This is a genomic window from Jeotgalicoccus psychrophilus DSM 19085, assembly GCF_000425845.1.
GTDB classification, from domain to species: domain Bacteria; phylum Bacillota; class Bacilli; order Staphylococcales; family Salinicoccaceae; genus Jeotgalicoccus; species Jeotgalicoccus psychrophilus.
Genome location: NZ_KE384465.1, coordinates 40,817 through 85,937, shown reverse-complemented (window position 1 = coordinate 85,937; position 45,121 = coordinate 40,817). Strand labels below are relative to the sequence as shown.

Below are 45,121 nucleotides of genomic sequence, written 5' to 3'. Positions count from 1 at the left end.
TTTCTATGACAGACATTCATCGAATTCCTAAACGCTGCGGGTTTCTATGACAGACATTCATCGAATTCCTAGGCTAATTCCCACTCAAATCTTCTTGTACACTCTACCTGTTCTTCACTAATCTATCTTTATAACGCTGTGTTTTACGATTAATCTTCAACGCTTCTTCCAAATTATGATACTTCAAAGTATAGGTCGTATAATTACCCTTTTTATTTATATGACAGTGTTTTTGAAAAAAACGATAAATTGTACTTTTATTAACTTCATCGTTGATTAGATAAGTGAAAATACGCTGAGTCATTGGTTGATTATAAAACAAATATTTATAGTCATGCATGGCGCGAAGTAAATGTGAATCATGACTTTCTATAGTTTCACACTCCGCACAAATAAACTGGAATCGTTTCTTTATCAGATTAAAGTTGCCGCATTCACCGCAATATAGACCTCGTCGCAGCTGGTTAATATCTGCAGTCTTCTCAAAATAAGTATTATCCACTACAGAATTTCTAATCGTGTTAGCTATACTTTTAGCTTTATTTTCAAGTCTCTCATTGTAAAATTGTCGAAGATACTTCCTTAAATTATTACGCACAATTGTTTCTTGCCAAATACGCTGATCTTCAGAAGTTAATCTGAAATCATCACTTGTAAATATTAATGCCGCTTCCACTTTTACGTGCAAGTCCGCATCATCCATCAAATTCATTAATTTCCCTTTAGCTCTGTCCAGCTGTGCGAAGGCATTATCATTAATTGGTTTATTATTTCTGAACCACCTGTTACTCTCATACCGGTAATCTCCCGTATAATTTTTAATTTCATTAATAACCACCCTGTTTTCAGAAATGATTATCGTATCATATTGAGTATCTGTATTTCCTATCTTAAGATAAACATCTCTAATCACATAAATATTCTCGTGACCAACTTCATCTAAAATCTGATCATACTGACACTCTCCTTCATAACCTTTCTTTATCATTTCTTTTTCGTGTTTCTCCTGTTTGCTGAGATCTTTTCTAAAAGACAGTGAATTGTAATATAAAAGCTCAAGCGGCATACTTCGTTTATTTAAAAACATTTAAGTTCCTCCTTTAATATAAAAAGTACCTCTTATCCTATATATACGAGAAAATGGCATTTTTCTTTTAAAAAAGTTACTTTAAATCAATTTTTGTAAAACTGGTGGTAATATTACACAAACGTGCTTACTTTTGGATTTTAATGGATGTTGAATTTCTCCGATTTGTATATAAATATTTATAGATACTTGATATATTAAAAGATTAGGGTGCTATAAGATGAAGCGGATGCTGTGCGTAATCCCGCTCATACGACCACACCAAAAATCTGCCCAAACGCCAAAAAAACTCCCCTCCGAGTCCGCTTATCACGGTCCCGAAAGGGAGTTCTTTTTCTGTTTAGCTCGTAATCTCAAGTTCTTGAAAAAAGTCTTAAGCATCGCACGGCATTCTTCCTCGAGCACCCCGCTCACCACATCCGCGCGGTGGTTAAAGCGCGGTTCGTCCAACAGGTTCATCAGACTGTCGACGGTGCCGCCTTTAGGGTCCGGCGCGCCGTAGACTACCAGCGGCACCCGCGACATTATTATCGCGCCGGAGCACATGACACATGGTTCCAGCGTGACGTATAGTGTGCAGTCTTCCAGCCGGAATGAACCGACCGCTTCTGCTGCTGCCTGGATAGCGAGCAGTTCTGCATGGGTTACGGGATTCTGTGTAGTTTCCCTGAGGTTATGCGCCCGGCTGATAATTTCTCCGTCTTTCACGACAACTGCGCCGATGGGCACTTCGCCCAATGCTTCTGCTTTTTTTGCTTCTTCAATCGCAGCTTTCATAAATATTTCATGCATCGAGAAGAAACTTCCCATCCGCATCGTATAAGTCTGTTATGCTGTCGACAATCTGATCGGCACCGTTTAAATGTTCGAGCTGTCCGGTACCGCTCAGCACACCGATAGTGTACAAACCTTCATCGTAGCCGAGCATTGTATCAGCAGCATTGTCACCGATCATTACGAGATTTTCAACTGCATATTGGTGTTTATCGATAAAGTCTTTAATAAAACCGAATTGCGGTTTGTAATAGTCGTTGTCATCGCCGCAAATCACGTCAAATATGTACGGCTCGAGCTCGAACTTTTCAACAAATCTCAGTGTCGAGTCCCTGCTGTCGCTCGTGACAATTACGTTTTTATAGCCGTTATTTAAACCATGCTGAAGCACAGTTTTAACACCATCGATGAGCTCCATATCGTCAGCTAGCATCTGGAGATTGGATTCGTAAAAATCCTTCGCCCATTCTCCGCCGCCCTCTTTGAACGATTCAAATACTTTATGGATATCGCTGCCGGTTCCTGAAGCAACTGTCGAGTTCGCTTTAATTTCTCCGTCGATATAGCCCAGCGCCTCGGCAACTTCCGATTTTATGTCATCTGCCTTAAAATCTTCGACAAACGCATCTATGCTTTTTTTAGCATATGGTGTCCACAGCTTATGAAAATCTAACAGTGTCCCATCCTTATCGTATAAAAGTATACGGTCCATTAGTCACCCTCCACGAACCGGACGGGACATTTACTTAAATTCCCGCCTGGTTCTTCTCCTGTATCGCTTCTATCATTGTATCAGTCATCTTGTCCAAATCAAAAGTTGCTGTAAAGTCCCACTGGCGTTTTGCTTCGGATGCATCAATGCTGTCCGGCCAGCTCTCGGCAATGCCTTGTCTGACAGGATCAACGTCGTAGTCAAGTTTGAAGTCAGGATAATGACGGCGGATTGATGCTGCCACCATTTCCGGCTCCAGACTCATATTCGTGACATTAAACGCATTACGGTTTTCGAGTTTCTCTCCATCCACTTCCATCAGGTCAATAATCGCTTGAATCGCGTCGTCCATGTACATCATGTCCATAAACGTATCTTTGCCGATAAATGAAGTGTACTTGCCGTTTTTAACCGCTTCGAAGTAAATTTCTACAGCATAGTCCGTCGTGCCGCCGCCTGGTTCTCTTACGTGTGAGATTAAACCTGGAAAACGTACGCCGCGCGTGTCCACGCCGAATTTCTCAAAGTAGTAATCGCACAGTAGTTCTCCCGATACTTTATTGACACCGTAGATCGTTGTCGGACGCTGAATTGTCGTCTGCGGTGTATTTACTTTCGGCGTCTCCGGACCAAATGCACCGATGGAACTTGGTGTAAAGAACTGCATATTAAGAGTGCGTGCTGTTTCAAGTGCGTTAACCAGCCCGCCCATATTAATATTCCATGCAAGCATCGGATCTTTTTCACATGTTGCACTAAGCAGTGCTGCCAGGTGCATAATTGTGTCCGCCTTAAATTCTTTTGCCGTCTGTTCCATTGCTTTGTAGTCTGTAACATCTAAAATTTCGAAGGCCTTGCCTTCAAGCGGTGAATTCACAGGTTCTTTAATATCAGTCGGCAGAACGTTGTCCTCACCATAAATTTCTCTTAATTTAACGGTTAACTCTGTCCCAATTTGCCCGAGCGCCCCTGTAACTATAATTCGTTCCATGATTGTTTCCCCTTATTCGAAAAGTTTATGTTTTAGTTAATAATTCCCATTTCACGGCCGACTTTAGCGTAAATTTCAAGCGCTTTGTCGAGCATTTCTTTCGTGTGCGCCGCTGTTGGCATGTTTCTTACGCGTCCCGTACCTTTAGGCACTGTCGGGAAGACGATTGATTTTGCATAGACGCCTTCTTCTTTCAGACGTTTTGAAAATTCCTGAGCTTTTTTCTCGTCACCAATAATACAAGGTGTAATCGGTGTTTCTGACTTGCCGATTTCAAAGCCTAAATCTTTCAGACCGGCTTTAAGATAATCACCGTTTTCCCAAAGTTTATCGTGCAGTTCAGTTGAAGCCATTAAAGTTTTAACCGCTTCAGTAATTGCTTTCGTATCCCCCGGTGTTAACGACGTCGAGAATAAGAATGGACGCGCCGCAACTTTCAGGTAATCGATTAAATCCTGTGACCCGGCAACATAACCGCCGACAACACCGATTGCTTTCGATAAAGTACCCATTTGAAGATCGATTTCTTTTTCAAGACCGAAATGTTTAACTGTGCCGGCCCCTTTGCCCATTACACCTGAACCGTGCGCGTCATCGACATATGTGATTAAGTCGAATTCTTTTGCGATCTCGACGATTTCAGGAAGTTTCGCAACATCGCCGTCCATTGAGAATACACCGTCTGTGATGTACATTACTTTTTTATAGAGACCTGATTCCACTGCTTCTTTTGCTTTGGCACGGAGATCATCCATATCAGAATGGTTTACACGGATAATTTTAGCTCTAGATAAACGGCACCCGTCGATAATTGACGCATGGTTTAATTCATCAGATAAAATCGCATCTTCTTTATTCATGACACCTTGAATTGCTGCCATATTACAGTTGAAACCTGATTGGAAAGCAACTGCTGCTTCAGTCCCTTTGAATTCTGCAAGCTTGTTTTCCAGTTCCACGTGAAGATCCAGTGTACCGTTGATTGTACGTACGGCACCCGCACCGACACCATGTGATTTAATTGCTTCTATTGCTGCTGCTTTTAATTTTTCATCCGTAGCAAGACCTAAATAGTTATTCGAAGATAAGTTAATTAAGCTCTTGCCGGCTACTGTAATTTCAGGACCGTTTGCGCCTTCTACTACATCTATTTCATTGTATAAGCCGTTGTCTTTCAAATACTCTAAGTTCGATTGTAAATACTGTTCTAATTTTTGTGACATATACGTCCCCTCCTTACTTTGTATTTTATCATATCTAAGCGCTTTCTTTGAACGATATCCAATAGTTTATATTGTTGTAATTTTCTCACTTTTGAGCGATTTATATTTTAAACTGGGGCGCGCTCTGATAATATGAATAGAAAATAGTTATGGAGGTTCAATCATGAGCATTAAAGATATCGCATCATCAAAACTTCCCGAGATGGTTACGAACAGAAGACATATGCATATGCATCCGGAAGTGTCATTTACAGAGAAAGAAACGTACCAGTTTATTTTAGGTAAGCTGAAGCAGCATCCTGAATTAAACATTCGTGAAAACGTCGGCAGAAACGATGAAAACGAAGGTGCCGGTATCGTTGCTTCTATTGGCTCAGGCAGCCCGCATATTGCTGTGCGCGCTGATTTTGACGCACTCCCGATTGAAGACCAAAAAGATGTCCCTTATAAATCTCAAAATCCCGGGGCTATGCACGCTTGCGGTCACGATGGTCATACGAGTACCCTTTTAGGTCTCGTGGATGCTGTGGTGGCTAATAAGGACAATTTAAGCGGTACTGTATCCTTTATCTTCCAGTACGGTGAAGAAGAACAGCCGGGAGGGGCCAAGGCTATGGTTGAGGACAATGCCCTCGAAGGTGTCGATAAAGTATACGGTCAGCATTACTGGAGCCAGTTTGATACGCATGAAGTTCAGACAACTCCAGGCGCAATGATAGCAAGCCCCGACGGTTTCTACATTACGCTCCAAGGTTCCGGCGGACATGCCGCTTATCCCGATTTAACGGTCGATCCAATTGTCATCGCTGCAGAACTGATTACCAACCTGCAGACTGCAGTATCCCGTCAGATTTCACCGATTGAAAATGCTGTCGTTACTGTCGGCAGTGTGCGCGGCGGAGATGCGTTCAATGTTATTCCCGATACTGTTAAAATCATCGGCACCGTACGCACTTTCAAACAGGAAGTAAAAGAAAAAATATATGAAATATTTAAAAACGAAGTGGAATACACTACTAAAAAACGCGGTGCGACTGCCGATATGAAATATACATTCGGCTACCCCGCTGTAATAAATCACGAAGAAGAAGCTCAGGTAATTGAAGAAGCCGCAAAAGATCTCGGCCTGCCTTTTAAAGAAGCAGATCCTTTAATGATCGGTGAGGATTTCTCTTATTATATTTTAGATAAGCCCGGTGCGTTTTTCTATACGGGTACAGGGAACGAGGACAAGAAAACAACACCTGCACACCATACTGATATGTTTGATATCGATGAAGATGCAATGGAAACCGCACTGATGATGTTTATGAAAATCTTAGAAAAAGAAGCGGTGATTAAATGGATGTAAAGTCAATTGAATCAGCCGTGAATAAACAGTTCGGCGAAATGGTGCAGCTGCGCAGACATCTGCACATGTATCCTGAGCTGTCGTTTAAGGAAATTCATACCCCTGCTTATATCGCAGATTACCTGCGCAGTCTAGGCATCGAAGTACAAGAAGGCGTCGGCGGGCGCGGCGTGGTCGGCAGACTGATTATTGATGAGTCGCTGCCGACAGTCGCACTAAGAGCAGATTTCGACGCACTGCCGATTCAGGATTTAAAAGATACACCTTATAAATCAACAGTTCCCGGTGTGATGCATGCTTGCGGTCACGATGCTCATACAGCAATTGTACTTACTGCCGCTAAGATTTTAAGCGGTATGAAGGAGGAACTGAAAGGCAATATCGTCTTTATTCATCAGCACGCAGAAGAAGTTGATCCGGGCGGCGCAATTCAAATGATTGCAGACGGCTGTCTCGACGGCGTAGACGCTATTTTCGGCCAGCACGTCTCAACGTCTTTAGACGTCGGCAAGATCGGCTATAAGTACGGTACAGCAACGGGGATACCCGATGACTTTACAATTACTTTAAAAGGCCGGGGCGGCCACGCCTCACGTCCGCATGACACAATCGATCCCGTCGCCGCAGGCATTGCGCTCTGCAATCAGCTTCAGTACGCTGTGACAAGACGCACGAATGCAATGGATTCTGTCGTGTTATCAATAACGATGTTCAATGCCGGCAATCAGCATAATGTTATTCCGGATGAAGTGACGATCGGCGGAACAATCCGCACATTTAATCACGACATGCAGGACCTGATGATTAAAGAACTCAACCGGACGCTTGAAGGGCTCGTTACAACGACCCGCGTCTCGTATACCCTCGATTATATGAAAGGCTACCCGCCTGTAGTCAACGATGATGAAATGACCGATATCGTTGTCGAAAGTGCCGGCAGAATTTCGACTGTTAACGAAACAATCAGACTTGAACCGGACCTCGGCGGCGAAGATTTTTCTTATTATCTGCAGCGTGTTCCGGGCACATTCTTTTATACAGGTGTTAAAAACTCAAGTTTTAAAGCAGATTTCCCTCACCACCACGCCCACTTTGATATCGATGAAAAAGGGATGGTCAACGCAGTAAACGTTATGCTGGAATCTGTATTTACATATTTAGAAAAGGAGTCCCGATAATGGATATAAAACAACTAATAAATGAACACTATGATTCTATGGTGGAACTTCGCAGATATATGCATCAGCATCCTGAAATATCCTTCCAGGAAATGAATACAAAAAAATGGATTTACGACCAGATAAAAGATCTCGGTCTGGATATCAGGCAGGATGTCGGAGGTAATGGTATCGTTGCACGCCTGCAGGTCAATGACGATTTTGACACGGTGGCACTGCGTGCGGATTTTGATGCACTGCCGATTCACGATGAAAAAGACGTTCCGTACAAATCAAAAACTCCCGGCGTAATGCATGCATGCGGACACGATGCACATACAGCTATGCTGATTACGATGGCTAAAATTTTATCGGCTCATAAAGAAGAATTGCCGGTCAACGTTGTATTCTTACATCAGCATGCTGAAGAGCTGCTGCCGGGCGGTGCGAAAGCAATGATTGAAGACGGTGCGCTCGCAAACGTTGATTATGTATTCGGTACTCACGTTTCAACTAAATTCCCGGTCGGAACGATTAAATATAACTACGATACGATGTATGCGAACGCAGACTCGTTTAAAATCACTGTAAACGGACTCGGCGGCCATGGTGCGACACCGCAGGTCACTCATGACCCGATTATCGCCTCTGCGTCACTGATTCAGCAAATACAGACAATTGTGTCCCGTTCTGTGAGTCCTCTGGATTCAGCAGTAGTGACACTCGGCGCATATAATGCCGGGACAGTATTTAATGTTATTCCGGGCAAGGCCGAGCTTAAAGGCACATTCAGAACTTATACACAGGAAGTAAGAGATATAGTAGCCAAGCGTCTTGAACAGATCTGCTTAGGCATCAGTGCAAGTTTCAATGTTAATGCTGACCTTGAAATTATGTACGGCTATCCGTCAATGAAAAACGATCACGCCCTTCTCGACTACGTTGTTGATAACGTCAGGGAAGATGCGGCATTCGTTTCAGGTGTTGAAGAAGTCGGTCCTGCAATGGGCGGAGAAGATTTCTCCTACTTTATCCAGGAAAAACCGGGCTGCTATTTCTACACCGGTGTCAGCAACAGCGAGAAAAAAGCTGATATCCCGCATCATCATCCGATGTTCGATATCGATGAGGACGGCATGAAGACCGGCGTTGAAACTCTCTTGAAAGCAGTTGTAAATTTCGATAAAAGATAACATTAAAAATAAACAAAAAAAGAGCTGAGATAAAATCTCAGCTCTTTTATTTATAGTTATAACAATTCAAAAATTATTATTTTTGGATTGAAGTTACAACGCCTGATCCTACAGTACGTCCACCTTCGCGGATTGAGAAACGAGTACCGTCTTCAATAGCGATTGGTGAAATAAGTTCTACTGTCATTTCAATGTTGTCACCAGGCATAACCATTTCAGTTCCTTCTGGTAAGTTACATACGCCAGTTACATCCGTTGTACGGAAGTAGAACTGCGGGCGGTAGTTAGTGAAGAATGGAGTGTGACGTCCACCCTCTTCTTTTGAAAGCACATAAACATCAGCAGTGAAGTCTGTGTGCGGTGTGATTGATCCTGGAGCAGCTAAAACCTGTCCACGCTGGATGTCTTCACGCGCAACACCACGTAAAAGAGCACCGATGTTGTCACCAGCTTCAGCGTAATCAAGAAGCTTACGGAACATTTCTACACCTGTAACAGTTGTTTTCTTAGATTCAGTGATACCGATGATTTCGATTTCTTCGCCGACTTTAACTTGTCCACGCTCAACACGTCCTGTAGCAACAGTACCACGGCCAGTGATTGAGAATACATCCTCAACAGGCATCATGAATGGCTTGTCAGAATCGCGTTCCGGAGTAGGGATGTACTCGTCAACAGCGTCCATAAGATCAAGAATTTTTTGTTCGTACTCTTCGTCGCCTTCAAGAGCTTTAAGAGCTGAACCAGAGATTACTGGAAGGTCGTCGCCAGGGAAGTCATACTCAGAAAGTAATTCACGAACTTCCATTTCAACTAATTCAAGTAATTCTTCGTCGTCTACCATGTCAACTTTGTTTAAGAATACAACAAGTGCAGGTACACCTACGTTACGTGAAAGCAGGATGTGCTCACGAGTTTGTGGCATTGGGCCATCAGCAGCAGATACTACTAAGATTCCGCCGTCCATTTGTGCAGCACCAGTGATCATGTTTTTAACATAGTCAGCGTGTCCTGGGCAGTCTACGTGTGCGTAGTGACGTTTTTCAGTTTCGTACTCGATGTGAGACGTGTTAATTGTAATACCACGCTCTTTTTCTTCAGGTGCGTTGTCTACCATGTCGTAGCTTTGTGCTTCTCCGCCACCGTGTTTAGATAATACAGTCGCAATAGCAGCTGTTAAAGTTGTTTTACCGTGGTCAACGTGACCAATAGTACCAATGTTGGCATGCGTTTTAGAACGGTCAAATTTTTCTTTACCCATTGTAAAATACCTCTCCTTATATAGAACATTATTTTTTATTTAAAATTCGAAAACGGGATATACCCGTCTCGAAGTCTTTCTTACAACACTTATATAGCATTTATTCTAAAAAATCAAGTATATGAATTAAGCACCTGTATTTTTCTTGATGATTTCTTCAGATACTGATTTAGGAACCTGCTCGTAGTGGTCGAATACCATTGAATAAGTACCGCGACCTTGAGTGTTTGAACGTAATGATGTTGCGTATCCGAACATTTCAGAAAGTGGAACGAATGCATTAACGACTTGAGCGTTACCGCGAGCGTTCATACCTTCTACACGTCCGCGACGGCTTGTAACGTCACCCATGATATCACCTAAATATTCTTCAGGCATAACGATTTCAACTTTCATCATCGGCTCTAGAAGAACTGCTTTACAAACTTTAGCAGCTTCTTTCAGTGCAAGTGATGCAGCGACTTTAAACGCCATCTCAGATGAATCGACATCGTGGTATGAACCATCGTAAAGTCTAGCCTTAACGTCAACTAATGGATAGCCGGCAAGTACACCGTTTTCCATTGAATCTCTAAGTCCAGCTTCTACGGATGGAATATATTCACGTGGAACTACCCCGCCGACGATACCGTTTTCGAATTCGAAACCAGCACCTTGTTCGTTTGGAGTAAATTCAATGTGAACGTCACCGAACTGACCGCGTCCACCAGATTGGCGGGCGAATTTACCTTGTACCTTAGCAGGCACTGTAAACGTTTCACGGTAAGATACCATTGGCGCACCAACGTTACATTCAACTTTGAATTCACGTTTCATGCGGTCAACAAGTACGTCCAGGTGAAGCTCACCCATACCGCCGATAATAACCTGGCCAGTTTCCTGGTCAGTACGGGCAGTGAACGTCGGATCTTCTTCTTGTAATTTAACAAGTGCAGTCGTTAACTTATCCTGGTCGCCTTTAGACTTCGGCTCAACCGATAAGTGAATAACCGGTTCAGGGAATTCCATAGACTCAAGGATTACGTTAAGTTTCTCTTGTGTAAGAGTGTCACCTGTACCAGTGTCTTTAAGACCTACTGCAGCAGCGATATCACCCGAATAAACGGTTGAGATTTCTTCACGTGAGTTAGCGTGCATCTGTAAGATACGACCAACACGTTCACGTTTGCCTTTAGTAGTATTCTGGACGTAAGAACCAGCATCAAGTGTACCTGAGTACACGCGGAAGAAAGTAAGTTTACCAACGAATGGATCTGTCATTACTTTAAACGCTAATGCTGCAAACGGCTCAGAATCATCTGGTTTTGCAATATATTCTTCTTCTTCATTATCGACTTTATGACCAACAATAGGTTTAACGTCTAATGGAGATGGAAGATAGTCCACTACTGCGTCAAGCAGTAATTGAACACCTTTGTTTTTAAATGCAGTACCGCATAATGCTGGGTAGAACTCAACATCACAAGTCGCTTTACGAATTGCTGCTTTAAGTTCTTCAACAGAGAATTCTTCTCCACCGAGGTATTTTTCCATAACGTTTTCATTAACGTCAGCTAAACCTTCGATTAGAGCTTCTCTTGCTTCTACAGCTCTTTCCATGTGCTCTTCAGGAATTTCAACTGTTTCAATATCAGTTCCTAAATCGTTTCCGTAAAGATGAGCTTTCATTTCTACAAGATCAATGATTCCTGAGAAATCATCTTCAGCACCAATTGGAATTTGCAGCGGGTGTGTATTTGCTTGTAAACGATCTCTGATAGTACCTACTGAATACTGGAAGTCAGCACCAATTTTGTCCATCTTGTTTACGAATACAAGTCTTGGAACGCCGTATGTTGTCGCTTGACGCCATACTGTTTCTGTTTGTGGCTCAACACCTGATTGTGCATCAAGTACAGTAACCGCACTATCAAGTACACGTAATGAACGCTCAACTTCAACAGTGAAGTCTACGTGTCCAGGTGTATCGATAATGTTTACACGGTGTCCGTCCCACTCGGCTGTTGTTGCAGCAGATGTGATTGTGATTCCACGTTCCTGCTCCTGCTCCATCCAGTCCATTTGTGAAGCACCTTCGTGCGTTTCACCAAGTTTGTGGATACGTCCTGTGTAATAAAGAATACGTTCAGTAGTCGTAGTTTTACCTGCATCGATGTGAGCCATGATACCGATATTACGAGTATTTTCTAAAGTGAATGGTCTTGCCATGAGTATTCTTTTCTCCTTCCAGGTATGGATTAGATTTAAATACTAAAGGGCAAAGCATCCTACCAGCGGTAGTGTGCAAATGCTCTGTTAGCTTCAGCCATTTTATGACTTTCTTCGCGTTTCTTAACTGCTCCACCTGTGTTGTTTGCAGCATCAAGAATTTCGTTAGCTAATCTTTCTTCCATTGTCTTTTCCCCACGCAGACGTGCGTAGTTCACAAGCCAACGTAAGCTGAGAGTAGTACGTCGTTCTGGACGAACTTCAACCGGAACTTGGTAGTTTGACCCACCAACACGGCGTGCTTTAACTTCAAGAAGTGGCATAATGTTTTCAATTGCTTCGTCAAAAACCTCCATAGCATCTTTACCAGAGCGTTCTTGTACTAGATCAAATGCGTTATAAAGAATTTTTTGCGAAGTTCCTCGTTTACCGTCGATCATCATCTTGTTGATGAGTTTAGTCACAAGCTTAGAGTTGTGAATAGGATCCGGCAATACATCTCTTTTTGGTACTGGACCTTTACGTGGCATAATTATCCTCCTTCCAATTTTTATTTTATCATTTTTTAAAATTTTCTTGTTAGTCTAAAGTGACCGAATTTTACTTGTCGCCTTTAGGTTTTTTAGCACCGTAATGTGAACGGCTTTGTCTGCGTCCTTCAACACCTGAAGTATCAAGCGCACCACGAACTACGTGATAACGTACCCCCGGTAAGTCTTTAACTCGTCCTCCGCGGATAAGTACAACACTATGTTCTTGCAGGTTGTGACCAATCCCAGGAATATACGCGTTCACTTCAATGTTATTTGATAATCTTACACGTGCATATTTACGTAGAGCAGAGTTTGGTTTTTTAGGAGTCATAGTACCTACACGTGTACAAACACCGCGTTTTTGTGGCGCAGCGTCAGTAGTAACGCGTTTCTTAAGACTGTTAAAACCTCTGTTCAATGCAGGCGATGCAGATTTTTTTGATTTAGTACTGCGTGACTTTCTGATCAACTGATTAATAGTTGGCATAATCGAATATCCTCCTCTCGTTTTCTTAATCCACACATCCAGGTGGTTCATTTTTAGAGTATAAAAAATCTGTAAGATCTAAATCTTACATAAAATACACTTTGTCTCCTTTATGACTGGGCGCAAAGTCCCTCATAAAGTAACCTTAACTATAATACCATCGCGGCAACTTTCGTGTCAAGCATTCCCGATATAAAAATTAATATCGCCAAGACATAAAAAGATTAACATAAATATCTCTTCATGGCTATTATAAACATGAAGTTTTTATAAAGAAACCGCCCCTGTTACGGAGCGGCTCTGGCACATACATTTGACCCATAAATGCATGTTTTCCTCTTATCAATATCGCCCGTTAAAATTAGTCTTCTAAAAGAACTACTTCATCTTCTGATACTGCTTTTTCAGCTACATCTATTTCTACGTCTTTATACTTAGGCATTCCTGTACCTGCAGGGATAAGTTTACCGATAATAACGTTCTCTTTAAGACCGAGAAGATCATCGCGTTTCCCTTTAATCGCTGCATCTGTCAGTACACGAGTTGTCTCCTGGAAGCTGGCAGCTGACAAGAAGCTTTCAGTTTCAAGAGATGCTTTCGTAATACCAAGCAGTACCGGTTTTGCTGTTGCCGGACGTTTTCTCTTCTTGAATATTTCTTTGTTAGCGTCAGTAAACGTATGAATCTCTACTAAAGCACCTGGTAATAATGAAGTGTCTCCGGCATCGATAATGCGTACTTTACGCAGCATTTGACGAACCATAACCTCAACGTGTTTATCGCCGATTTCTACCCCTTGCATGCGGTATACTTTCTGCACTTCTTTAAGCAGATATTCCTGTGTCGTATTTAATCCAGCTACTTGAAGCAGCTGTTTAGGTTCGATTGAACCTTCGTTTAATACTTCACCCGGACCGACTTTGTCGCCAATTTCAACCAGCAGGCGTGCAGCTCCCGGTACCATATAAGTACGCGTTTCGTGCTCACCTTTAACTTTAACTTCCTGCTGACGGTCTTTAACGACTTCAATATCCGTTACCGTACCGTGAATTTCTGAAATCTGCGCCTGTCCTTTCGGATTACGCGCTTCAAATAATTCCTGGATACGCGGTAAACCTTGTGTAATATCGCTACCTGCTACACCACCTGTGTGGAATGTACGCATTGTAAGCTGTGTACCCGGCTCACCAATTGATTGAGCGGCAATTGTACCAACTGCTTCGCCGACCTCAACTTTTTCACCAGTCGCAAGATTTTTACCATAACAGCGTTCACATACACCATGACGTGTATTACATGTAAATGCTGAACGGATATAAACTTCTTCAAGTCCGCTGTTTACGATTTCTTTAGCAATATCCGGCGTAATAAGCTCATTACTGCCAAGTATTACTTCATTTGTTTCCGGATGTCTAACTGTTTCTTTAACATAACGGCCTTCTAAACGGTCGATAAGCGGTTCGATAAGTTCTGAACCTTCTGTCAGTGCAGAAACATGCAGTCCTTTATCCGTACCACAATCTTCGTCTCTTACGATAACATCCTGAGCGACATCAACAAGACGGCGTGTCAAGTAACCCGAGTCAGCAGTTTTCAGTGCTGTATCGGCAAGACCTTTACGCGCACCGTGAGTTGAAATAAAGTACTCAAGTACTGTCAGTCCTTCACGGAAACTTGATTTGATTGGAAGCTCGATGATCTCACCTGACGGGTTGGCCATAAGTCCGCGCATACCAGCAAGCTGCGTAAAGTTTGACGCGTTACCACGGGCACCTGAGTCACTCATCATAAAGATCGGATTCAGACGGTGCAGTGATGCCATCAGTTTTTCCTGGATGATATCTTTAGCTTTTGTCCAAAGTTCAATAACAGCATTGTAACGTTCTTCTTCAGTAATTAAACCGCGTGAGAACTGCTTTTGAACTCTTTCAACTTTCTCTTCAGTATCGTCGATGATGACCTGTTTTTCAGGAAGTACAACGATATCTGCAACTCCTACCGTAATACCGGCTTTCGCGGAGTATTTAAAACCTAAATCTTTCATCAGGTCAAGCATTACAGATGTTTCTGTAATGTGGAACTTGTTGAAGACTTCAGCGATAATCTGTCCAAGGTATTTCTTGTCGAATGGAGCAACAAGAGGCATTTCCTGGATTTTTCCAGCTAAACCTTCTTCACCTAAGTCTTTACCATCGATGAAATATTTATTTGGCGTTTTACGCTCTAAGTTTTCGCGTGTAGGTTCGTTAATATATGGGAATGACGGCGGCATGATCTGGTTAAATATCACTTTACCGACAGTCGTCATTAATAATTTACCTTTGTTTTCTGCTGAAACTTTTTCTTCAGACAATGGCTGTGTATGAAGTCCGATACGTGTATGAAGTGATGTATAACCATTTTGGTAAGCCATCACAACTTCATCGATACTCTTGAAGATATGTCCTTCGTTCTTCATGTCTTCGCGCTCAAGTGTTAAGTAGTAGTTACCAAGTACCATATCCTGTGACGGAGTAACTACCGGCTTGCCATCTTTAGGGTTAAGAATGTTTTGAGCAGCGAGCATCAGCATACGCGCTTCAGCCTGTGCTTCTTTAGATAAAGGAACGTGTACCGCCATCTGGTCACCGTCAAAGTCAGCGTTATACGCTGTTGTAACTAACGGGTGAAGACGGATTGCACGGCCTTCCACTAATTTAGCTTCGAAAGCCTGGATACCAAGACGGTGAAGTGTTGGTGCACGGTTTAACAGTACCGGGTGCTCGGAAATAACATCTTCCAGAACATCCCATACTTCATTTTCCATACGCTCAATCTTACCTTTGGCATTTTTAATGTTAGTTGCTAAGTCGCGTGAGACAAGCTCTTTCATAACGAAAGGCTTAAACAGTTCCAATGCCATTTCTTTCGGCAGACCGCACTGATACATTTTCAAGCTTGGTCCAACAACGATTACCGAACGCCCTGAATAGTCAACACGTTTACCAAGAAGGTTTTGACGGAAACGTCCCTGTTTACCTTTAAGCATGTGAGACAGTGATTTAAGCGGACGGTTACCCGGTCCTGTAACAGGACGCCCGCGGCGTCCGTTATCGATAAGCGCATCTACAGCTTCCTGCAGCATACGTTTTTCATTTTGGACTATAATTCCGGGAGCGCCTAAATCAAGAAGGCGTTTTAGACGGTTGTTACGGTTAATAACACGACGGTATAAGTCGTTCATATCACTCGTAGCAAAACGTCCGCCGTCAAGCTGTACCATAGGACGGATTTCCGGTGGAATAATCGGCAGCACATCGAGAATCATCCATGTTGGATCATTTCCTGAATGACGGAATGCTTCAACCACTTCAAGGCGTTTGATCGCACGAGTCAGACGTTGTCCTGTCGCTGTTTCCAGTTCTTTTCTAAGCTGTTCAAGTTCTGCATTCAAGTCAATTTGGTTAAGCAAATCTTTAATTGCTTCAGCACCCATTTTCGCTGTGAAAGTATTACCGAATTTATCGTAATACTCACGGTATTCACGTTCGCTCAGCAGCTGTTTAGGCTCGAGACCTGTAGGTCCCGGCTTAATTACAGCGTAAGATGCGAAATAGATAATTTCTTCAAGTGAGCGGGGTGACATATCTAAAAGAAGACCCATACGTGACGGGATTCCTTTGAAATACCAAATGTGAGTTACAGGAGCAGCAAGTTCAATATGCCCCATTCTTTCACGTCTTACTTTAGCGCGTGTAACTTCAACTCCGCAGCGGTCACAAACCATGCCTTTATATCTGACACGTTTGTATTTACCACAGCTACATTCCCAGTCTTTAGTTGGTCCGAAAATCTTCTCACAGAATAAACCATCACGTTCCGGTTTTAATGTTCTGTAGTTGATCGTTTCCGGTTTCTTCACTTCACCGAAAGACCATGAACGAATTTTTTCGGGTGACGCTAAACCAATTTTCATATATTTAAATCTATTAACATCTATCAATGAGCTTTCCTCCCTAAAGTTTTCTCAGCTCAGCACATTACTCAGTAACATTTTCATTTTTAGCTGAAGCAGTTACGTTGTCCGATTGAGTCGGTTGGCTTTCTATCTCATCATCTTCTGTATCGCGCAATTCAATTTCTTCGTCGTTTTCATCCATGATACTTACGTCAAGGCCTAAACTTTGAAGTTCTTTCATCAATACTCTGAATGACTCAGGAACGCCTGGTTTCGGCAGGTTTTCGCCTTTAACAATCGCTTCGTATGTTTTCACACGTCCGACAGTATCATCGGATTTAACTGTTAGAATTTCTTGTAATGTGTATGCAGCACCATATGCTTCAAGTGCCCATACTTCCATCTCACCAAAACGCTGTCCACCGAATTGCGCTTTACCACCAAGCGGCTGCTGCGTTACTAGTGAATATGGTCCAGTACTTCTTGCGTGAAGTTTATCGTCAACCATGTGTGCAAGTTTAAGCATGTACATTACACCGACAGAAATACGGTTTTCAAACGGTTCGCCTGAACGTCCGTCGTATAATACCGTCTTACCGTCGCGTGCCAGTCCAGCTTCTTCCATTGTAGACCACACATCGTCTTCATTCGCTCCATCAAATACAGGAGATGCCATTCTTAAGCCCATTGCACGTGCCGCCATACCGAGGTGCAGTTCAAGCACCTGACCGATGTTCATACGAGATGGAACTCCGAGCGGGTTAAGCATGATGTCAATTGGCGTGCCATCAGGCATGTAAGGCATATCTTCTTCTGGTAAAATTTTCGAAATAACACCTTTGTTACCGTGGCGCCCACACATTTTATCTCCTTCAGAGATCTTTCTCTTCTGAACGATATAAACGCGTACAAGCTGGTTCACACCAGGTGATAATTCATCTCCGTCTTCACGGTTAAAGACTTTAACGTCAAGCACGATTCCGCCTGCTCCGTGAGGAACACGCAGTGAAGTATCTCTAACTTCACGAGCTTTTTCTCCGAAGATTGCATGCAGCAGACGTTCTTCTGCTGTTAATTCCGTCACACCTTTAGGCGTTACTTTACCGACAAGAATATCGCCGTCGATAACTTCAGCACCGATGTGAACAATTCCGCGGTCGTCCAGCTTCTTAAGTGCGCTGTCAGAAACGTTTGGAATATCACGTGTAATTTCTTCAGGTCCGAGTTTAGTATCTCTTGATTCAGATTCGTATTCTTCAATATGAATTGAAGTGTATACATCCTGTTTCACAAGACGTTCACTCATAATTACAGCATCCTCATAGTTATAACCGTCCCAAGTCATGAAGCCGACAACAAGGTTACGTCCAAGCGCCATTTCACCGTTGTCCATAGAAGGACCATCAGCTAATATTTCACCTTTTGTAACGATATCGCCTTCAGTAATAATCGGTTTTTGGTTATAACATGTCCCTGCGTTTGAACGCACGAATTTAGACATTCTGTAAACATCTTTTTCTGTTTCTACATCTTTACCGTTTTTATCTTCAATACGGCGAACATGAATTTCTTTTGCTTCAACATGTTCAACGCGCCCTCTGTAGCGGGATACTACAGCAGCACCTGAGTCGCGGGCAGACACATGTTCCATACCTGTACCGATAAACGGTGATTCAGGGTTTAATAATGGAACTGCCTGACGCTGCATGTTCGCACCCATAAGTGCACGGTTAGAGTCATCGTTCTCAAGGAATGGAATACAAGCTGTCGCAGCAGATACTACCTGCTTAGGCGATACATCCATGTAGTCCATACGATCACGCTGCATCTGTGTGTTGTTTCCGCGGAACCGGCAGATAACTTCCTCGTCGAGGAATGCGCCATCTTCACCGAGAACAGCGTTTGCCTGTGCAACGACATAGCTGTCTTCTTCGTCAGCTGTTAAGTAATCGATTTGATTCGTTACTTTATTCGTTTCAGGGTCCACTTTTCTATACGGAGTTTCGATAAAACCGAAGTCGTTAACACGTGCATAACTCGACAGCGTGTTAATCAGTCCGATGTTCGGCCCCTCAGGAGTTTCAATCGGGCACATGCGTCCGTAGTGAGAATAGTGAACGTCACGTACTTCCATGCCGGCACGTTCACGAGTTAAACCGCCGGGCCCTAATGCTGAAAGACGACGTTTGTGCGTCAATTCTGCGAGCGGGTTCGTCTGGTCCATGAACTGTGATAATTGCGAGCTACCGAAGAACTCTTTAATAGATGCAATGACCGGACGGATATTAATCAGTTGCTGCGGTGTTACTGTTTCAGTGTCCTGAATAGACATTCTTTCACGTACAACACGCTCCATACGGGAAACACCGATACGGAATTGGTTTTGCAGCAATTCACCGACTGAACGCAGACGACGATTACCAAGGTGGTCGATATCATCTGTAAAGCCGACACCTTCTAATAAGTTAAAGAAATAACTCATTGAAGATATAATATCTGAAGGTGTGATCGATTTAACTTCCACATCAGGGAAGGCATTGCCGATTACTGTCGTTGAATGCTCTTCGTTGTTACGTGACTTCACTTTCACCGATTGAATTTCAACAGGCTCGTCTAAAAGACCCTGTTCAAGGTGATAAGTTTGCAGGTTTGCTGTTGTTTCAAGCTGTTCCATAATCGAATCCAGAGTACGGCGGTCGATCGTTGATCCTGCTTCAGCAATAATTTCACCTGTCTCTGAGTCGACAACCGGTTCTGTTAGCACTTGGTTGAAGAGACGGTTTTGCAGATGAAGCTTCTTATTCATCTTGTAGCGTCCGACATTTGCCAGATCGTAACGTTTCGGATCAAAGAACCTCGAATATAATAAATTACGTGCATTTTCTACTGTTGGCGGTTCGCCTGGACGCAATCTTTCGTAAATTTCTAACAGGGCCTGGTCGACTGTTTCCGTCGCATCTTTCTCAAGCGTATTACGAAGATATTCGTTATCGCCAAGAAGGTTGATGATTTCTTCGTCAGTTGCAAAGCCTAACGCACGTAATAATACCGTCATCGGCAATTTACGTGTGCGGTCAATTCTGACATATACGACATCTTTTGCGTCGATTTCATATTCTAACCATGCGCCACGGTTAGGGATGACTGTTGCTCCGAAGTTCAATTTACCATTCTTGTCGAACTTCTCAGAGAAATATACAGACGGGCTTCTTACTAATTGAGATACGATTACGCGCTCTGCTCCATTAATAATAAAAGTACCTGTATCGGTCATCAATGGGAAATCTCCCATAAATACGTCCTGCTCTTTAACTTCGCCGGTTTCTTTGATGACTAAGCGAACTTTCACTCTCAGCGGTGCTGAGTAAGTTGAATCGTGATCTTTCGCTTCTTCCTCGTTATACTTCGGTTCGCCGAGCTTATAATCGACAAACTCTAAAGACATATTCCCTGTAAAATCTTCTACTGGAGAAATATCTTTAAACATTTCGATTAGACCGGTTTCTAAGAACCACTCGTACGATTTCGTCTGAATCTCAATTAAGTTAGGTAATTCTAACTTCTCTTCGATACGCGCATAACTTCTACGTTGTGCATGTCTTCCATACTGAATCAATTGACTCATCGACAGATTCACCCCTAATAATATTTGCGTAAACTATAATGGACGCTTAACAGCGGAACAGTCCAAAAGACAAAAAGAAAACGGAATCGTATTCAACTCCATTTCCTATTAAACTGGACATTCGTATAAAATGCGCCATTCAACAGCTGCACAGAAAAGTACATACTTATTGATATTAATTTAACATTCTATAAGAATAACATATACAATTTGTCAAGTCAAATATATAATTTCTTTTATTTAGTGCTTTTTAAGATATAATAACCTCTATCTTTTGAGGCGATTTCAACATTTCCAAACAGTGATTTTAAATGTTTTTTATAAGAAGCCATGCCCTGTTTCTTCTGCACAACCATATAAAACTCACCCTTTAAATCAAGGCGTTTAAAACCATCATTCAGCATATCGAGAACTGTATCTTTACCCGCTCTAAATGGCGGATTTGTAACATATAACGATACATTAAAGGGCATATCTTCATAACTTTCCCGGTCGAGCACGTCGGCATTCACTTTTTCCCGGCGCGTATTTTCAATGGATAATTGTATCGCATCTTCATTAACTTCGACCATTACCGGACGGAGTCCGAGTTCTTTGCCAAGTACGGTGCCGATCGGCCCGTAGCCCGCACCCATATCTATTAAATCACCGGAACCTTTAAATTCCGAAAATACAGTTCTGATTAATACTTCAGTACCATAATCAATCTGATTTTTGGAAAATACGCCGCGATCCGTTTTAAAGCGGTAGACATGATCGTTGAAACTGAACTTTATTTCGCTGAACTCATGCGGTGTATTATCTGTAGTGAAATAGTGAGACATTAAATCTCCCCCAATCGGTAAAAGTAACTAAAAAAGCCCCCGATAAACTTATGTTTACGGGAACTTTTTGCGTCAAAATTTATATAGACTACTTAACTTCTACGCCAGCGCCAACTTCTTCAAGTTGAGCTTTAAGAGCTTCAGCGTCTTCTTTAGAAAGACCTTCTTTGATAACTTTAGGAGCGCCATCAACTAACTCTTTAGCATCTTTAAGACCAAGACCAGTAGCTTCGCGAACTACTTTGATTACTTTAATCTTAGATGAACCTGCAGATGTAAGTTCTACATCAAATTCAGTTTTTTCTTCAGCAGCAGCAGCTTCTCCGCCACCACCAGCAGCTACAGGAGCAGCAGCTGTTACGCCAAATTCTTCTTCGATCGCTTTAACTAAGTCGTTTAATTCTAAAACTGACATTTCTTTAATACTTTCAATGATTTGTTCATTGTTAGCCATAATAATATTCCTCCATTTTTTTAGTTGTTTTTAAGCGCACTTATAATTTAAGCTTCGCCGTTTTCTTTTTCTTTTTCTTCACCGATAGCTTTAACCGCATATGCGAAGTTGCGTACTGGTGCTTGTAATACTGATAACAGCATAGAAAGTAATCCGTCTCTTGATGGTAGAGATGCAATTGATCTAACATCTTCCGCCGGTACGAAACTACCTTCGATAACGCCCGCTTTAATTTCTAAAGCTTCGTGTTTTTTAGAGAATTCGTGGATGATTTTAGCAGGCATGATAACATCTTCGTTAGAAAATGCAATCGCACTCGGCCCAACTAGGTATTCATTAAGCTCAGATAAGCCTTGTGAATCCGCAGCGCGGCGAACCATCGTGTTTTTGTAAACTTTGAATTCAATTCCAGCATCACGTAATTGCTTACGTAGTTCAGTTACTTCAGAAACTTTTAAACCGCGGTAGTCTACTAATACTGTAGATACAGAGTTTTTAAGCTGTTCTGAAATTACTTCAACGTGCTGTTGTTTTTGTTCAATCACGTTTGACATGTAGTTACACCTCCATTATTTTTTGGTGCAAATAAAAAAGCACCTTTTACCTGCGGCAAAAAGTGCTTGAATTTATATGAATATCATTCAAGTCATTTTTATTTGCCTCGGCAGGATAGTTATTAAGCTGTTGTGTTCAGCTCCTGCTGTCTTAGGTAATCTTTAAAATTTACAAGTGTAAATATAACCGATATATCTACACTTGTCAATATTTATTTTATACAGTTCTTACTGCGCTTGGGTCAACTGTAATTCCAGGGCCCATAGTGCTTGAAACTGTTACTGATTTGAAGTAAACACCTTTAGATGATGCAGGTTTAGCTTTATCAAGAGCATCGTGAATTGCTTTAAAGTTTTCTACAAGCTGTTCTTCAGTAAATGAAACTTTACCGATTCCAACATGAATAATACCAGCTTTTTCAGCGCGGTATTCAACTTTACCAGCTTTGATTTCCTGAACTGCTTTAGTTACATCCATAGTTACTGTACCAGTTTTCGGGTTTGGCATTAGTCCTTTAGGTCCAAGTACGCGTCCTAATTTACCAACTTCGCCCATCATGTCCGGTGTTGCAACGATTACATCGAAATCAAACCATCCACCGTTAATTTTCTGTGCTAATTCTGCTTCGCCTACGAAATCTGCGCCAGCAGCTTCTGCTTCTTTAGCTTTTTCGCCTTTAGCAAATACTAATACACGCTGTGACTTACCAGTACCATGCGGCAACACTAGTGCTCCACGGATCTGCTGATCATTTTTACGTGTATCAATACCTAGACGGAATGCTACTTCAACTGAAGCATCAAAGTTGGCAACATGCGTTTCTTTAGCAAGTTTAATTGCTTCTTCAATTGAGAATGTAGAGTTGTGATCAAACTTCTCTAGAGCAGCTTGATACTTTTTACCTCTCTTAGCCATATATATTCCTCCTTGTGGTTATAGCGGGGTTAATCCTCCCACGACCGTATTAATACTTAATTTATTTTTCGACAGTGAAGCCCATGCTTCTAGCTGTACCTTCTACCATTCTTACTGCTGCGTCTACTGATGCTGCGTTTAAGTCTTCCATTTTTGTTTCAGCGATTTCACGAACTTGTGCCGCTGTAACAGTTGCCACCTTGTTTTTGTTAGGTTCGCCAGAACCCTTCTCAGTGTTAGCCGCTTTCTTAAGAAGAACAGCTGCCGGTGGAGTTTTTGTAATAAATGTGAATGAGCGATCTTCAAATACAGAGATCTCAACAGGAATAATAAGACCTGCCTGCTCTTGTGTACGTGCGTTGAATTCTTTACAGAATCCCATGATATTTACGCCTGCTTGACCTAGTGCTGGACCTACCGGTGGTGCCGGGTTCGCCTTGCCTGCAGGAATTTGCAATTTCACAACATTAATAACTTTTTTAGCCACGATGTTGCACCTCCTCATAATCGTGATGTGGTCACAGGATGTTTAGATTTCATCCTCCCACTCTTCATCTGTATACATAAACAAAGATGGCCGCAAATTTGCGACCTTGAAAGTATAGCATATATTAGTTACATTTTTCAATAAAAGAATTAAAGTTTTTCGATTTGATCGAATTCAACTTCAACCGGTGTTTCGCGTCCGAACATCTCAACGAGTACTGTAAGCTTGTAGCGTTCCTCATCGATTGATTCAATTACACCGCTCTGGTTATTAAATGGACCTGCGATAATATTGATTGATTCGCCGACAGCAACTTCAACATCAACAATTTTCTCTGACATACCCATCTGGCGCAGGATAAATTTAACTTCATCCGGCAGTAGCGGGTTCGGCTTGCTGCCCGCTCCCTGTGAACCGACAAATCCGGTAACGCCCGGCGTGTTGCGGACTACGTACCATGATTCATCTGTCATTACTAATTCAACGAGTACATAGCCCGGAAATGTTTTCTTCATTGCCGTTTTCTTTTTCCCGTCTTTAATCGTTGTTTCCTCTTCTTCAGGGATGACTACGCGGAAAATTAAATCCTGCATATTCATCGACTCAAGGCGCGCCTCTAGGTTTGCCTTTACTTTGTTTTCATAGCCTGAATAGGTATGTACTGCATACCAATGCTTGTCTAGAGACATTTTACCGCTCCTTTAAATTTACATAAAATCAATTAGTGCTGTAATACCAATATCCAGCACGTAGAAAAATGCTAAGAAAAATACTACAGTAAGTACTACTGTCGTCGTATAACGGACTACTTCCTGCCCTGTCGGCCAGCTGACTTTCTTCATCTCGCTAACTACATTTTGGAAGAAGTTCTTATTATTATTCATCAACCGTTCCCCCTGAACTATATAGAACTTTTATGCGTGGTATGCTTATTGCATTTTGGACAATGTTTTTTCATGACGAGTCTTTCGTTGTGAACCGGCTTGTTCAATGAATAATTACGCGAGCCGCAGTCACTGCATATAAGAGCAATTTTCATCTTAAAATCCTCATTTCAATTCTAGTATACTATATCGGCTTAAGGCATCATTGTCAATAACGGCGTGTAAATCTTCAACCGAACTGAACTTGAATTTAATCCTGTAAAGTGTATTGATTACCGACTCTGGCTCCTTGTTAATAATGCTGCCTATCTCGTCAAAAGTCGCACCGCCCATAAATAATTTCAGGACCCTTTTTTCAAAATTTGATAAATTGCCGACCGCTCCTGCATACTCTTCCTGGGCTTCTTTTAATATAACATGCGACAGTGCATGTCTGTGCTCCAGCATATAAACCTCTTCCGGACAAATTTCAATCTGACGGGAGACGCTTAAGTAATTAACGCAGCTGTACATTTTCAGTCTGATGGAACGAAGCGCATAATGTCCGTAATGCCCTTTTGAATAATCGAATCTTAAGCACAGCATCAATGCACTTAAAAGCATTTCCTGGATCAGGTCTTCGCGGTCATATTCGTTCATATCATATTTAAATGTCATTCTTCTGATGATCGGACGGAGCTCGCGGTCAATTTCATCAAATTCGGCGAAATTCCCCGCTTTCACTTGCAGCGCATAGGCATCCAGTTTCGCTTCATTGTTTCCGTAATCAGCCGGCCGCTCGCTAACGTAAATATAAAATGATTTTACTGAATACATCCGCTCGCCTCCCATTTATATTACTTCTAATATATGAGGTAACAGGCGGACGTTCAAGGCGTCATTTTTCGCCGCGTCTCAGTTTTTCCATTTTTGCGAGTACTTCTTCACTGATATCCAATTTTGTCCTCGGCAGTTTTTCATTTATTGTCTCAATGTGCGCACTGATATTTTTATCGGCTTCTGCCAGATCCAGCCACATCTCTCTTGAAGGAATCCGGTAGGCGCCGTAGGCAAATATTGCATTCTGTTCGGTCAGGTCACTCGTGACGACACTGATATCGCACAGATGAGGATGATAGTTATCGTAAACAAAACGCTCAATATATTCATCCGCCGTTTCTTTTTCTTTTGTATAAATGACCGTGATGCCGTAATAATCGATAACCGCTTCCTGGCTTTTAACTTCATATGCATCAAACACACAGATAATTTCATAGTTCTGAAGCGCCTGATACTCACTCAGTCTTTTCAGCACTTCCTCCCGTGCAAGCTGGAGTGAAATTTTAGACTCTGCAAATAACCTTGAGTTGGCGCCGATTAAATTATAACCGTCAACGACGAGCAAGCGTCTTTTTTTGCGCATAATCACTCACGTCCAAGCGGGTTCTGCTGGCGATATACTTCGTACATCAGCAATGCTGCTGAAACCGAAGCATTCAAGCTCGTAATTTCACCGGTCATTGGAATTTTAACCATAAAGTCGCATTTTTCCAACGTCTTCTTGCTGATACCTTCACCTTCACTGCCTACTACCAATGCGGTGCTTCCTGATTTCGCATTCATCTCACGGTAGTCCAGCGTACCGGAACCATCGCTGCCGATAACCCAGAAGTTATGATCCTTCAGCTTATCAATTGTCTGGTTGATGTTCGTCACTCTGACAACCGGTACATATTCTATCGCACCAGTGGATGTTTTAGCGACTGTATCCGTCAGCAGCACTGATCGGCGTTTTGGAATAATGACTGCATCGAACCCGACTGCATCACACGTTCTTAAAATAGAACCGAGGTTATGCGGATCTTCCAGACCGTCCAGGATAATAACATTGGCATCCTTGCCTTCAATATTTAAAAGCAATTCTTCGAGCGGCATATATTCATGTGCACTGACCATTGCAGCGATGCCCTGATGGCGCTCATCCGTCATACCGTCCAGTTTACTTTTCGGTACTGCTGACACGACAACGCGTTTTTCTTTCGCTAAATCCAAAATTTCTTTCAGCTGGCTTTTATTTACGGTATCCTGCATATAAATTTTATTAATATCACTGCCTGAACGCAGCAGCTCTTTTACCGCGTGGCGTCCTGCTATAACTGAACTCTCCATTACGCTTCACTCCCGTTTTCAATAATATGAGCCATCAGCTCTGTAATACGCGTTTCATTCTCCGTTAATGATAAATGCCCGACGAGTGCTTCCAGTCCGGATGCGTCCCGGTACTCTTTAATCGATGCGTTTTTCGCACGGGTCGCACTCGACTTGTTGCGCGCTTTCTTTGCGATATCCCATTCTTCTTCCGTCAGCAGTTCCGACTTTCGGAGGAAGTGCAGCGCTTCTGCCTGCGCACGTGCACTGACAAGCTTATTTGCTTCTCTGTGCAGCACATCAGGTTTTAAATACGGTTTGTTTCTTATTAAATGCTCACGGACATGCACCGCATAAACTGCATCTCCTAAAAATGCGAGCGACAGTGACGGTACCGTATCAAGTTTAAAATTATCCACGTTTAAACCTCACACCGTCTTTAGTATCTTCTAAGACAATGCCTTGTGCTTTTAGGCTGTCGCGGATTTCATCCGAACGGGCAAAATCTTTATTTTTACGCGCCGCTTCACGTTCTTCAATCAGCGCTTCAATTTCCTCGTCCAGCAGCAGCTCTTTTCGGGCCAGGTTCACACCGAGAATTTCCGAGTAAATCTTAAAAGCTTCGATAAATTTCTGCAGCACTTCTTTTGCTGTCGCCGGCTGACGCAGGTACTTATTGAGTTCGCCTGTCAGTTCATGCCACGCCGATACAGCATTTGCCGTATTAAAATCATCATCCATAAACGCTTCAAGCTGCTGAAGATTCAAATCAATTGCACTAAGCACCTTATCATCAATTTCTGTACCGACCGCTTTATCCAGTCGTTCCGACGCCTGGTGATAGCTGTCTTGAATGCGCATCAGACCGTTGCGCGCCGCGTCGACAAGTTCACGGTTATAGTTAATCGGATTGCGGTAGTGCACGCTCACCATAAAGTAGCGGAGCACGTTCGGTTCAACTTCTTTAATAATATCGTGCACTAAAATAAAGTTGCCGAGTGACTTCGACATTTTAGTGTTATCGATATTAATATAGCCGTTATGCATCCAGTAATTCGCAAATGTCTCATCTGTCATACATTCACTCTGTGCGATTTCATTTTCATGGTGCGGGAACGTTAAGTCCTGTCCGCCGGCATGAATATCAATTGTATTGCCAAGATGCTCACGTGCCATCACGCTGCACTCGATGTGCCAGCCCGGACGGCCTGTGCCCCAAGGAGAGTCCCAGCTGATTTCCCCGTCTTTTGCCTGTTTCCACAATGCAAAGTCAAGCGGGTCCTGTTTTTTCTCGCCCGCGTCGATACGTGCACCAATTTTCAAGTCGTCCACTGACTGCTGTGACAATTTACCGTAACCGTCAAATGAACGTGTTTTAAAGTATACATCGCCTGCCGATTCATAAGCATGCCCTTTATCGATAAGTACTTTAATGAACTCAACGATGTCCGGCATATGATCCATGACTCTCGGATGCACATCTGCTTTTTTAACATTGAGCGCACCTGTATCTTCGAAAAATGCTTCGATAAAACGCTCTGCTATTTCCGGTACTGTTTCGCCCAGTTCTTTCGATGCTTTAATCAGTTTATCGTCGACATCCGTAAAATTCGATACGTACTTCACTTCATAACCTTTATACTCCAAATAACGGCGGACTGTATCAAAAGCAATCGCAGGACGCGCATTGCCGATATGAATATAGTTATATACTGTCGGACCGCAGACGTACATGCTTACTTTACCTTCTTCAAGCGGCTTAAATTCTTCTTTTTTTCTAGTGATTGTATTATATATGCGAACCATCTTTTACCTCATTCCCAACTTCTCTTCTGAAGTTATTAATATCTTTTTCAAGTTCCAGTAATTTTTCAAACAATGGATCCGGAAGTTCACGGTGATCAAAGTTATTATGTTTTCTGACGCGCTGCCCGTGCTGTTTCACAATATGACCGGGAATACCGACTACTGTTGAATGGGGCGGCACATTTTTCAGTACAACAGAATTGGCCCCGACATTCGATGACTCGCCGACGCGGATGTTTCCAAGCACTTTGGCACCAGCTGCAATCAGCACATTATCGTCGATATCAGGGTGGCGCTTATGGTCTTCTTTACCCGTTCCGCCCAGTGTTACCCCCTGATATATCGTCACATCATTGCCGATGTTGCACGTCTCTCCGATTACTACACCCATACCATGGTCGATAAACAGCCGTCTGCCGATATTTGCACCCGGATGAATTTCTACCCCGGTCACAAAGCGGCTCACCTGTGAGATTGCACGTGCAATCACTTTAAAATTCTTTCTGTAAAACCAGTGTGCAATCAAATGCGCCCACACTGCGTGAACTCCTGAATACGTAAAAAATGCTTCGAATCGGTTTTTCGCTGCCGGATCGAGTGACAGTACCATATTTAAATCTTCTTTCACTCTCTGAAACATCTTCGTCCTCCTAAAATCATAAAAATACGCCTCTGCCCGGTAATCGGACAGAGGCGCTTACGCACGGTTCCACTCTGCTTTATCACTTTTAATATACAGTTCATTCCATATTAAAAGCGCAATTCTACAAACGCTTTGTTATCCTTCTCAGCAGGCGGATAATCTCTTTGTGTCCAGCGGTTTATATACTTAACTTTTAACACTTATATCATACGGCAGACTGCCCGTTATTTCAATAGTTCAGACTAGATCAAGCGTTTAATACGTTCAAGAACTGTCTCTTTGCCGATTAATGAAATTGAATCCGGCAGCTCAGGCCCTTTTGTTTCGCCTGTTACCGCTACGCGGATCGGCATAAATAATTTCTTGCCTTTAATGCCTGTCGCTTTTTGCACTGCTTTAATTTCAGCTTTAACTCCTTCAGGAGAAAAGTCTTCAAGCGTCGTAAAGTGTTCGTGAAGTGCAGTCATCAGTTCAGAAATATGCTCCTGTTCAAGCACTTCCTCTGCTTCAGCATCAAACTCAACATGATCTTTAAAGAACTGCTCTGAGAGCTCAGTAATTTCTGCAGCATAGCTCATCTGCGGCTGATACAATGCTACCAGTTTACGCGCCCAGTCAAGCTGTGTTTCATCAGGATCTTTAGCAACTCTGCCTGCTTCCTGCAGGAACGGCAGTGCCATATCAAAAATCTCTTCAGAATTTTTTTGTTTCATGTACTGGTTATTAATCCACATTAATTTCTGGTTATCGAAAAATGCAGAAGCTTTCGATAATCTGTTCTCATCGAAGTTCGCAATCAGTTCTTCTTTCGTGAAGATTTCCTCTTCACCTTCAGGAGACCAGCCTAAGAGTGCGATAAAGTTAAACATCGCATCCGGCAGGTAGCCTAATTCTTCATACTGCTCGATAAACTGAATAATTGAAGCATCGCGTTTCGATAATTTTTTCTTCTCAGCGTTAACGATTAAAGCCGTGTGGCCGAATTCAGGCAGCGGTAAATCTAAGTGTTCATAGACCATCATCTGTTTCGGTGTGTTTGAAATATGGTCATCACCGCGAAGTACATGTGTGATTTCCATTTCGTGGTCATCGATAACTACAGCAAAGTTATACGTCGGCACCCCGTCTTTTTTAACGATAACCCAGTCTCCGAATCCATTAGAGTCAAACGAGACATCACCTTTAACCATGTCGTTGAACGTATATGTTTTATCCTTCGGCACACGGAGACGAATTGCAGGCTCTCTGCCTTCAGCTTTGAACTGTTCTTCCTGTTCAGCTGTTAAGTTTGCATGTTTGCCGCCGTACATCGGTGTCTGACCATTTTTCAGCTGATCTTCTCTTTCAGCTTCAAGTTCTTCAGAAGTCATATAGCAGCGGTAGGCCTTGTTATCATCCAGTAGCTTCTGAATGTATGGAGCGTAGATTTCTCCGCGTTCCGACTGACGGTAAGGACCGTAGTTCCCTCCAACATCTACACTTTCATCCCATTCGATACCGAGCCACTTCAAGTAGTTCAGCTGAGAGTCTTCACCTTCTTCTACATGTCTCGCTTTATCAGTATCCTCAATGCGGATAATGAAATCTCCGCCGTGATGGCGTGCGAATAAATAGTTAAACAGTGCTGCGCGTGCGTTTCCTATGTGCAGGAATCCAGTTGGACTCGGTGCATATCTCACTCTTACTTTAGTCATTATTTTGCCTCCTGTTTGTTAAGAAGTACGACCGCTTCACTCGCGATACCTTCTTCTCTGCCTGTAAATCCTAATTTTTCCGATGTTGTTGCTTTAATATTAACATTTGATATATCAGTCTTCAAAAGCGCTGCTACATTCTCACGCATTTCGTCAATATACCCTCTTAGTTTAGGTCTTTCAGCAATCACAACTGCATCGACATTGCCGATTTCATAACCTTTTGTATGCATCATCGAGACTACTTCATCCAGCAGCACACGGGAATCCGCATCTTTAAATTTTTCATCTGTATCGGGGAAAAATTTCCCGATATCCCCTAGTGCGAGTGCTCCCAATATTGAATCCGTAATTGTATGCAGCAGCACATCCGCATCGGAATGTCCTTTTAACCCAAAGTCGTGGGGAATTTCCATACCGCCTAAAATCAGCGGGCGGGATGCGTCGAATGCATGAACATCATAACCGTGACCGATCCTCATCATCTCACTACTTTCCTTTAAGAATCATATGCGCAAGCTGCAAATCTTCGCTTGTTGTTATTTTAATATTATCATAAGTCGATTCGACTAAATAGACTTCTTTACCTATCGCTTCAACCATCATCGAGTCATCTGTCACTTCAAGATTATGTTCTTTCGAATGCTCGTATGCCCTTTTCAGAATATCGTACTTAAACGCCTGCGGCGTATGCACCGCGACGATTTCATCCCGGACCAGCGTCTCATTGACTTTGCCGTCAATAACGCGCTTCAGAGTGTCTTTAGTTTTTACACCGCAGATCACCGCACCAGTATCAGCAACTTTAGCCTTCAGTCTCGTAAGGATGTCAGCAGTCAGAAATGGTCTCGCTCCATCATGCACAAAAACATAATCCGCAGTACGAACATTGACCAGTGCATTATATATACTGTCCTGGCGTTCGGCACCGCCAATATGAATCCCCGCTACTTTTTTTGAAGCATCGAAGAGTTCATGCATAAGAGCTGTCTCTTCTGCTCTGACCGCCAGATGAATCGCTTCACAATCCGGATCATTTTCAAAATGCCTGACCGTTCTTTTAATGACCGGTTCTCCGTCAATTTCAAGAAGTACTTTGTTATATCCGAGCCCCATACGGGAACCGAGTCCCGCAGCCGGAATAATTACTGTATATTTCATTTATTCTTCTCCAGTTTCGCAAAGACAATCCGTCCTGAATTAGTCTGCAGTACACTTGTCACAATGACAGGCACCATTTGATTAATTAAGTTTTCCCCATTTTCGACAACGACCATCGTGCCGTCTTCAAGATAACCGACACCCTGATTTTCTTCTTTCCCTGTTTTTGAAACAAACAGTTCAAACACATCACCCTGAACGACGACGGTTTTAATCGCTCCGCTTAACTCGTTAACATTAAGCACCGGAATATCATGAAGCTGGCATATTTTATTCAGATTATAATCTGTCGTTAATATTGCACCTTTTTCTTTTTTAGCAATATCAATCAGCTGCTGATCTACATCGAGTTTGTCGTATGTTACCGGCTCAATACGGACATTCGGAGTTTTCTCCTGCAATACATTCAGCATATCGAGTCCGCGCTGGCCTTTTTCTCTTTTAACGGGATCAGTAGCATCTGCAATCAGCTGCAATTCATCCAGTACAAATTGCGGAATGATAATTTCACCTTCTAAAAAGCCTGTTTCCACAACGTCAATAATCCGTCCGTCGATAATTACACTCGTGTCGATAAACTTCTTCAATGCTATATGACTGCCTTCAGCTTTTGCTTTCCCCGAAGCTCTTGGGAAGAAATCCAGTACTTCGCTGAATTTTCTGAGGCCAATCATAAATCCTAAATAACCGAGCACTACCGCAAAAATAATCGGGACGATTTCGCCTATTAATGGAATGTCCAGTGTATTGATTAAAAGAGATATTAAGACAGCGATTACAAGTCCCAGCATCATTCCAAGTGTGGCAAAAACAATTTCGATTAGGCTTCTTGAAAGCAAATAGCCCTCACTTTTCTTCAGAAAACTATGTGCGTGCGACAGCGTCCAGCCAAATAATAAGAAAAATAACAGAACACCGAGCGTGCCGCTTATGAGTATGTTGTTAAATATTCTCGGCACTTCAAACGGCAAAATCATCTGCAGTTCAGGGAACAGCCAGACGCCTAACGAAATACCAATCAATATGTAAACGACATACAGTAAATACTTGAGCATATTATCCCTCCTTTTTAATCTTTATGTTGCGCGTATTTAATTGCCTGCCTTAATGTTTTCACGCCGATTGCTTCAATACCTGCCGGTACATCTACACCGCTTAAATTGGAGGCAGGTACAATTGCGCGCTTAAAACCGAGCTTCGCCGCTTCCTGCAGACGCTGCTCTATTTTAGTTACCCGTCTGATTTCACCGGTCAGCCCCACTTCACCGATAAAGCAGTCTTCACCGCGTACCGCGATATTTTGGAAACTGGAGGCGATACTGATAATGACGCTTAAATCGACAGCCGGTTCATCGAGCTTCACACCGCCCGCTACTTTAATATAAGCATCGTGCTGCTGCATCAGCATTCCTTCCGATTTTTCAAGTACTGCCATTAATAACGACAATCGATTTGTATCCACTCCGGTCGCCATGCGTCTCGGGTTATGGAAGTGAGTCGGCGTCACGAGTGACTGAACTTCAACAAGCATCGCTCTTGTACCTTCCATCGTTGCAACGATAGCCGAGCCTGGTGCATTTTTCGAACGTTCTTCAAGGAAAATTTCCGAAGGATTCAATACTTCTTCGAGACCTTTCGCCTTCATCTCGAAAATACCCATTTCGTTCGTCGAACCGAAACGGTTTTTTACAGCACGCAAAATACGGTATGAATGATGCTGGTCCCCTTCGAAATACAGCACGGTATCTACCATGTGTTCAAGCAGTCTCGGCCCTGCAATCTGACCGTCTTTAGTCACGTGACCGACGATAAACGTCGCAATATTATTGCCTTTTGCGATGTTCATAATAGACTGCGTACTTTCTCTTACCTGAGCGACACTCCCCGGTGCGCTCGTGACATCCGGATGGAATACTGTCTGGATGGAATCAATAATTAAAAAGTCCGGCTTCGATCTTTTAATTTCTTCGTGAATATATAATAAGTTCGTCTCGCAAAATACAGTCAGGTCCGACGGCTTTTCTGTAATACGGTCTGCACGCATTTTAATTTGTTCAAGCGATTCCTCACCCGAAACGTAAAGCACTTTATGGTTTTCCGCTAAAATTAATGCTGTCTGCAGTAAAATCGTCGACTTTCCGATACCCGGGTCCCCACCGATTAAAATAAGCGAACCGTTAACGATACCGCCGCCAAGCACACGGTCAAACTCTCCCGAGCGCGTTGTCGTACGTGGTGTATCACTATTTTTAACTGTTGTCAGTTTCGTTGCGCGGGGCCGGTCATCGGCAGGTGTTTTGCCTAATGTACCGCGTCCCGGCGCGGCTTCTTTATGTACAATTTTCTCTTCAAGCTGGTTCCAGGCGCCGCAGTTTGGACATTTACCCATCCACTTCGGCGACTCATAACCGCATGCCATACATTCAAATGATACTTTTGCTTTTGCCATCCGTGTATATTCTCCCCCTATTATATTTACGTATTACTATTGTATTATTTATTTCAGCTGATTTAAAGGCAGAAGCCTGTGATATTAATGATAATATCGAATATTGTTCGTTCCTTCACAAAATATTTTCAGATTATTCTATCAGCACAGTTGCAAATCTGCTGCAGCTTCTCTAAGATAAATTAATATTCTTAAAAAAAGAGAAGGAGATTCTATGCAGACATTTAACGATTTTTCCAAAAGCGCAGGGTCGCACAAGACTTTGCCGCTGATTGAAAGTTTTTACACCGATGTATTGACGCCGGTACATATGTTCAATGCATTAAAGGACGACGCGCTTTATATTTTAGAAAGTCAGGACCCTGCATCAGAATGGTCGAATTATTCATTTATCGGCCTGGATCCTTTTATCGATATAAGTGAAGCCCGTGACGGGTTTCTTATGACTGATCTCGACACAGAAAAAACATTTACATTCAGCACGCTGAAAGAAGCACTCGATTATGCACAGAATTATGTCGACGCATACACCGACAGCATAGACCTCCCGTTTAAAGGCGGTGCTGTCGGCTATATAAATTATGAAGCTGTGCAGGATCTCGCCGGCATCAAACCGCGCGACGGCAGTCAGCACGGCAATTATCAATTCGTTTTCACACGCACGCTGATCGCCTACGACCACCGCAAACAGCAGACTTCCATCATCTCATTTGAAAATCCAGAACGCTTTGAAAGTGTTAAAGATACATATAACACTTTAAAAACACGTATTCACTCACTTAAAAAACAGCTGCAGAGCAATATTCAGCTCGAGGATTTAATGCTTTCACGAAGACAGGCCGAAAATCCGCAGCTGACATTTACAAGCAACTACAAAGAAACTGATTTCAAACGCGATGTCGATGTGATAAAAAATCATATCAGCCGCGGTGAGATAGAGCAGACTGTAATTTCACAGCGTTTTGATACAGTCACGCAGTGCTCCGGATTTGAACTGTACCGGATTTTAAGAAACATCAATCCATCACCCTATATGTTCTACTTAAACTTTTCTGACGCAGAGCTGATCGGCAGTTCTCCCGAACGCCAGCTGCAGGTTAAGGATAATAGACTTGAAATTCATCCAATTGCCGGCACCAGAAGGCGCGGACAGACGCCAGAAGAAGACGAGGCAATCGCACAGGAACTGCTCAATGACGAAAAAGAAGTTGCCGAGCATAAAATGCTCGTCGAGCTGGCACTGGATGAATTTCGTAAAGTATCGGTTTTGGACAGCGTCGAAGTCAGCCGTTATATGACGATTGGCAGATTCTCAGAAGTCATGCATATCATCAGTGTTGTTAACGGTACGCTGCGGGATGATGTATCACCGATTGAAGCATTTTTCAATTCATTCCCTGCTGGCACCCTTACCGGCGCACCAAAAACACGTGCCATGGAAATTATCCGCGAACTTGAACCCGATAATCGCGGTCTGTACGGCGGGTGTATTCTGTATTACGGTTTCGACGGCAATATGGATTCGTGTATTACGATACGGACGATGATTCTTGAAGGCAGTACCGTCAGCGTTCAAGCCGGTGCCGGGGTTGTTGCCGACTCTACACCGGAAAATGAATATCAGGAAACTATTAACAAAGCGAGCGCGCTGTTCAATGCAATTAATCTCGCGGAAGAAGTTTTTCACCCTTAAATTTATGTAAGTAAAACCCCAATCCTCAAGTTTGTTTGAGAGATTGGGGTTTTTATTATTGTTCTACTGCGTCTCTTGCTCTGTCTTTTGTTTTGACCGTAAACTTATCTTTTTTGTAATCTACTGTGACAAGTTTGTTTTCAAAGCTTTCACCGCTAAGCAGTGATTCACTGAGAGTATCTTCAATGTTTTTCTGAATGCTTCTCGCTAAAGGACGCGCTCCGTATTCCGGATCATAGCCTTCTTCTGCGATACGTTCAGTCGCTTTTTCAGTCACTTCAATATGAATGTTCTGGTCTATCAGACGTTCACGCAGCTGATTGATCATTAAGCTGACAATTTCTTTAAGGTGTTCTTTTTCTAATTTATGGAACACGATAATGTCGTCCACACGGTTAATAAATTCAGGTCTAAAAGAATTCTTAAGTTCTTTCATCATTGTGCTGCGCACATTTTCGTAATTATCCGCAGCTGGTCCGCCGAAGCCGACGAATCTCTGATCCTGAAGTTCACGTGCACCCACATTCGATGTCATCACAATAATCGTATTGCGGAAATCGACTGTCCGTCCGTTCGAGTCCGTCAAGCGGCCGTCGTCCAGCACCTGCAGCAGCAGGTTGAAAACGTCGGGATGCGCTTTTTCTATTTCATCGAACAGTACTAATGAGTAAGGTTTTCTTCTTACTTTTTCAGTCAGCTGACCGCCGTCATCATAGCCGACATAGCCGGGGGGTGAACCGACAAGACGTGATACGGAATGTTTTTCCATATATTCACTCATATCAACGCGAATCATTGCATCTTCCTCACCGAACATCGTTTCGCTGAGAGCTCTTGCAAGTTCGGTCTTCCCGACACCTGTCGGTCCGAGGAAGATAAAGCTGCCGATTGGACGCTTAGGATTTTTAAGTCCTGCACGTGCACGTCTTACCGCTTTTGAAATCGATGTGACCGCATCGTTCTGGCCGATAACACGTTCGTGCAGAATCGATTCAAGATTTAACAGTCTGTCAGATTCATCTTCTGCAATTTTAGTCAGAGGTATGCCTGTAATCATTGCAACAACGAGCTCAATATCTGCCGGTGTTACTGATTGCGATGAGTCTCCCTGTTCTTTCTTCCAGTTCTCTTCCGATTCTTTCACCTGACGTTCAATTTTCGTCTGCTGATCACGGAAATTCGCTGCCGCTTCAAATTCCTGACTCTGTACCGCTGCATCTTTTTCTTTTTTCACATTTTCAAGTTCAGCTTCTAAGTCTTTTAAGTCAGGCGGAGCTGCATAGCTTCTCAATCTGACTTTAGACGATGCTTCATCGATTAAATCGATTGCTTTATCCGGTAAGAAACGATCCTGAATATAACGGTCACTCATACGTACCGCCGATTCAAGCGCCTCATCTGTAATCGTCAGACGGTGATGTGCTTCATAACGGTCGCGCAGTCCTTTTAAGATAAGGAGTGCATCTTCAGCGTTTGGTTCATCGACCATAACCGGCTGGAAACGGCGCTCGAGTGCTGCGTCTTTTTCAATGTGCTTGCGGAACTCATCGAGCGTTGTCGCACCGATACACTGCAGTTCACCGCGTGCCAGCGCAGGTTTTAAAATGTTTGATGCATCGATTGCACCTTCTGCGCCGCCGGCACCGATAAGCGTATGCAGCTCATCGATAAAGAGCACGACGTTACCCGCTTTATGAATTTCATCCATTACTTTTTTCATGCGTTCTTCAAATTCACCGCGGTATTTAGTTCCCGCAACAACCGTACCCATATCGAGTGACATGACACGCTTGCCTTTTAAATTTTCAGGTACTTCGTTTTGAATAATTGCTTGTGCAAGCCCTTCTGCAATTGCAGTTTTACCTACACCAGGTTCACCGATTAAAACCGGGTTATTTTTCGTTCTGCGGCTCAGTATTTCAACCACACGTGTAATTTCGTCTGAGCGTCCGATAACCGGATCGAGCAAATCTTCTCTTGCGATTTGCGTTAGATCACGTGCCAGAGAGTCAAGTGTGGGTGTATTCGTATCTCTCTCGACGCTGCTGTGAGACTGGAATGACTCGGGGTTCCCGAGCATTTTAATTACAGCGGCACGTGCTTTCGTAATATTTAGATCTAAGTTCGCCAGCACACGTGCTGCCACACCTTCACTTTCACGGATTAAGCCGAGCAGCAGATGTTCTGTACCGACAAAATTGTGATGCAGTTTGCGCGCTTCATCCATCGACAGTTCGATGACTTTTTTAGCACGGGGCGTGTAGTGTATAGATGAGGCTTTTTCAGTGCCTGTATTGATTAAATTATGAACTTCTTCATTGACCCGCTGTTCATCAATATTAAATGATGCGAGAACTTTTGCTGCAATACCTTCCTGCTCTTTGACTAAACCGAGCAGCAGATGCTCTGTACCAATATTAGAGTTTTTTAGTGTGATTGCTTCTTCTTGTGCATACGCCAGTACTTTCTGGGCACGCTCTGTTAATTTACCAAATAGCATACTCTATTTCCCTCCTAGTAATTCACGCATTAAGGATGCTCGCGCACTTTCCGCCGCACCCCCAGGTGAATCGTAGTCTTCTTCTATATTTATACGTTCTTTAACAAATGCCGGCTGAATCAGCTGGAACCATTCCTGAAAGTTGAAATCTGGAAATTCAATATACGATAAATCGATACCGAGCTTCACATTGCTTAAATGCATTGACGCTTCTTTTAACGATAATTTATAAGCATGCTGCAGAATTCCGAGTGAACGGTTTACCGCATCCTTGGTGTCCAGCGTCAGTAAATGCTGTCTTGCCATACGCTCTTCTTCTATTAAACGGTTTTTCAGCTCGGTCAAATTATTTATAATAACTGATTCTTCAAAGCCGAGCGTTACCTGATTGGAGAGCTGATATACTGAACCCAGCGGTTCAGAGCCTTCCCCGTATATACCACGCAGGGTAAAACCGAAACGTGTCAGGTTGTTGTGGAATCTCTGAATTTTATTCGTTGCTGTGAGTGCCGGCAGATGCAGCATCACCGATGCTCTCATGCCGGTGCCGATATTTGTCGGACACGCCGTTAAATAACCGTATTGTTCATCAAAAGCATACTCTATCTTTTTTTCCAATGTATCATCTATTGCATTTGCTTTCTCATAAAGTGACTCAAGGCCGATATTCGTCCCGAGCGCCTGTATGCGGAGGTGATCTTCTTCACCAAGCATAATAGATACATCTTCATCATTATTAATAAATACACGGTTGCCGTGTTTCGCAAAATTTGGACTGATTAAATGCTTTTCAACGAGCAGCGCTCTATCTGGAACAGGCAGCTTCTGTACAGCTGTGAGACCGTAATCAGGCAGAACTTTCGCTACCAGCCCTCCAAGGGCCTCGAGATCTTCATCGTCTTCAAGCACGTGAGTAAAAGGCACACCTTTAATATTACGTGCGAGACGGATCCGCGATGACATTTCTATTTCTGTGTTCACCGCATTTTGAATCCACATACTCGTATGTCTATTCATAGGTCTCACCGTCCTTCAGCGCCTGAATTTGGTCGCGGACTACCGCTGCTTCCTCAAAGGCCTGCATTTTCACTTTCTCCTGCAGCGTCTGTTCAAGCGACTGGATATCCCGTTTCAGTTTTAAAGTATCGTGTGCCTGCGACGGTATTTTGCCGATATGACGCTGCTGATTTAACTGCACACGCGTGACGATTTCCGGCACGTAGCGCTCAAAGTATTCGTAACAGTGGCTGCAGCCGAATAATCCGTTCTTAACAACACTCTTTAGTGTCGAACCGCAGGTCGGACAGGCATGCTGCTCTGTTTCTGTCTGTTCACGCTGTGAATTGTTCGCAAGCATTTTTAACAGCGTCTGAATATCAAACGGGTTATCCGTCTGATTATAATTTATATCCATCGATTGATTGGCGCATTGTTCACACAAATATTGTTCTCTGTGAGCATGCCCCGAACCTTTCGAAATATGAATTGCCGCTTCACGCTCGTTGCATATTTCACATTTCATCTCATCACTCCTTAGCATAGAGTATAGCTGTAATTATACGCCGTAAAATTTTTGCTCTTAAAATATCTCTGTAAGGCAGCTCAAGCGATAAAATTTCGCGTTTCATCACTGCATCTATAATTTGTGATTCCCGGTAAGTAATGACTTCATTTTCATACATGGACTGGACCAGATGCTCCGCATTTAACTGCGAGATGTTTTCTCCAATTAAGTTCTGAAGATGCAGAAGGTACTCAGTTTCAGAGTGAGTTTCCACCTTGGTGATTCTAATGTAGCCGCCTCCGCCGCGTTTGCTTTCTACTACATAACCGTGCTCGTTCGTAAAACGGGTTTTTATTACATAGTTTAGTTGTGACGGCACACAATCAAATTTTTCAGCGATGTGCGCGCGTTTAATCTCAACGACTTCATTGCCAGATTGTTCAATCATATCTTTTAAGTACTGCTCAATGATATCCGACATATTACGCATATCATCACTCCTCCTTGACCAACTTTGACTAAAGTATACCGTCTGTGCGTTTTTTTGGCAAATCTCTTGTTTATTTTTTTAAAAAAATCTACTGTTTGTATTTCTTAGAAAATCGACTTTTTTTGTTTATTTCTCTCAATACACCCTTTATTTCTGTAAACGTTTGCATTATAATGATTCAGTATCGCGTATTTGTAACATTTACTTTATAATTAAATGGAAACATATACATAGAGAACAATTTCATACATTATTTTTTGGAGGCTTACTATGAGTATTGTAATGGGAATAGTTGGTATACTATTCGTCATCTTCCTGGCATGGATCGCAAGCAGCAACAAAAAGCTTGCATTTAAGCATTGGAAAAACATTGTCGTATTACTTGTGCTGCAAATCCTTGCTGCATTCTTGTTCTTAAGTACAACAGGTGGACAGACATTCATCCTGTGGCTTGCTGGCGTATTTGATAGTTTACTCGGATTTGCAAGAGAAGGCGGAATTTTCGTCTTTGGTGATCTGATGTCTACAACTGAAGGAGAACCGGCAAACGTGTTCTTATTCAACGTGTTACTTCCGATTATCTTCATCTCAGCAATTATCGGTATTTTATCATTCACGAGAATTCTTCCTTTCATTATTAAAGGAATTGGATTCCTGCTTACGAAAATCACTGGTATGCCCTACATAGAGTCATACAACGGTGCGGCATCAATGATGCTTGGACAGTCTGAGGTTTTTGTATCACTTAAAAACCACCTGCCTAAAATGACAACACAGCGTCTTTACACATTATCAGCACAGGCAATGAGTTCAATCTCACTGTCAATCGTCGGTGCATTCTTTACTATGCTCGACCCGCAGTTTGTAATTATCGCAATCGTTCTTAACCTGTTCGGTGTATACGTTATTGTTCACATTATCAACCCGTACGAAGAAGAAATTAATGACGGCGACGTTGAAATTTCTACAAACCCCGAGAAAGGTAAATCTTTCTTCCAGGTTCTTGGAGATTACATCATCGACGGTGGTAAAATCGTCCTTATCGTAGGCGCGATGCTTATCGGGTTTATCGCTTTAATTGGTCTGTTAAACAACATATTCCTATTAATTCCGGGATCAAACTTATCATTCCAGGATATTCTTGGTTACATCTTTATGCCGGTCGCATTCCTGATTGGTATTCCATGGGATGAAGCTCAGACTGCCGGTTCATTAATGGCAACGAAACTTATTACAAACGAATTCGTAGCAATTTTAGAGTTCATGCCATTAGCAGAAACTCTATCAGAGAAAACACAGGCAATGCTTTCAGTATTCCTGATCTCATTCGCTAACTTTGCAAGTATCGGTATTATCGCCGGTTCTGTAAAAGGTCTTCATGGCGAAAGCGGAGACAAAGTTGCGAAGTTCGGTCTTAAATTAGTTTACGGTGCAACACTTGTTTCATTACTAAGTTCTGTAATCATCGGATTCTTCTACTAAGATTATAAAACTTTATAAATGAACTCCGGAGGATAATCCTCCGGAGTTTTTTTGTGTGAAAAATTATAAGCAATAACCCGTATATCAGCTTCCTCAGAGTCTGATATACGGTTTATTTACATTATTAAACTTATATCTCTTAACCCAGTGCAACGTCCAGCACCATCATAATGGCGAAACCAATCATAAATGCAAAGACTGCAACATCGGAATGTCCATTTTTCTGTGTGCTTGGTATTACTTCTTCCACGACGACGAATATCATCGCACCAGCACCTGCAGCGAGGGCATAAGGCAGTACCGGCTCCATCATGCCAATCAGCAGTACACCGACCATTGCAGCCATCGGTTCTACGATGGCAGACATCCAGCCCCAGAAGAACGCACGCCTTTTACTTGCGCCGTCTCCCCGAAGCGGCATCGATACCGCTGTTCCTTCCGGAATGTTCTGCAACCCGATACCGATTGCCAGTGTCAGGGCACTCATCGTCATTACCGGATCTCCACTGAGGCCCGCAGCACCGAACAGAATACCGATAGACAGTCCCTCAGGTATGTTATGCAGTGTGAGCGACGTGATAAGCAGCGTACTGCGTCTCGAGGTATTATAGGAGAGCCCTTCTGTCGAATCCTCACCCCTGTGACGGTGAGGTATTAATTTATCGAATACATAAATAAATAATGCACCGCCAAGCACGCCCACCAGTGCAGGGAACCATTCCCCGATAGGATTGTCGGCACTCGCCTCAATAGCTGGAGCTAAAAGCGACCAGAAACTCGCTGCTATCATAATTCCGCCCGCAAAGCCGAGCGTTATATTTAGAAAGTTTTCACTTACGCCTTTTGTCAGGAATACAATCGCTGCACCGAGACCCGTCATAGTCCACGTAAACAACGTGGCGAGTAACGCCTGCTGCCATGCTTCCAAACTCATAAAGAAATCCAACATGTTTACTCTCCTCAGTGATTAATAATGATTATTATAACGCTTTTCAAAAAAATATAGTACCGAATAATACTGAATGTTATAATTGATTCCCAGCAGTTTTAAGATAAAGGAGCGTACATGAATGACACTTAAATCCACTATAGCTAAAAACTCAGGTAAAATGACCAGTTATTTATTGACAAAATTTACGAACGGCGGCAGCAGTCTTCCCGGTAAAATCGCTCTTTCCATCGATAAAAATCTACTTCGGAATCTCGCAAAAAATTACGATGTTATCGTGATTACAGGAACTAACGGCAAAACTTTGACGACGACTCTTACGACAAATGCTCTGTCTAAAAAATACAAAAACATCATCACGAACCGTTCAGGTTCTAATATGAAGCAGGGAATCGTCGGTGCTTTTCTAAATGCACCGCGTACAACGAAAGATGCCATTGCTATTCTCGAAGTAGACGAAGGCTCTTTAAAAAACGTCGTCAGAGAACTGCAGCCTAAATTATTTGTACATACGAATATTTTCAGTGATCAGCTCGACCGTTACGGTACAACTGATAAAATATATGACCTGCTCACGGACGCAGCTCGCGAAGTGCCTGAGGCCACAATTATCGCCAACGGTGATCTGCCTCTGTTCAACTCTCAGGACTTACCGAATCCCAAGAAGTTTTTCGGCTTCGATACAGATATTGAATCGAGCGATCAGTCAAAAGAAGATATAAAATGTCCAAAATGCGGTCACACTTTAAATTACCACCATTTCACATATGCTAATCTTGGTGACTATTACTGCCAGTCATGCGGCTTCAAACGCCCTGAGCTCGACTACAAAGTAACCGGCGTTCAGGAACTCAATGTCACACACTCAACGTTCAAGCTCGATAACGATTTATACACGCTTCACAACGCAGGAGTTTATAATATCTACAATGCACTTGCAGCGTACAGCGTCGGCAGATTTTTCGATGTCTCACCGGCTGATATTAAAGATGCATTCCTTGCGAACGAACGCGTTTTCGGCCGTCAGGAAGTCATTATCGCATACGATAAGAAAATCATCCTTAACGTCGTTAAAAATCCTGTCGGAGTCGATCAGGTACTGAACCTCGTGAAGCTTGAAAAAGAACCATTTACGCTGGTTGCACTTCTTAATAACCGTCCCGCGGACGGCATCGATTTAAAATGGCTTGATGATACACAATTCGAATCATTAACCGATTTAAATATCGAAAAGGTGATTACAGGCGGTATCGCTGTCGATACTATGACCGACCGGCTGGTTACAGCAGGCTTCGACAAAAATAATATCGATGCAGCAGGTGACCTTGCCAGTGTAATCGAAGCGATTGAACATGCGCCGACTACGCAGATTCACATGCTTGCAACCTATACCGCAATGCTCGAAATCCGCAAAGCTTTAATAGATAAAGGACATATAAAATAAGACTTGTCTTTCGCTGCACAAAGTTAAACTTTGTGCAGCTTATTTTTGTGTAAAACAAAAAATCACTTCCGACTCAGACAGTCGAAAGTGATAATCTATTGTAAGTGGGCCTAGGTGGACTCGAACCACCGACCTCACGCTTATCAGGCGTGCGCTCTAACCAACTGAGCTATAGGCCCCTATGTATTTAATAAAAAATGGAGCGGAAGACGGGATTCAAACCCGCGACCCCCACCTTGGCAAGGTGATGTTCTATCACTGAACTACTTCCGCATTTATAAATATTAATTTGAGTATGAAATGGTGGAGAATGACGGGCTCGAACCGCCGACCCTCTGCTTGTAAGGCAGATGCTCTCCCAGCTGAGCTAATTCTCCTAAAAGCAAAATCAAACTAATATATATATTATAGATTTTTAGTTAAAATGTCAATAGAATTTTACATAAAATTAATAACAGGCGGTGGAGTCAGGACTCTTATTGTTTGCTTCGCAATGACAGCCGCTCATTGCGGAGCAAACG

41 protein-coding genes, 3 tRNA genes and 1 other annotated feature are annotated in these 45,121 nt (G+C 42.8%); of the genes, 6 read left to right on the top strand and 38 right to left on the bottom strand.

Annotated features, from left to right (window positions below):
* Positions 1–103: 103 nt before the first annotated feature.
* The 5 genes from H625_RS0112090 to H625_RS0112070 form a co-directional block, all read right to left on the bottom strand.
* A complete protein-coding gene (locus H625_RS0112090) occupies positions 104–1,087 on the bottom strand; it encodes a nuclease-related domain-containing protein (RefSeq protein ID WP_026860153.1) in 984 nt (327 codons plus the stop codon).
* Positions 1,088–1,396: 309 nt separating this feature from the next.
* On the bottom strand, positions 1,397–1,879 hold the full coding sequence (gene tadA, locus H625_RS0112085; RefSeq protein WP_026860152.1) for a tRNA adenosine(34) deaminase TadA: 483 nt from the start codon (positions 1,877–1,879) through the stop codon (positions 1,397–1,399).
* Positions 1,872–2,573 (bottom strand): HAD family hydrolase, encoded by a 702-nt coding sequence (locus H625_RS0112080; RefSeq protein WP_026860151.1) that lies wholly within the window; start codon positions 2,571–2,573, stop codon positions 1,872–1,874. The genes tadA and H625_RS0112080 overlap by 8 nt, the downstream gene beginning before the upstream one ends.
* A 34-nt stretch (positions 2,574–2,607) precedes the next feature.
* Complete coding sequence (locus H625_RS0112075; protein WP_026860150.1) at positions 2,608–3,564, bottom strand: NAD-dependent epimerase/dehydratase family protein; 957 nt, start codon at positions 3,562–3,564, stop codon at positions 2,608–2,610.
* Positions 3,565–3,596: 32 nt separating this feature from the next.
* On the bottom strand, positions 3,597–4,787 hold the full coding sequence (locus H625_RS0112070; protein ID WP_026860149.1) for a glycine C-acetyltransferase: 1,191 nt from the start codon (positions 4,785–4,787) through the stop codon (positions 3,597–3,599).
* A 163-nt stretch (positions 4,788–4,950) separates the two neighbouring features.
* Between H625_RS0112070 and H625_RS0112065 the strand changes: the two genes are divergently transcribed.
* Genes H625_RS0112065 through H625_RS0112055 form a run of 3 tightly spaced genes read left to right on the top strand, consistent with a single transcriptional unit; the run spans position 4,951 to position 8,488 of the window.
* Positions 4,951–6,138: a M20 metallopeptidase family protein gene (locus H625_RS0112065; protein WP_026860148.1), complete on the top strand. Its 1,188-nt coding sequence runs from the start codon at positions 4,951–4,953 to the stop codon at positions 6,136–6,138.
* Entirely contained in the window at positions 6,129–7,316 is a 1,188-nt protein-coding gene (locus tag H625_RS0112060; protein ID WP_026860147.1) for an amidohydrolase, read from the top strand. The genes H625_RS0112065 and H625_RS0112060 overlap by 10 nt, the downstream gene beginning before the upstream one ends.
* Positions 7,316–8,488: a M20 metallopeptidase family protein gene (locus H625_RS0112055; protein ID WP_026860146.1), complete on the top strand. Its 1,173-nt coding sequence runs from the start codon at positions 7,316–7,318 to the stop codon at positions 8,486–8,488. Before H625_RS0112060 ends, H625_RS0112055 begins: the two co-directional genes overlap by 1 nt.
* A gap of 76 nt (positions 8,489–8,564) precedes the next feature.
* Here the strand turns inward: H625_RS0112055 and tuf are convergent, their stop codons facing one another.
* The 25 genes from tuf to radA all read right to left on the bottom strand — a co-directional run bounded on the left by tuf (position 8,565) and on the right by radA (position 34,538).
* The gene (gene tuf / locus H625_RS0112050; protein ID WP_026860145.1) at positions 8,565–9,749 is read right to left on the bottom strand and encodes an elongation factor Tu; all 1,185 of its coding nucleotides are present in this window, start codon (positions 9,747–9,749) and stop codon (positions 8,565–8,567) included.
* A gap of 126 nt (positions 9,750–9,875) precedes the next feature.
* Entirely contained in the window at positions 9,876–11,957 is a 2,082-nt protein-coding gene (fusA, locus tag H625_RS0112045; RefSeq protein ID WP_026860144.1) for an elongation factor G, read from the bottom strand.
* 59 nt (positions 11,958–12,016) lie between these two features.
* Entirely contained in the window at positions 12,017–12,487 is a 471-nt protein-coding gene (gene rpsG, locus H625_RS0112040; RefSeq protein ID WP_026860143.1) for a 30S ribosomal protein S7, read from the bottom strand.
* A gap of 70 nt (positions 12,488–12,557) precedes the next feature.
* Positions 12,558–12,977 (bottom strand): 30S ribosomal protein S12, encoded by a 420-nt coding sequence (gene rpsL / locus H625_RS0112035; RefSeq protein WP_026860142.1) that lies wholly within the window; start codon positions 12,975–12,977, stop codon positions 12,558–12,560.
* Positions 12,978–13,338: 361 nt separating this feature from the next.
* On the bottom strand, positions 13,339–16,959 hold the full coding sequence (gene rpoC / locus H625_RS0112030; RefSeq protein ID WP_026860141.1) for a DNA-directed RNA polymerase subunit beta': 3,621 nt from the start codon (positions 16,957–16,959) through the stop codon (positions 13,339–13,341).
* Positions 16,960–16,996: 37 nt separating this feature from the next.
* Positions 16,997–20,539 (bottom strand): DNA-directed RNA polymerase subunit beta, encoded by a 3,543-nt coding sequence (gene rpoB / locus H625_RS0112025; protein WP_026860140.1) that lies wholly within the window; start codon positions 20,537–20,539, stop codon positions 16,997–16,999.
* A gap of 236 nt (positions 20,540–20,775) precedes the next feature.
* Positions 20,776–21,363, bottom strand: a complete 588-nt coding sequence (locus H625_RS0112020; protein ID WP_026860139.1) for a class I SAM-dependent methyltransferase — start codon at positions 21,361–21,363, stop codon at positions 20,776–20,778.
* A gap of 88 nt (positions 21,364–21,451) precedes the next feature.
* Positions 21,452–21,817: a 50S ribosomal protein L7/L12 gene (rplL, locus tag H625_RS0112015; protein ID WP_026860138.1), complete on the bottom strand. Its 366-nt coding sequence runs from the start codon at positions 21,815–21,817 to the stop codon at positions 21,452–21,454.
* Positions 21,818–21,864: 47 nt separating this feature from the next.
* The gene (gene rplJ, locus H625_RS0112010; RefSeq protein WP_026860137.1) at positions 21,865–22,371 is read right to left on the bottom strand and encodes a 50S ribosomal protein L10; all 507 of its coding nucleotides are present in this window, start codon (positions 22,369–22,371) and stop codon (positions 21,865–21,867) included.
* Positions 22,372–22,395: 24 nt separating this feature from the next.
* Positions 22,396–22,545 (bottom strand) — a sequence feature (ribosomal protein L10 leader region).
* A 43-nt stretch (positions 22,546–22,588) separates the two neighbouring features.
* On the bottom strand, positions 22,589–23,287 hold the full coding sequence (gene rplA / locus H625_RS0112005) for a 50S ribosomal protein L1 (RefSeq protein ID WP_026860136.1): 699 nt from the start codon (positions 23,285–23,287) through the stop codon (positions 22,589–22,591).
* Positions 23,288–23,348: 61 nt separating this feature from the next.
* Positions 23,349–23,774, bottom strand: a complete 426-nt coding sequence (gene rplK / locus H625_RS0112000) for a 50S ribosomal protein L11 (RefSeq protein ID WP_026860135.1) — start codon at positions 23,772–23,774, stop codon at positions 23,349–23,351.
* Positions 23,775–23,923: 149 nt separating this feature from the next.
* Positions 23,924–24,463, bottom strand: coding sequence for a transcription termination/antitermination protein NusG (gene nusG, locus H625_RS0111995; protein ID WP_026860134.1), 540 nt, complete (start codon positions 24,461–24,463; stop codon positions 23,924–23,926).
* An 18-nt stretch (positions 24,464–24,481) separates the two neighbouring features.
* Positions 24,482–24,658 carry a preprotein translocase subunit SecE gene (gene secE, locus H625_RS0111990; protein ID WP_026860133.1) on the bottom strand — a complete coding sequence of 59 codons (177 nt, stop codon included), beginning with the start codon at positions 24,656–24,658 and terminating at the stop codon, positions 24,482–24,484.
* A gap of 17 nt (positions 24,659–24,675) precedes the next feature.
* Positions 24,676–24,813, bottom strand: coding sequence for a 50S ribosomal protein L33 (gene rpmG / locus H625_RS13515; protein WP_074431621.1), 138 nt, complete (start codon positions 24,811–24,813; stop codon positions 24,676–24,678).
* 10 nt (positions 24,814–24,823) lie between these two features.
* Positions 24,824–25,474 carry a sigma-70 family RNA polymerase sigma factor gene (locus H625_RS0111985; protein ID WP_026860132.1) on the bottom strand — a complete coding sequence of 217 codons (651 nt, stop codon included), beginning with the start codon at positions 25,472–25,474 and terminating at the stop codon, positions 24,824–24,826.
* A gap of 61 nt (positions 25,475–25,535) precedes the next feature.
* Positions 25,536–26,060, bottom strand: coding sequence for an NYN domain-containing protein (locus tag H625_RS0111980; protein ID WP_035785995.1), 525 nt, complete (start codon positions 26,058–26,060; stop codon positions 25,536–25,538).
* Positions 26,061–26,062: 2 nt separating this feature from the next.
* Entirely contained in the window at positions 26,063–26,806 is a 744-nt protein-coding gene (gene rlmB, locus H625_RS0111975) for a 23S rRNA (guanosine(2251)-2'-O)-methyltransferase RlmB (RefSeq protein ID WP_026860130.1), read from the bottom strand.
* A complete protein-coding gene (locus H625_RS0111970) occupies positions 26,806–27,204 on the bottom strand; it encodes a Mini-ribonuclease 3 (protein ID WP_026860129.1) in 399 nt (132 codons plus the stop codon). The genes rlmB and H625_RS0111970 overlap by 1 nt, the downstream gene beginning before the upstream one ends.
* Entirely contained in the window at positions 27,197–28,591 is a 1,395-nt protein-coding gene (cysS, locus tag H625_RS0111965) for a cysteine--tRNA ligase (RefSeq protein ID WP_026860128.1), read from the bottom strand. Before cysS ends, H625_RS0111970 begins: the two co-directional genes overlap by 8 nt.
* Positions 28,575–29,231, bottom strand: a complete 657-nt coding sequence (cysE, locus tag H625_RS13150) for a serine O-acetyltransferase (RefSeq protein WP_035785993.1) — start codon at positions 29,229–29,231, stop codon at positions 28,575–28,577. Before cysE ends, cysS begins: the two co-directional genes overlap by 17 nt.
* 245 nt (positions 29,232–29,476) lie before the next feature.
* A complete protein-coding gene (gltX, locus tag H625_RS0111955) occupies positions 29,477–30,931 on the bottom strand; it encodes a glutamate--tRNA ligase (RefSeq protein ID WP_156897241.1) in 1,455 nt (484 codons plus the stop codon).
* Entirely contained in the window at positions 30,928–31,413 is a 486-nt protein-coding gene (ispF, locus tag H625_RS0111950) for a 2-C-methyl-D-erythritol 2,4-cyclodiphosphate synthase (protein WP_026860126.1), read from the bottom strand. Before ispF ends, gltX begins: the two co-directional genes overlap by 4 nt.
* A 4-nt stretch (positions 31,414–31,417) precedes the next feature.
* Positions 31,418–32,089, bottom strand: coding sequence for a 2-C-methyl-D-erythritol 4-phosphate cytidylyltransferase (ispD, locus tag H625_RS0111945; RefSeq protein ID WP_026860125.1), 672 nt, complete (start codon positions 32,087–32,089; stop codon positions 31,418–31,420).
* Positions 32,086–33,144: a PIN/TRAM domain-containing protein gene (locus H625_RS0111940; RefSeq protein WP_026860124.1), complete on the bottom strand. Its 1,059-nt coding sequence runs from the start codon at positions 33,142–33,144 to the stop codon at positions 32,086–32,088. The genes ispD and H625_RS0111940 overlap by 4 nt, the downstream gene beginning before the upstream one ends.
* A 14-nt stretch (positions 33,145–33,158) precedes the next feature.
* Positions 33,159–34,538, bottom strand: coding sequence for a DNA repair protein RadA (gene radA, locus H625_RS0111935; RefSeq protein WP_026860123.1), 1,380 nt, complete (start codon positions 34,536–34,538; stop codon positions 33,159–33,161).
* 214 nt (positions 34,539–34,752) lie between these two features.
* Between radA and H625_RS0111930 the strand changes: the two genes are divergently transcribed.
* Positions 34,753–36,231 carry an anthranilate synthase component I family protein gene (locus H625_RS0111930; protein WP_026860122.1) on the top strand — a complete coding sequence of 493 codons (1,479 nt, stop codon included), beginning with the start codon at positions 34,753–34,755 and terminating at the stop codon, positions 36,229–36,231.
* A 55-nt stretch (positions 36,232–36,286) separates the two neighbouring features.
* Here the strand turns inward: H625_RS0111930 and H625_RS0111925 are convergent, their stop codons facing one another.
* The 4 genes from H625_RS0111925 to H625_RS0111910 are packed head-to-tail and all read right to left on the bottom strand — an operon-like array spanning position 36,287 to position 40,725.
* A complete protein-coding gene (locus tag H625_RS0111925) occupies positions 36,287–38,731 on the bottom strand; it encodes an ATP-dependent Clp protease ATP-binding subunit (protein WP_026860121.1) in 2,445 nt (814 codons plus the stop codon).
* Between the two features lie 3 nt (positions 38,732–38,734).
* A complete protein-coding gene (locus H625_RS0111920) occupies positions 38,735–39,748 on the bottom strand; it encodes a protein arginine kinase (protein ID WP_035785991.1) in 1,014 nt (337 codons plus the stop codon).
* A complete protein-coding gene (locus H625_RS0111915; RefSeq protein WP_026860119.1) occupies positions 39,741–40,253 on the bottom strand; it encodes a UvrB/UvrC motif-containing protein in 513 nt (170 codons plus the stop codon). The genes H625_RS0111920 and H625_RS0111915 overlap by 8 nt, the downstream gene beginning before the upstream one ends.
* 4 nt (positions 40,254–40,257) lie before the next feature.
* The gene (locus tag H625_RS0111910; protein WP_026860118.1) at positions 40,258–40,725 is read right to left on the bottom strand and encodes a CtsR family transcriptional regulator; all 468 of its coding nucleotides are present in this window, start codon (positions 40,723–40,725) and stop codon (positions 40,258–40,260) included.
* A gap of 270 nt (positions 40,726–40,995) precedes the next feature.
* Here H625_RS0111910 and H625_RS0111905 point away from each other — a divergent pair, with 270 nt between their 5' ends.
* Positions 40,996–42,207 carry a NupC/NupG family nucleoside CNT transporter gene (locus tag H625_RS0111905; protein WP_026860117.1) on the top strand — a complete coding sequence of 404 codons (1,212 nt, stop codon included), beginning with the start codon at positions 40,996–40,998 and terminating at the stop codon, positions 42,205–42,207.
* Between the two features lie 139 nt (positions 42,208–42,346).
* Here H625_RS0111905 and H625_RS0111900 read toward each other — a convergent pair whose 3' ends face one another.
* Positions 42,347–43,156 (bottom strand): ZIP family metal transporter, encoded by an 810-nt coding sequence (locus tag H625_RS0111900; RefSeq protein ID WP_026860116.1) that lies wholly within the window; start codon positions 43,154–43,156, stop codon positions 42,347–42,349.
* A gap of 121 nt (positions 43,157–43,277) precedes the next feature.
* Here H625_RS0111900 and H625_RS0111895 point away from each other — a divergent pair, with 121 nt between their 5' ends.
* Positions 43,278–44,600, top strand: coding sequence for a MurT ligase domain-containing protein (locus H625_RS0111895; RefSeq protein ID WP_026860115.1), 1,323 nt, complete (start codon positions 43,278–43,280; stop codon positions 44,598–44,600).
* Positions 44,601–44,705: 105 nt separating this feature from the next.
* Here H625_RS0111895 and H625_RS0111890 read toward each other — a convergent pair.
* The 3 genes from H625_RS0111890 to H625_RS0111880 all read right to left on the bottom strand — a co-directional run bounded on the left by H625_RS0111890 (position 44,706) and on the right by H625_RS0111880 (position 44,977).
* Positions 44,706–44,779: transfer RNA gene (locus H625_RS0111890), tRNA-Ile, on the bottom strand.
* 19 nt (positions 44,780–44,798) lie between these two features.
* Positions 44,799–44,873, bottom strand: a tRNA-Gly gene (locus tag H625_RS0111885).
* A 28-nt stretch (positions 44,874–44,901) separates the two neighbouring features.
* Positions 44,902–44,977 (bottom strand) — tRNA-Val (locus H625_RS0111880).
* Positions 44,978–45,121 lie beyond the last annotated feature (144 nt).

Bases quoted from the DNA above. Each gene is read 5' to 3' on its own strand.
- rlmB (WP_026860130.1), bottom strand. From the start codon at position 26,806: ATGGAGAGTTCAGTTATAGCAGGACGCCACGCGGTAAAAGAGCTGCTG.
- H625_RS0112090 (WP_026860153.1), bottom strand. From the start codon at position 1,087: ATGTTTTTAAATAAACGAAGTATGCCGCTTGAGCTTTTATATTACAAT.
- radA (WP_026860123.1), bottom strand. From the start codon at position 34,538: ATGGCAAAAGCAAAAGTATCATTTGAATGTATGGCATGCGGTTATGAG.
- H625_RS0112070 (WP_026860149.1), bottom strand. From the start codon at position 4,787: ATGTCACAAAAATTAGAACAGTATTTACAATCGAACTTAGAGTATTTG.
- H625_RS0111910 (WP_026860118.1), bottom strand. From the start codon at position 40,725: ATGCGTAATATGTCGGATATCATTGAGCAGTACTTAAAAGATATGATT.
- tuf (WP_026860145.1), bottom strand. From the start codon at position 9,749: ATGGGTAAAGAAAAATTTGACCGTTCTAAAACGCATGCCAACATTGGT.
- rpsL (WP_026860142.1), bottom strand. From the start codon at position 12,977: ATGCCAACTATTAATCAGTTGATCAGAAAGTCACGCAGTACTAAATCA.
- tadA (WP_026860152.1), bottom strand. From the start codon at position 1,879: ATGCATGAAATATTTATGAAAGCTGCGATTGAAGAAGCAAAAAAAGCA.
- rplJ (WP_026860137.1), bottom strand. From the start codon at position 22,371: ATGTCAAACGTGATTGAACAAAAACAACAGCACGTTGAAGTAATTTCA.
- H625_RS0111980 (WP_035785995.1), bottom strand. From the start codon at position 26,060: ATGCGCAAAAAAAGACGCTTGCTCGTCGTTGACGGTTATAATTTAATC.
- rplA (WP_026860136.1), bottom strand. From the start codon at position 23,287: ATGGCTAAGAGAGGTAAAAAGTATCAAGCTGCTCTAGAGAAGTTTGAT.
- H625_RS0111905 (WP_026860117.1), top strand. From the start codon at position 40,996: ATGAGTATTGTAATGGGAATAGTTGGTATACTATTCGTCATCTTCCTG.
- cysS (WP_026860128.1), bottom strand. From the start codon at position 28,591: ATGGTTCGCATATATAATACAATCACTAGAAAAAAAGAAGAATTTAAG.
- H625_RS0112065 (WP_026860148.1), top strand. From the start codon at position 4,951: ATGAGCATTAAAGATATCGCATCATCAAAACTTCCCGAGATGGTTACG.
- H625_RS0111900 (WP_026860116.1), bottom strand. From the start codon at position 43,156: ATGTTGGATTTCTTTATGAGTTTGGAAGCATGGCAGCAGGCGTTACTC.
- H625_RS0112060 (WP_026860147.1), top strand. From the start codon at position 6,129: ATGGATGTAAAGTCAATTGAATCAGCCGTGAATAAACAGTTCGGCGAA.
- rpoB (WP_026860140.1), bottom strand. From the start codon at position 20,539: ATGAGTCAATTGATTCAGTATGGAAGACATGCACAACGTAGAAGTTAT.
- H625_RS0112080 (WP_026860151.1), bottom strand. From the start codon at position 2,573: ATGGACCGTATACTTTTATACGATAAGGATGGGACACTGTTAGATTTT.
- ispD (WP_026860125.1), bottom strand. From the start codon at position 32,089: ATGAAATATACAGTAATTATTCCGGCTGCGGGACTCGGTTCCCGTATG.
- H625_RS0112020 (WP_026860139.1), bottom strand. From the start codon at position 21,363: ATGTCTCACTATTTCACTACAGATAATACACCGCATGAGTTCAGCGAA.
- H625_RS0112055 (WP_026860146.1), top strand. From the start codon at position 7,316: ATGGATATAAAACAACTAATAAATGAACACTATGATTCTATGGTGGAA.
- H625_RS0112075 (WP_026860150.1), bottom strand. From the start codon at position 3,564: ATGGAACGAATTATAGTTACAGGGGCGCTCGGGCAAATTGGGACAGAG.
- H625_RS0111925 (WP_026860121.1), bottom strand. From the start codon at position 38,731: ATGCTATTTGGTAAATTAACAGAGCGTGCCCAGAAAGTACTGGCGTAT.
- H625_RS0111915 (WP_026860119.1), bottom strand. From the start codon at position 40,253: ATGAAATGTGAAATATGCAACGAGCGTGAAGCGGCAATTCATATTTCG.
- secE (WP_026860133.1), bottom strand. From the start codon at position 24,658: ATGAATAATAATAAGAACTTCTTCCAAAATGTAGTTAGCGAGATGAAG.
- rplL (WP_026860138.1), bottom strand. From the start codon at position 21,817: ATGGCTAACAATGAACAAATCATTGAAAGTATTAAAGAAATGTCAGTT.
- rpmG (WP_074431621.1), bottom strand. From the start codon at position 24,813: ATGAAAATTGCTCTTATATGCAGTGACTGCGGCTCGCGTAATTATTCA.
- H625_RS0111920 (WP_035785991.1), bottom strand. From the start codon at position 39,748: ATGAATAGACATACGAGTATGTGGATTCAAAATGCGGTGAACACAGAA.
- cysE (WP_035785993.1), bottom strand. From the start codon at position 29,231: ATGTTTCAGAGAGTGAAAGAAGATTTAAATATGGTACTGTCACTCGAT.
- H625_RS0111930 (WP_026860122.1), top strand. From the start codon at position 34,753: ATGCAGACATTTAACGATTTTTCCAAAAGCGCAGGGTCGCACAAGACT.
- fusA (WP_026860144.1), bottom strand. From the start codon at position 11,957: ATGGCAAGACCATTCACTTTAGAAAATACTCGTAATATCGGTATCATG.
- nusG (WP_026860134.1), bottom strand. From the start codon at position 24,463: ATGTCTCTAGACAAGCATTGGTATGCAGTACATACCTATTCAGGCTAT.
- ispF (WP_026860126.1), bottom strand. From the start codon at position 31,413: ATGATGAGGATCGGTCACGGTTATGATGTTCATGCATTCGACGCATCC.
- rpsG (WP_026860143.1), bottom strand. From the start codon at position 12,487: ATGCCACGTAAAGGTCCAGTACCAAAAAGAGATGTATTGCCGGATCCT.
- H625_RS0111985 (WP_026860132.1), bottom strand. From the start codon at position 25,474: ATGTATTCAGTAAAATCATTTTATATTTACGTTAGCGAGCGGCCGGCT.
- H625_RS0111895 (WP_026860115.1), top strand. From the start codon at position 43,278: ATGACACTTAAATCCACTATAGCTAAAAACTCAGGTAAAATGACCAGT.
- H625_RS0111940 (WP_026860124.1), bottom strand. From the start codon at position 33,144: ATGCTCAAGTATTTACTGTATGTCGTTTACATATTGATTGGTATTTCG.